The sequence below is a fragment of the Marinomonas sp. HM11-D genome, assembly GCF_057626615.1.
Window position 1 is genome coordinate 57,672 of the sequence record NZ_JBMMKT010000008.1, and the last position, 57,671, is coordinate 115,342.

Sequence of the window (57,671 nt, forward strand, 5' to 3'; positions counted from 1 at the left end):
GGGTGCCGACACCATGGTGCTAACCCGTATCCAAGATGCCGAAGTAAACTGTCGCTCCAACCCTGCCTACCCAGTCAAAGCAGGTGAAACCATTGCCATGATGTTTGATACGTCAAAAGCGGTCGCCTTTGATAAAGACTCTGGAAAACGTATCGACCTCTAACTTTAGCCGTTATTTCGGTGAATGTTTGCCGGCCCTAGGGTCGGCTTTTTTTTGCGTATTTTCTGTACAAAAGGTCAGTTTTAGCCTCGAAGTTGTGACCTGCTTGGGTTACATTGTTTTACAAGTGAGCAGCCGTCTCACCATGGAACCTTGAAGCGCCGCTTCGTTGAATGAACTCGATCTCATAAGAAAGGACAACTGAATGAACGCAAATCGCTTGATCGCCCAATTTGCACTGTCGGGCGTGGTTATCGCTTTGGCGGGCTGTGCCAGTGTCAGCACTCCTGACGCCCCTAGCACACCCATGTGGCAAGCTGGCAAGGAATACCACCTGACTATTTTGCACACCAACGATCATCACGGTCGCTTCTGGCAAAACAGCAACGGCGAGTACGGCATGGCCGCTCGTAAAACGCTGATCGACAATATTCGTGAAGAAGTACTACTGGAAGATGGCAATACCTTGTTACTTTCTGGTGGCGACATCAATACTGGCGTACCCGAGTCGGATCTTCAGGATGCCGAGCCAGATTTCAAAGGCATGAATATGCTGAAGTATGACGCCATGGCTTTGGGTAACCATGAGTTCGACAATCCGATCGAAGTCCTGAAACAACAGCGTGAGTGGGCGGGCTTCCCCTTCTTATCCGCGAACATTATCGACAATAACACCGGCAAGCCCCTGTTTGATGCTTACAAAATCTTCACCGTTGATGACCTACGCATTGCTGTCGTAGGCTTCACCACCGATGACACAGTGAAAATCGGTAATCCAGAATACCTTGGTGGCATCACCATTAAATCCCCGATCGAAGTGGCACAAGATCTGATCCCCGTGCTAGAGCAACAAGCCGACCTGATCGTCGCGGTCACCCATATGGGACATTACGACGATGGTAACTACGGCGGCAATGCACCAGGCGATGTGACCCTTGCGCGCACCGTACCTGGCATTGATGTCATCGTCGGCGGTCACTCCCAAGATCCATTATTTGAGCCCGATGTGCAAAGCGGCACCCTGATCCTACAAGCCCATGAATGGGGCAAGTATGTGGGCCGTTTGGATATGACCATTAAAGATGGCCAAATCGTTGCATCGGATTACGAATTAATCCCAGTCAACCTGAAGAAAAAAGTCACCAAAGCGGATGGTTCCAGCGAGCGTGTCTTTATCGATAAAGAAATCGCCCAAGACCCAAGCATGCTGGCCATGCTGCAGCCTTTCCAAAACATTGGCCAAGATAAGCTCAACGTAGAGATCGGTTTCACCGATGGTCCCTTTATTGGTGAACGTGACACAGTTCGTGCCGAGGAAACCAACCTAGGTAACCTGATTGCCTCTGCCATGATGAAAAAGGTACATGCGGATGTGGCAGTTATGAACTCGGGCGGTATTCGTGATGGCATTCCGGCGGGCAAGATCACCTACAAATCCGTATTGCTGGTTCAGCCATTCGCAAACGGTCTGTCGTACGTGGATCTAAACGCCGAGGAGCTGACCAATTACCTATCTGTCGTGGCAGGAAAAGAAGCCGGCACAGGTGCTTTTGCGCAAACCCGTGGCGTCTCCTTGGTCATGAAAGATGGTAAAGCCACCAACATTAAAGTGGGCGGCAAAGCTCTCGAAGCAGGCAAAACCTACCGCATCGCTATGAACAGCTACACCGCCAGCGGTGGTGATGACTACCCGAAAGTAAGCGACCATAAAAACTACGTTAACTCAGGTTATGTGGACGCCGACGTGTTAGTGGAATACATCAAAGATTACTCACCTATCATGATCAGTGATTACAAAGCCACCGGTGACGTGGTTCGTTAAACCTTCCGATCCCATACCAAAGGGCAGCCTGCCCTTTGGTATTTCTTGATCCATATCCCCTTCTTATATATTTAGCACTTTCTAATATTTAAAAGCTTTCTATACTGATCCTATCAATCAAGCTTGTTGAGGACATGGCGATGAAAATAAATGTGGGTGGTATCGATAAGGTGTTACGTATTGTGCTTGGTGCGCTACTCATCGTGCTGGCATTTTTCGGCGTGATTGGCGCGTGGGGCTACATTGGCGTGATTCCGCTAGCGACTGGCCTGGTTAACTTCTGTCCGCTGTATGCTTTGCTAGGCATTCATACCAACAAGTGACTGTCTATTTAGGACGGGGCACCTTATTTAGGACGGGTCAAAAACAACAAAAAAGGGAGCTGATCTAGCTCCCTTTTTCACATCTATCTAGTGGTAGATTACGCTTCTTGGAACAGAGCTTCGCGCTGCATGTCCATAATCTCGCTAATGCCTTTACGCGCCACCGCTAGCATGCCCATCATGTGCTCATCGCTGAACGCTGCACCTTCTGCTGTGCCTTGAATCTCGATAAAGCCACCTTTATCGTTCATGATCACGTTCATATCGGTTTCCGCGCTGGAGTCTTCTGGGTAATCCAAATCCAGTACAGGTGTGCCTTGGTAAACGCCTACTGAGATCGCGGCGATCTGAGAAACCACAGGGTTCTCTTTGATCTTCTTGTTTTCTACCAGTGTTTTCACCGCATCCGCTAGTGCTACGAAACCACCCGAGATCGACGCGGTACGGGTACCACCGTCTGCTTGAATCACATCACAGTCGATGGTAATCGTGTATTCGCCTAGCTTGCTTAGATCCACAGCGGCACGCAAAGAACGACCGATCAAGCGTTGGATCTCCACCGTGCGACCACCTTGTTTGCCGCGCGCGGCTTCACGGTCCATACGGTTGTGAGTAGAACGTGGCAACATGCCGTATTCTGCAGTGATCCAGCCTTGGCCTTTACCTTTCAAAAAGCGTGGCACGCCTTGTACAACGGTCGCCGTACAAATCACTTTGGTATCACCGCATTCCACTAATACGGAACCTTCCGCGTGCTTTGTAAAGTTACGCGTAAACTTCATTGGACGTAATTGATCTGCTGCTCTACCGCTTGGACGCATAAAAGTCTCACTGTCATTTGTTTCTAAAGTGGAGATTATAACGAACCTTGGCAAAAATGACTGCCCATCCTGACGGGAAAGTCAGACTTAGGTTACACTAACCGCATCTTTTATTTAGCTGCTAGGAATTGATATGACTGCAAGCATGACCGCTTTTTCGCGCCAAGAAGCCGTATACGACTGGGGCACCATCAGCTGGGAAATCCGCTCAGTAAACCAACGTTACCTTGAGCCACACTTCCGCCTACCGGAACAATTCCGTGAACTGGAATTTGGTTTCCGTGACAGCCTACGTAAAAAGCTCAACCGCGGTAAAGTGGAATGCCAGCTACGTTTCTACGCCGAAGACACGGCCGCTAAAGGTCTAAACATCAACGCAGAAAACGCCCAAGCGCTGGCCAACGCGGTCAAAGAATTAGGCACTTGGTTTGATGGCATCAAAACCCCATCGCCACTGCAAATCCTGCAATGGCCAGGCATCCTAAGCGATGACAGCGCCGATGCGGACGAAATGAAAAAAGCCGTTATTGCTTTATTTAACAAAGCGTTAGACGACATGATCAGCGTGCGTCAGCGCGAAGGCGAACAACTTAACGCCATCATAGAAGAGCGCTTAGACAGCATCGACGCCATCGTGGCCGATGTAAAAGAGAAGCTACCGACGATCATCGCGGCACAAAAACAAAACCTTCAAGATAAGCTAGAAGCCGCTAAAGTCGACCTAGACCCAATGCGCGTGGAAGCGGAAATCGTCATGCTGGCACAAAAAGCCGACGTCGCCGAAGAAGTGGATCGCCTAGCGACCCACACCAAAGAAGTCCGCCGTCAGCTAAAAGAAAAAGGCCCTGTCGGCCGCCGCCTAGACTTCCTGATGCAAGAGCTAAACCGCGAGGCGAATACACTGTCGTCTAAATCGATTGTGGTCGAAACGACTAATAGCGCCGTGGAATTGAAGGTGTTGATTGAGCAAATGAGAGAGCAGATTCAAAACATCGAATAATTACGATTAGTAAGTGGATAGCGATGCTATCCACTTACTAGGTTTGATAACGATGAATTGAACAAGTCGTTTCACTTCGTCAAAAAAGCGCTGCATTTTCTTGTTTGCGCTGATCCAGTGTCTTAGCAATTGCAGATACGGTGGTTTTGCTGACCCCTTGCTGCTTTGCAAGATAAGTAAATTGACTGATGGCTTCTGCAACTTCTTCAATGACCTGCCTTGCATCATTCCAATTCCCATAACCAGCACTCGTAGCCAGCTTCTGCATCACCTTAATAGGTGGCGCTTTGCCATAACCTCCGAACGAAGTGGCGTGTTCGTTGAATGGATGTGGGCTGTAGGTAACATCGTAAAAAGGTGCAGGATTCCATTGACCATCATCCGCTTGCAAAAATGCCCAGTTTTTACTGTGGTCGTCTTGATTAGACGACAGCAGGTTAAAAATGGCACGGCGAAATTGCAGTTGTCCAGCCGCAGGAGATTTACACAACTGACGGCTGGCTTTGATCAAATCAATATAGTCTAAACTTGGCGCTCTAAAGTCTGCATCCAACAATCCGCAGGCGCTGTGCATATGCAAGCGGCCTGAGCTTTGATGGCTGACTAAGTCGGTATTAGCGACATAATCAAAACGCTTGAGCGCCAACCACGCAGGCGCACCGCTGGTACGCGGTGCTTCAATGAGTTGCCAGACGGGTGGTTGACACTTAGCTTGCTCAGCCATTTGCAAATAAACTGCCTCACACAAGCCTTCTTCATGCCCGAGCGCGAGATTTTTCGAGGTAAACTTAATCAGCCACGCTTCATCGCAGGTTTGTGCAAAGGTTCGACAATGCTGAGTTTCCCCAGCAGGCATATAAATCTGCGCCTTGGGTCTTGCCCCCCCCGAACTACCACCCGCGACTAATGCAGCCAGCACGTGTTGCGTATGCCCATCTAAATCATCGTGATTATCATCCATATAATCTGATAGTGAGGCATCAAACAGCGTTTGCGCTTCTAAACCCAAGGTTGCTAAATCAATGTCAGAGTGTGTCACGGATGAAAACTCAGATACCGGAGAAAAAGAGAGCGCTCCCATGCCTTTATCACCCACAAAAGCCAGTCTATCCATCGCCGTTACTTGATTTGGCAAAATGCCCTTTTGACGGAAAATACGATCTTGTAACAGCATTCCCCAACCATCAGGCAGAGAATCTCCAAATACGCCATGAACACCTTGATGCGGCTGTTTGGGGGCGGCTTGGACTTGGGTGTTTGCCTGCAAAGTAAAAGGCGATAGATTGCCAAACTGCTGCAAATAGCTGTCCGCATACTGAAAAAAAACGCCTTGCCGATTCTGCGCCAAGACCCCTACCGCTATCTGTTCACCTGAGCTTAACGTGCGGGATACAGTGAGCTTCTGAATCGGTTTAAAACTCATCTTTTAGCACCTCATCAATACTAGTGGGTATAGCCGCACGCTCTTTGCTAGGTTGTGTAAGTTGATAAAGCCTGTCTAGCGAATCAAGTGTCTGCCAAAGTAACAACAGCTGGCGAAATGAAATTTGCCCAGTCAACTCAAACTTCTTAATGGTGGCCGCAGGTACACAGCTGCGCTCTGCCAATGCCGCTCGTGATAGCTTTGCTTGTTGGCGTAACTCACGTAAGTAAGCGGCATAAGCTTGGCTAACATCGGTATCATCAAGTAAGGTAAAGTTCATTATTAACAGCCTATCGGATACAGTTGTATCTATTGTAGTGTTAAAAATGGAAAATTGGCCACTATTGTAGCCATATATAGAAAAGGTATTGAGTAATCTTAACTAGGAAGTGAGTAACGATACTATCCACTTATTTCTGTCTACCCCACCGCCAGCTTCGCGGCTTGTTGCCACATAAAGTTGGGCATGGGTGTTTTCAGTTTCCATGTAATACTCATCGGTTGTGAACCGGTGTGCGATACATATTCCACTTCGCCGTAGTTCACAAAGCCCATGGTGCGGCCGAACTCATCTTTGGTTTGCTCTCGGACAAATAGAAACAAGCGTTTACCGATTCCTCGATGATTTATGTAGTCCTGTCCCCGTCCTCGGTCTGGTCGTGCGCTGTTCTGTGATTGCCAGTGGAAGAGCTGCTCGTTGATGGCGTAATCATGGTACATGGTCGTCGGCGAAAACTGCTTTTCGTTCTTATCTAAGGTGACAAACAGCAGCTCGATGTTTTGTTCCTTGATGACAAACACACCCTCTCGCGCTGGCGGTTGTTGCTCAAACGTCGTTGCACCAAATGCCGCTAATATCTGCTCTCTAGCGAAGCGGGCATGCACTTTAAGCGGTACGTTTGGCAAATCCGCCATATCCAGTAATTCGTGTTTGATACGTGCAAGTTGCCAGCGGATCACATCGGCAAGTTCCTGTGCCACACCTAGATGGCTGAGCTGTTTAATGCTCTGCGCTAAAGACGCAAAATTTAGATCAGGGCCCGGCTTTTGCCAGAAGTCATAATGACACATGACCGCACGACGATCGTCGATGCTGACACCACTAAAGTCGGTCTGACAAAGCTGTCCAAGAAAGTTTAAATAGCCATGATCATCACAGGTCAGAATGCGGTTATGGATCGCTTTACGCACCAGCTTAAAGGCTTCGCCGATTCGCGAATCTTCTTTGATTTCATCTTTGGCGTTCGCCACTAATTCAGCCCAACTGCCGCGCTTATAGAGTTCGTTCAAGTCGATATGTGGGTGCTGTGCGATAAAGTTCGTCAGCGTCAGAGGCTGCGTGGAATGCTGTGGGAATTGTCGAATCATAGCCGTCAGGCGGCTTTTAGTAAGCGTCGCTTGGCGAATATTACTGAGTACCATTTCTTGGGTACGTTTGGTCAGCTCAATACGACAGCCAAGTGGTGCATGAGGAAAGCCTTGCTTGATTTCATCACTGATCGCTTTCGGGCTTCGCCCCACTAACGCCCTGAATTTATTGGCAAAATCATACTCTGGCTTGGAGTTACCGACGAAATCCAACACCGTGCAACACTCTTTACCCTCCGCTAAACGCAGACCTCGACCCAGTTGCTGCAAGAAGATAGTGAGACTCTCTGTAGGGCGTAAAAACAGCAAAGTATCGACTTCCGGAATATCAACGCCTTCATTAAAGATATCCACCACACACAGCACATTGATTTGCCCACTGCGCAAGGCCTGTTGCTTCTGCTGACGCTGATCGCTGTTATCACTGGTTAAGATATCCGCATTAATGCCCTTTAAGAGAAATTGCTTGGTCATGTAGTCCGCATGTTCACGGCTGACACAAAATGCCAGTGCCTTCATTTGGCTACTATCAGTCACGATCTCCTGCAAACTCATTACGATCTTATCAACACGGGCCTGATTATGCGTATAGAGATTGGTCAGTTGCCCGATATCGTAACGTCCACGGCTCCAAGCAATATTGCGAAGGTCGGTATCATCATCGATGCCAAAATATTGAAATGGCGATAAGTGACGGCGATTGATCGCTTCCGGTAAACGAATTTCAGCGGCAATCACACCACCGAAGTCCGCTAAAATATCGCCACCATCATGACGCTCAGGCGTGGCGGTTAAACCTAATAAAAGACTCGGCTGGAAATACGCCAATACCGCACGATAGCTGTTGGCCGCGATGTGGTGGACTTCATCAATAACGATGTAATCGTAATAGTCAGGCGTCAGATTGAGCTGATCTAATTGATTATTCAGCGTTTGGATCGACACAAACAGCTGACGATAATGGGCGGGAGCGTGACTGCCTACCCACAACTCGCCGAATGAGCCATCACGAAGCACGCCGCGATACGCCGCCCGAGCTTGCTTTAAAATCTCTTCCCGATGCGCCACAAACAAAAAGGTCGCGTTCGGCTTTTCTTTCAAAAAGCGTGCGAAATCAAATGCCGAAACCAGTGTTTTCCCTGTACCGGTCGCGGCGACAACCAGATTTCGGAAGCGCTGATGCAGGTGACGCTCAACAGCCAACTGCTCCAATATTTCACTCTGATGTGGAAACGGTGTGATATCAAAGAAATGCGCCGCGCTTTGTTCGTCACTGCCACGCTGTTGTCGCAAGGCACGGTTGAGCTTTTCCATACTGCTGGCAGCACCATCAAAACGCTCAAATTCATTCGATGCCCAATAGGTTTCAAAAGTGCTGAGCGACTTATCAATGATGTGTGGAATTTCTTGGGAGGTGATTTTGAGGTTCCATTCAAGGCCATTGGTGAGCGCCGAATGAGACAAATTAGAAGAGCCAATATAGCCCGTGTGGAAGCCCGTATTGCGTAAGAATAAGTAGCTCTTGGCGTGCAAACGTTCGCGTTCGGTGTTGTAGCTGAGCTTCACTTCAGTATTGGGTAAGCTCGCCAAGTACTCCACCGCCTTGGCATCGGTAGCGCCCATATAAGAGGTGGTAATGACCTTTAGCTCACGACCACTGGCGGTAAACGTTTCCAGCTCTTTGCGAAAGATACGAATACCGGCCCATTTGATAAACGACACCAGCCAGTAAATCTTATCCGCCGATAAGATTTCCCGCTTCAGCTCAGACTCTAACGACAGGCCAGCATTGCTACCGCAAAACAGCTCGCTTTGAGTAAGGCCAGTTAACGGAAAAATGTCTTCGACATACAGCTTAAGATTGGCTGCTACAGGATTTTCTAGCTCATATAAAGCTGTGAGAATTTTGCCTTGGCTATTGAGCAGATTCTCTTCGATTAGGTCATCGTCTTGCAAACGCTCTTTCAGCCATAACAGGAGCTCATTAGACAATGCGATTTGCTGCTGCAATTGGTCATTGCTAGTGGGTACTGAGCCAATAGCGTATTCAAGAATATTAGATAGAAAGCGCGACAGCCAAACCGATGCTTCGCTGCTACTCAGCGTTCTTTCACCCACATAAAAGCGCTCACGATCCAAACGCTTTTCTACCAGCTGAGTAATCAACTGCTCATAGATACCCGACTGCTGCATAAAGTCCCTTTTAGCCTTCTCATATCAAATAATGGGACTATGTTCCCATATATCCGTTTTAAATGGGAATATAGTCCCATCAACTGGCATCTAACGATGCCACACCGATCCAAAATGCGCCCAAATAAAAAAGCCCTGTTTACAGCTTAACGTAAACAGGGCTTTCGGCTCTTAGTGAAAGAAAGACTAGTCTTTCGCTTCTATATACTCCAACGCCGCTTGCAGGGCTTGTTCGCGGGTGGCGCAGTCGTTACCTGCTTTGATTAGGTTCATCATTTGGAACTTATCCAGCTGTTCGCGAGTTTCTTCATTAGGACACAGTAAGAACACTTCACAGTTGGCGTCGTTCGCGTCTTTGATGGCGTTTTCGAGGGCTAGGCCAACGGTGACGTCGATCATGGGCACGTCACTTAAGTCCAAGATCATGACATCGTATTCATCAATACTGGCGTGCTGACGGGAGATGGCTTTGGAGACGCTAAAGATCATCGGCCCAGACAGATAGAAGAACAGCACCTTGCCTTGGGCTTTATCGAGCATGGCTCGCTCGCCGTCGGTCAGTGGTACGCTGTTATTGTCCGAGTCACTGATGGCTTTAACTTGACGTGTTTGCTCGCGGCTCAACTTCTCGATAATCAGGATGTTAGAGATAAACACACCCAGCCCGACCGCAGCGATAAGGTCGACAAACACGGTCAGCAACATCACGCCGTACATGATCGCCATGCCTGGTAAGCTGACTTTGTGAGCCCGTTGGATAAAGCTCCAATCAAGGATATTAAAGCCCACATACACAGCAATACCGGCTAGTACTGCCATTGGAATCGGTTCAGTTAAACCGCCGGCAATAAGGACAACAAGTGCCAAGACCAAGGCACGCACAATACCGGATAGCGGCGAGCGCGCGCCCACTTGAATATTGGTTACCGTGCCCATGGTGGCACCGGCGCCAGGCAGTGCACCAAACAAACCCGAGATCATGTTTGCTAAACCTTGGCCACGTAGCTCCTTGTCCGAGTCATGTTCGGTTCGAGTCAAGGAATCGCCGATTACGGCGGTCAGCAAGGTATCAATACAACCCAATGTCCCTAGTACCAAGGCATCGATAATCATGGTGGTGAACATTTCAGGGGTAAAGTGCGGTAGCACCAGTGACGGCAAACCGGATGGAATTTCACCTATACGGCGGATGCTGTCGCTATCAAATAAGATCACAGAAATCAGCGTGATCACCACCAACGCCACTAATTGCGCCGGCACGTATTTGCGGTACTGTTTGGGGAAGAAAAACAACACGGCTAAGGTCAGCACGCCCAACATCAGCTCGCGCCATTTTAGATTAGCCAAGGTGTCCGGTAAGGCTAACAGGGTGCCCATCACGCCACCCGGCGGTGCCGCCGAGCCAAGCAAAGGGGAAAGTTGCAGGATGATCAGAATAACCCCGATCCCGGACATAAAGCCTGACACCACACTGTAAGGCATTAAGGTGACGTATTTACCCAGCTTAAGCCAGCCCAACAGCATCTGGAAGGCACCGGCCATCATCACCACGGTAAAGCTCATGGCGAGGCCAGTTTCGGGGTATTTGGCCATCATGCTGGTTAAGATCGCCGTCATGATCACCGTCATTGGTCCGGTGGGCTCAGAGATCAGCGTGGTGGAACCGCCAAACAGGGCAGCAAAAAAGCCGACCATAATCGCGCCCCACAGACCCGCTTCGGCCCCCGCACCAGAGGCCACACCAAACGCCAGCGCTAGTGGTAGAGAGATAATCGCCGTGGTCACACCACCGAACGCATCCCCTTTCCAATCAAGTGCCGCAAATCGCTGATAATCCAACAACAAACACCCCCAATAATCGTCAGAATAAATCTAATAATGGCTCAGAATTGCGAAAATATACCACAATCTAAGCACGCCATAAGTTGATCACTGTTTTAAAACAACTTCCGCCAAACTTTCTGCTAGGGTTATAAAACGAATCACAAAATGAGGTTTGCGTATGAAATTTCCATTGTTAGCGATCGCCTTTACCCTGCTACTAAGTGGCTGCTCCAGTACTTGGGAAGGCGTCAAACAAGACTCGTCTGATATTTGGAACAGCACCAAAGAAACCATTCATGACGCCACCGAATAACCTAACGAGCTATTTTATTAGCAGGTGCAGAGCCTTTATTTGCCATGGGTCTGTTTAGCGCTTGCTAGGTTAGGCTACTATCAGAGTTTTCTTACCTTGCTTTCAACTTCAGCACGGACCACTACAAACTATGATCGAATTCGCTCCGATTAAAACCATCTACCCAGACACTCAGGTGTTGAATGCTTCACCGTTTGTGGGCTTTCGTGATGACGTGCTCACCCCTGAGGAATGCGCCTATATCATCTCGTTGGCGAGCGGCAAAACACAAAGAGCGAAAGTCTCGTTAGATGAAGACAGTGATATCGTGGATGGCCGCAGCGGCAGCAATTGTTGGATTCGTTATAGCGAAGATGCGACGGTCAAAAGCATTGGCGAGCGCATTGCGCAGATCGTTGGCATTCCATTGGAAAATGCCGAAGCCATGCAGGTTATCCATTACGGTGTCGACCAAGAATATCGCGGTCATTATGACGCTTACGACCTAACCAGCACGCGTGGACAGCGTTGCTGTAACCTAGGTGGACAACGCTTGGTAACCGCTCTGGTATATCTAAATGACGTAGAAAGCGGTGGCGGCACACGCTTTGATAAACTCAATACCGAAGTCCAAGCCAAGCAAGGACGGATGGCCCTCTTCAATAACGTCAGCGACGATTATAACTACCCGCATCCAGACAGCTTACACGCGGGGACACCGGTGATTTCTGGCGAGAAATGGGCCTTTAATATCTGGTTCCATGCCCGCCCGATGACGGAGAAGCAAGATTTTACGCAATACCCAGGTATGGAGAAAACACCTGCCCCAGCAGTGTCGAAAGTGCCCCCAGCAGTACAAGAACCTACCTTGATGGCAAATAAGATCAACCGCGCTGCCAAGCTGTTACAACAAGCGTTGGCACTGCTCGACCCTGTCTTGATGCGCAAAGCCGAGCCGATTTGCTTCACCTATTGGGACACCTACGGCAACTCCTTACTGGATCTGAGCGATGTATCAGAAGGTACCCGCGTTCTACGAGTAGTGGATCGCACCGTTGTGAACGCCCTGTCGAACAAGGCGACCTTGGCACAATCCATCATTGACCATCAGCTAGAATCCATCGCCCCCAAGACCTATTTCTCGATCGAAGCGGCGCTGCAGCATCAAGGGGAAGCCGTACCCTTATGGTTTGTGAAAAACCGCTTTGGCACTGGCGGTAAAGGTATGTCTTGTGTCAGCACTGCTGACTTGGCGAACACTGAGCTGCCCGCCCATCACATCGTCCAAGCGGGCGTCACTGATCTGGCATTATTCGAGGGCAGAAAGTTTACCGCCCGTGCTTATTGTTTGATTTGGAATCAAACGATTTATCTATACCAGAACGGTTTCTTGGTGGTACATGGGGTGGATTACGATCCGAATAGCACCGATTATGCGGTGCAAATCGACCATGCGGGCTATCACAACGACGACGGCCCAGTGAAGATGCTGCAACTGATCAACTACCCAGAGTACGAGCGCTACTTCCCTGCTATTAAACAGCTGCTTCAGACCTTAAGCCCTGTATTAGAGCCCACCCGTTTGGCAGCCGATTCGTCCCGTTATATCTTTCTGGGCATTGATTTGCTGTTGCGCGAAGATGGTTCTGCACGACTACTCGAAATTAATAGTTTCCCCAATTTCATTCACTCTACCGAAATCATCCAGCAAGTGAATATCCCATTTTTCACGGCGGCGCTGCGCACCATGTTAGGGGATAAAACCGTGGTGCTCGAGCCGATCGTTAACCATTAAATAAGGGGCTATCTCAGCCCCCTCTTATCACTCTACGATCTTATCTCGCCCAGTATTTTTGGCTTGATACATCTTAGCATCAACGTCATTAATCAGTTCGTCCAAACTAATATCCATCGGCGCTATAAAGTGCGTCATACCAAAGCTTAGAGTAATCGGCATATTTTCCAGCACAGGCTGCTCAAGCAGAATTTGACGCACGCTGTTTAAACGATCTAGCACATCGTTTTTGTTCATGTTGACCGTGATTAACATAAACTCTTCACCGCCGTAGCGAGCGACAATATCGTGGGCACGGAAGTGATGTTGCAACACTTTGGCGACGCCAATCAGAGCCTGATCACCGACACTGTGACCGAAAGTATCATTTACGCGCTTAAAGTGGTCAATATCACACAACACCATACAAAACGATTGGCCAGTTTGATTGGCTTGGCGCAAGGCTTGTTCCGACAGTAAGTTAAAGCCACGGCGGTTGTACAACCCCGTTAACTCGTCAGTGGTACTCTGCTCCAGCAAGAGTTCATTTTCATTTTTTAAGTAAGAGGTACGCTGCGCTACCTTTTGCTCAAGGTTTTGCATCACATCGGTTAGCTTGTGCGCCATGCCCTGCAGGCCTTTGCCGAGTGAGTTGATCTCACGCACATAACTTAATGCTGGCGAAATGTTGCGAATCTGCTCCAGCGAGTTGGAATTAACCGCGTTATTAAGCTGTAGAATCGGATGCCCGATAAAGCGGGCGATCAAGGAGCCAGCCAAGGCAATGCTGATAAAAATAACCAAGACAATCAGCACGAGCGCCTGCGAGTATTCCGTCAAAATGTCTTTATAGTAGGCCTCAGGAATCAGCACCCCCACATACCACGTTTGTCCATAGGGTAGCTCCACGGGACGCACATGGTAGAGAAACTCTTTCCCCTCAATATCAAGATGCTGAGTGCCTGGCTGTAGATGCTGCCCCGCTTGCACAAACACATGATCACTGTGGGCCGATAATGAAACACGTTTGCTGCTACCGCCGTTAGTGTCGTACAAGGCTTCATTGCGCGAGGTGGCAATCAAATCGCCATTTTGTTCCGCGAGAAACACATACGACCCTTTTGCCAATTCGATCGATTGCAGGTACTTATCCAAGGCAACCAGCGCCACACTGGTAGCCGTTACCCCCAGCAATTTGCCATTAGCATCGTAAATAGGGGCTGATAGCCCCACCCCAAGCGAGTCATAGCCAAAATACGGCGTGATAGAGCTCCACACCATACCATGCGCTTGCACGGCATCTTGGTAAAACGGGCGTGTGGTGGGGTCATAGTTCTTATAGGCAGGCTCAGTCTTAATCGACGCGCCAACGTAGGCTACCGGATCATAGTAAAAGGCTTCTAAGCTATTCGGCTCGGTGGTGTAGTTGGTCGCAATATGATGCGAATTACCAAACGGATCGCGGGTGGAATTGACATAACGACCATCTGCCGTAGCAAATGAAATAAAGGTCATATACGGGTATGGCAAGGCCTGCTCATAAAAGCGCCCTGCGACAAAGTCGAGATTGTCGAGTAGCTCAGGATGATGGGCGATGGCGTCTCGGTTGGTTTCTGCGACGATGTTGAGGGGCGCCATAAACTCGGTCACCCGATCATACACGCGAGTCTCAATCTCACGCATATAGTGCAAACCGACATTGTCCGAGACATTAGAAACAGTGATTGCTGAAAACAGATAAACCGTCACACCACCTAGCGTGGCTAAAAGCGTAAAGGGCACGACAATTAAGCCCCATATAGAAATCTGTTTCATTCTGCACCACCTTCTACACACCATCCTTCATTCCTAATTCAAGATGGCTGACAAACGACGCATCACTCCCTAACATCGTATCGGCACGGTATTAATAAAAATTTATAGCAATTACAAATTATCACATTAGAGAATGATGATATGTAAGCAAATGTAAGCGCAGTGTTATACTCGTTCCCTGTTAAAAAAATAATGAAAAAGGGGCGATATCCTAGAATATCGCCCCTTTTCGTCGCTTTTGGCTGTGTTTCTAACTATCGCTGACGCTCGTAAACACTTAGATTCACGGCGGTGGCGAGATTGAGGGATTCGATCAAGCCGACACCAGGAATGGTGAAGGCTTTGGCCTTAAGGCTGTCCAGCTGTTCACGGGGTACACCGCGCGCTTCGTTGCCAAAGATATAGCAGTCACACTGTTTAAATGCTGGCGAGCTGAGTGGTTCACCTTGCATGTCTAAACAGCCAATGGCGTTAAAACGCTCTGGCAAAGTGCTGATGTCTACCTCCAATTCCATCGGCACATGGAACAAAGCACCCATGCTCGAACGAATCACTTTGGGGTTAAACGGATCAACACTGCCAGGGCTTAGCAATAAGCGAAAACCACCAAACCACGCTAACGTGCGCAAAATGGTGCCTAAATTGCCGGGATCTTGGATTTCATGCAGGTAAATCCCAGTCAGCTCGTCACCCTTTCCTGATGGGATGGCAGGAGAAATGGCATCCATCGGAACGACCGCCAAGATTCCCTGTGGGCTCTTGGTATCGGACATGCCCGCCATCTGCTTGGTGCTGACTTCAATTTTTTCAAACTGGGTTGACCAATCGGCATAATCCGCCGTCACATAAAGCTTGGCCGCCGCCAATTTTGGATTGTGCTTGGCCGCATTTTCCAACTCCAACACCAAGTGCTCGCCTTCCACTAGGCAATGGCCTAGCTCTTGGCGATATTTCTTCTGGTGCAGCTTTTTGATTTGGTCAATTTTCATCTTAAGCACCTTGCTGCTTCAGAATGTCCAATGCCACCGCTTCAGCGACCTTGATACCATCAATGCCCGCCGACAAGATACCGCCCGCGTAACCAGCGCCCTCACCGGCTGGGTATAGACCTTGGGTGTTCAAGCTCTGGTAGCTTTGGTTATCACGGGTAATACGGATCGGCGATGAGGTACGGGTTTCGATACCGGTTAAGATGGCATCGTCACGATCAAAGCCACGGATTTTCTTACCAAACGCAGGCAACGCTTCACGTACCGCTTCGATAATAAAGTCTGGCAGCGCATCCGCTAAATCACATAACTGGATACCTGGCTTGTAGGATGGCTCCACTTCGCCCAATTTGGTCGATGCTTGGCCTTTGATAAAGTCGCCCACTAGCTGCGCTGGCGCTTTGTAGTCCGAGCCACCCAGTTTGTAGGCCGCTTCTTCTAAACGCTCTTGCAGTTCAACACCCGCTAAGATGCCATTCGGGTAATCTTGCTCAGGGTTAATGCCCACTACGATACCGGAGTTAGCGTTACGTTCGTTACGGGAGTACTGACTCATACCGTTGGTTACGACGCGGCCTTCTTCAGACGTCGCAGCCACCACGGTACCACCTGGACACATACAGAAGCTGTACACCGCACGGCCGTTCTTTGCGTGGTGAATCAATTTGTAGTCCGCTGCGCCCAGCTCAGGGTGACCTGCGTATTTGCCTAGGCGCGCATGGTCGATCAAGGACTGTGGGTGCTCGATACGAAAACCGATGGCAAATGGCTTCGGCTCGATAAAGACTTCTTGCTTATGCAGCATACGGAAGGTATCGCGAGCACTGTGACCTAGCGCCATGACGACGTGTTTACTGTGCAGCTCAGAACCGTCGGCTAACACTACGCCCGTCACTTTTTGGTCTTCTAGCAACAAGTCCGTGACTTTTGATTCAAAACGAATCTCGCCGCCTAGCTCGATGATCTCTTCGCGCATTTTCGCAACCACGCCGGTTAGACGGAAAGTCCCGATATGCGGCTTGCTGACGTACATGATTTCTTCTGGCGCGCCGGCACGAACGAATTCGCTCATCACTTTGCGGCCGTAGAATTTTGGATCTTTGACTTGGCTGTACAGCTTACCGTCGGAGAACAGGCCCGCACCGCCTTCACCAAACTGTACGTTGGATTCGGTATCGAGTTTCTTTTGACGCCACAACGCCCAGGTATCTTTGGTACGTTGACGCACGTTACGCCCACGTTCCAAGACGATCGGCTTAAAGCCCATTTGCGCAAGGGTCAACGCAGCAAACAAGCCACACGGACCAAAGCCCACTACGATAGGACGCTCAGTTAAGTTGGCCGGCGCGGTTGCCACTGGGTGGTATTCAATATCCGGTGCCGCTTTCACATGCACATCGTCCTCAAAACGTGCCAAGACCGCTGCGTCATTGCTGGTAGTTAAGTGAATGATGTACACGAAGGTGATTTCGGTGCTCTTCTTACGCGCATCGTAGCTGCGTTTAAACACAAAGAAGTTCAACAGCTCTTCGTCTACAAGGTTTAAGCGTTTAATAATCGCCTCACGCAATGCAGCTTCTGGATGGTCTAGGGGTAAAGAGAGTTCTGATAAACGAATCATGGAAAGGTCCTGGCCGATTGACTCGGCAAAAGATTGTCCGGCGACAAATGTCGAAAAGTAATATGTGGTCGCATTATACGCTGTGGCAAATAGCAAACATAATTTTATTTTGGCATGGCCACTTGCTAAGGTAAGCGCACTTTCAAGGAGAACCTCATGACACTGACGATCTGGCTTTCATTGTTAACCATCTGTTTACTTGGCGCCATGTCCCCAGGCCCAAGCTTGGTGACGGTGACCAAACACAGTTTAGCAGGCGGCAAAATCAATGGCCTTGCTGCGGCGTGGGCCCATGCCTTTGGCATTGGCGTGTATGCGTTTATTTCCATGGTCGGCTTGGCCGTGGTTTTCCATCAGTTACCCTGGCTGTATCAGATCATCAGCTACGCCGGTGCCGCTTACTTAATCTATTTGGGCGTCAATGCCATTCGTTCCAAAGGCGGCATCGCCGCGAAGCTGGAAGCCGGACAAACCATGTCAGTATGGCAGTCCGCCAAAGAAGGCCTACTGATTTCACTGTTAAGCCCTAAGATTGCACTGTTTTTCGCAGCGTTATTTAGCCCATTTGTCGCTTCCGTCGATTCGATAGATGGCAAGCTGCTGATGGTCATGACGCCTTTAATCGTCGATGGTTTGTGGTACACCTTGATTACCTTAATGCTTTCAAATCAACGCCTTCTAGATACATTACGTCGCAAAGCTGTGATCATTGACCGTTTATCCGGTGCCATTCTAGTAGCGCTCGCGGGCAAGATTTTATTATCCGCCTAGCTCATTTCAGAGCACAGCAAAGGCTTGCTTCCTTTGCTGATTCGCTGGCAACGGTTACAATAGCGTTTTTACTCAATCCGGTAGCGAAATCACCATGGCTCGATCAAAAAGCAGTAACCGTTGGCTCGAAGAGCACATCAACGACCCATACGTTAAAAAGGCACAAGTGGACGGTTACCGTTCCCGCGCCAGTTACAAATTGCTGACGCTGAACGAGAAAGACAAGCTGATCAAACCAGGCAACTTAGTATTGGATTTGGGCTCGGCACCAGGTGGTTGGTCGCAAGTGGCGTCTAAGCTGGTGGGCGAGAAAGGCAAGGTGATCGCATCGGACATCCTACCGATGGACTCGATCGCGGGTGTGGAATTTATTCAAGGTGACTTCACCGAGCAGGCAGTGTTCGACCAAATCATGGCGGCGGTCAACGGCGCACCGGTGGATGTGGTGATTTCCGATATGGCCCCCAACTTGAGCGGCGTCTCCGCGGTCGATCAAGCCTCGTCCATGTACCTTGTCGAACTGGCTTTGGATATGGCCATTCAAACCTTGAAGCCCAAAGGTTTGTTCGCGGTAAAAGTGTTCCACGGGGAAGGTTACGAAGAGTTTGTGAAGATGGTGCGCGAGCACTTTGACACGGTCGTGGTGCGTAAGCCGGACTCTTCTCGTGCGCGCTCACGCGAAGTGTACCTTGTTGGCCGTGGTTTCAAAGGCTAATCCGATGCAACTAAAAACTTCGATTCGTCTCAACAAATACATCAGTGAAAGCGGCCTTTGCTCCCGTCGTGAAGCGGACCGTTTTATTGAACAAGGCTGCGTGTTTATCAATGGCAAACGCGCTGGCGTTGGTGATCAAGTATCACCAGGTGATTTGGTCAAAGTAAACGGCCAAACCATCGATCCGATGGAAGAAGAAGATCTGATCTTTATCGCCGTGAACAAACCAGTGGGCATTGTCAGTACCACCGAAGCCAGCGAACCGAACAACATTGTTAGCTTTGTGAAACACGGCGCGCGTATTTTCCCGATTGGTCGCTTGGACAAAGACTCCCAAGGTCTGATCTTTATGACCAATAATGGCGACTTGGTAAACAAGATCCTACGTGCCTCGAACAACCACGAAAAAGAATATCTAGTGACGGTCAACAAACCGATCACCGATGCCTTTATCGAAGGTATGAGCAACGGTGTGCCGATCTTGGGTCAAATGACCAAGAAATGTAAGGTGCATAAAGAGTCGACCTTTGTCTTCAACATCACCTTGGTACAGGGCTTAAACCGCCAAATTCGCCGCATGGCAGAGCACTTTGGCTACGAAGTGGTCCAGCTTGAGCGCATTCGTATTATGAACGTTGCTCTAAAAGGCCTTGCCTTGGGTGACTGGCGCGATCTGACGCCAAAAGAGATCGCCACCATTGCTGACATGACCAAAGATTCAGACGGCAATGCGGCGCCCAAAGCCTCCAACCCACGTAAACCCAAGCCGCGCCCTCAAGGACAAGGCAAAGGCAACCGTGACGGCAAGCCTCGTGTCGGTGGCCCCGGTACAGGTAGTCAGAGCCGTCCTGCTGGCGGAAAACCCGCTGCAGGCGGTCGCGGTAAACCCGCCAATGGTCGTGGTGCGCCTGCGCAAGGCAAACCCAATGGCAAAGGTGGTAAACCGCAAGGAAACGCTGGCAAGCCAGCACCAGCAGGAAAAGGCGGTGCGGGTCGCAGCAAGCCGATGCCAAACGGCAAAGCGGGCGCCGGCGCAGGTCGCGGTAAGCCAGCCAAACCTGCAGGCAAAGGTGGGCGTAGCCGCTAAGCATTCGCGGCTACCTTGTGTCAGGTACTACTGAACCTTATAAAACGCTTTGTACCAATCAACAAAGCGTTGAATGCCCTCTTTCACCGCCACGCTTGGGGTGAAATCAATCGCTTTAAACAAGTCTTCCGTGTCGGCAAAGGTGGTGTATACGTCCCCCGCTTGCATGGGTAGGAAGTTCTTCTTCGCTTCGACACCTAACGACTCTTCCAACGCTTGCACCATATCCATCAGTTTCACAGGACTGCCGTGACCGATGTTAAACACGCGGTACGGCGCCGTCGCACTGACATTCGGGGTGTTGTTGTCGTTGTCTTGTGCGGTCGGAATCACATCCTGAATACGCACCACGGCTTCAACGATGTCGTCGATAAAGGTGAAATCACGCTGCATATCACCGTGATTGTAAATGTCGATGCTCTCGCCCGATAGGATCGCTTTAGCGAACTTAAATAACGCCATATCTGGGCGTCCCCAAGGACCGTACACGGTAAAGAAACGCAGCCCCGTGGTCGGCAATTGGTACAAATGCGAGTAGGAATGGGCCATCAGCTCATTGGACTTCTTCGTCGCTGCGTACAAGGAAATCGGATGATCGACATTGTCTTCAGTAGAGAACGGAATACGCTTATTCAAGCCATACACAGAGCTGGAAGACGCGTATACCAGATGCTCAATCTTATGATGACGACAGCACTCTAGGATCGACAAAAAGCCTGTTAAGTTGCTGGCACCGTAGGCCATCGGATTATCAATCGAGTAACGCACGCCCGCTTGCGCCGCCAAGTGAATCACACGATCAAATTGCTCTTCTTGGAACAGGTCATTCAGCGCGTCGTAGTCTTCGATACTGCGCGTATGAAAGCTAAAGTTGTCATGGGCAAAATGCTCTAAACGCGCCTGCTTTAAGCTGACATCGTAATAGTCGTTAAGGTTATCCACGCCAACGACTGTATGACCTGCTTCGCACAAACGCTGCGCGACATAGCTACCAATAAAACCGGCTGCGCCAGTCACTAAAAATTTCATAACACACGATCCTCAGAAAACGGCATCTGATAACGCTTCAGAGCCTTAGGCGGTGCACACTCAGCCAGCATGTCATCGCGATCTAACAATAGCCATTCACCACCATGACCAATGCCCATCAATTCGCCACCACTCATATCAAAACATGGGGTTGGCTCTTCTCTTGGCACAAACAAATAACGATTCGGCTGCTCTTGCATCCACAACCAAGCATTGCGGTACTGCTCTTCCATCGGCGCTAGGTAACTGAAATGCGTCAAGGGTATCGGTGAGAATAATAGGAACTGCTCTTTGAACTTGATTAAGCCTAGCTCAGCCTCAGGGCCAATGCGCTCGGCGGTATCCGCCATAATCTTTTGCGCCCCAGCACGCACCGGCTCCATCACCACATAGCCCCAAGTACTAAACAGTAACCAAGTGGCCGCCATCACCGCGCCAAACACTTGCAACGCAGGTGCGCGGCGCTGCCACAGCAAAATCACCAACCAAGCCACGCCGGATCCAGCAAAGAACAGCGCCACTGTCATCGGGCTAACGACGCCATCAAGATGCGCCACGAGAGATTTTTTGCCAGCTAATAGCATACCCGCCGCCACCAATAGCAGCACGGGCACCAACCAAAGCAACGCCTTGATCACGCGTTGAATCCAACGCTCTGAGGATTGCTGTGCCAACCAAGGCGACATCAATAACGCCAACATGGGGACGGCAGGCAGAATATAAACACCGCGTTTACCAGGACTCCAACTAAAGAAGAACAACACCAACGCCACCCAAGCAAACAACACCAACGCAATACGGTGACGCACTAGGAAACGCCAGAAGCTGCGGCTTAACAACATGAACGACAGCGGGAACCACAACGATGGAATCGCTTCGACAAGGTAATACCACCAAGGCAAAATATGGTGCCAAGCATTGGCGTAACGCTCGCCGGTTTGCTTGAACATGATGTTGTCACGGTAGGCGATAAAATCTGGATTACCGCTGCTGTCTGCTAAATACAACATCGGAACCAACCAGCACAGCACCGCTAGGAGCATAAAGCCAAGGGTTAACAGAGGTTCCCCTAGCATGCGCCAGGAACCACGACGGTGTTGCCACGCTTGCTGGATGTAAACAGGAATAAAGAACAAAATCGGCAGGAAGCCCACGCCTTTGGTAATGATGCCCACGCCCATAAAGAAGCCCGACACGCACAACCAGCGTAGGTCAGCCTTGACGTAAAAATGGCGAATCAAACCGTACATGGCCACCGTGATCCAACAGGCCACCATGGCATCAATTTGTGCGGTTTTCGCCTGTAACATAAATTGCGGCACCAACAGCAAGAGCAGTCCCGCCACTCGTGCAGTGCGCACATTCCAAAGCTTGGCGGCGATGTCATAAACACACACTAGCGTCAGTAAAGACGCCAAGGCATTGGGTAGCAAAAACGCCACCTTCATATTGCCGGTTAGCCAGTAGAACAAGGCAATTGCCCACATAAATACTGGCGGCTTATCCGGGTACAGCTCACCTCCGCGAATCGGGAAGAACCAATTGCCCGAGGTCACCATCTCACGAGCCACTTCCGCGAAACGCGGTTCATCCGCTGGCCATGGTGAACGCAAGCCAATCCCTGCAAAGATGATGACAAAGGCGATCAATAGCAATACGGCCAACACCTTGCCGTAATCATCACTCATTAAGCGTTCGTACAAACGTGAGAACATGGGATTACTCTCCTATGGCGACCACACCAGCATGTTGTTTTTTATATTGGCGGTACAAATGACTGGTGAGCATCAGACTGAAAATACCCAGAATAATACTAACGATCAGCTGCCACTCGTTGGCGGAACCGACACCCGATCCGGCCAAGGCAAAAATCAGCGTCTGCGGCAAATAGCCCAAGGCGGACGCCATGATAAAGGCCAGCATCGGCACGCCTGCCACGCCGGACAGAAGGTTGGTAATGACATTGCTGCCGACTGGAAAAATGCGCGCTAGTAGCACTTTGGAAAACGGCTGTACCGAGACGAAGTTACAAAAGCGCTGGTAACGTCGGCCAAAGTAACGGATCAAGGTCTGCTTGAGAATAAAGTGCGCCAACACATAGACCAGCACCGCGCTGACCACGGTACACAGCAAAGCATATAGGGTGCCGTTCAAGGCACCGAAGGTAAAACCGAAGGTAAAGGAAATCAGCTGTCTTGGTGCGCCAATGGCGGTGAATAACACCGCACAGCCAAGCAACAGCAATTGCCCTTGGACACCATTGGTCGAGACGTAGCTGGCAATCCAATCCTTATCGGCGATGTGCTGCCAGATCTCGTTATTGGATTGACCATAGGCCAATACCGCGAGCGCCAGTAGCAAAACGATTTTTAAGATTTTCATGCACTTATTGATCTTTGTGGGTCAATTCAACCACTGGCCAGCGAGTACGACGACGTAGCCACATCACACCGAACAAATCGACAATCCCGACCCAGAGACGGTTCCAAACATTGTATTTCGACACGCCTGCACCACGATCACGGTGATTAACTGGGTGAATCACAATTTCGCCATTCATACGACGGATTAACGCTGGTAGGAAGCGATGCATGTGATCAAAGTAAGGCAACAATAGGAAGGTTTCACGACGGAACACTTTTAGACCACAGCCAGAATCCGGCACGCCATCGTCAAGGAAGAACTGACGCACACGGTTGGCGATTTTCGATTGGGTACGTACCCAAGGAGTGTCTTTACGTTTGTTGCGGTAACCGGCCACGCAGACATGCGGATTACGCACCTGTTTTGCCTTTTCTAACATGGCCACCACATCGGCCGGGTCGTTCTGACCGTCCGCATCCAAGGTCGCGATAAATTCACCGTCCGCATGACGAATCGCTGTATGTACCGCGGTACTCTGACCACAGCTGTAGGGATGGCGTAATACTTTAAGCTGACAGCCCAAGCGTTTAGCGGTGTCGATGGCTTCTTGACCGGTTTGATCATCACTGCCGTCATCGGTCAGGACAATTTCAAAAGTGGTGTGTTGATTAAGGGCTGCAAAGATTTCCTCAATCAGTGGTCGAATATTACCTTGCTCATTTTTGGCAGGTAATACTACGGACAAACTTGGTTTCATAGGCCGGATCCTAATGCTTTGGGCAGAGTTTTCGTTATTCTAGTTTTTAACCTTAAGAAAACCTTAAGGAATAATAATTTAATCATAAGACTGTGCTAAAGTGTCGCCGATTTTCCCCCTATTTTAGGCGCACTTTCTTACATTACGCTTATTGCAGCAGGGCACTTTTCTGATATCGACTCGACTAGCGTCCCCAGCGCTGTTGTTGATATTGCTTAGGGGTGCAGCCGAGTTGTTTTTTAAAGAAGGTAATAAAGGCGCTCACCGACTCATAGCCTAAGTCGTCCGCAATACGCTGTATGGTATGCTGTTGCGCCAAGCCCTCCAGCGCTAACACAATATGCAGCTGCGCGCGCCATTGGCCAAAGGTCAGCTGAATTTGGTCTTTGATCAAACGCGCTAAGGTACGCTCACTCATATTGTAATCCTTGGCCCAGTCTCCCAACTTACGTCGATCATTGGGTGCCGCCAATAAGCGTTGCGCTAAGTCTTTTAAGCGCGGCTCTACTGGCAAGGGAAAATCAAATGCTTCCTGCGGTGCTTGCTCTAACAAATCAATCAACACCTGCTGCAAACGTTCGCGTCCTACTGCCGCTACGTCACGCGGCAATTGCGCAATATGCACAATCAGCTCTCTTACCAACGGAGAAATCGACAGGGTACAAACAGTTTGAGGCAGGTTGGCATGACTGGCATCGATAAACACCATGCACACATCGGAGTAGGCAGCAAAGGTATTGCGGTGCGCAACCTGGCCAGGAATCCACACTGCACAAAGGGGCGGTACCAGCCACATGCTTTGCTCCACATAGCTAGTCACTGAGCCACTTAAGGTCAAAATCAGCTGACCTTTTTGATGCACATGCCATGGGGTTTCCGAGACCTGAGTTCGATGAATCGCGCGCTCGGTAACCAAGGTCGCATCGGAGCGATCCGCCGGACCAAAATCGGTGATGACGTCGATTTGAGCTTGTCTGGATTTAGGCATTTATTGTCATTATCTCGAAATACTACAGAGACGTTACGCCATATACTGCCAAGATACCAATAATAAACCGCGCGGAAGATGCCTATGTTTGCCACATTGCAACGTCGAGACTGGCTACTACTCAGCTTTATCTTTGTTATGGCGCTGAGCTTGCGCGGCCCCGTAGTGGGTATAGCACCGCTGATCGATGTGGTGGAATCTTCTCTGCATTTGTCCAGCTCGGCCTCTGGCCTCTTGACCACCTTACCGATTTTGGCCTTCGCCTTATGTGCGCCACTGGCCACCTTTCTCGGCCGCCGTTATGGCTTAGAGTTTGCGCTATTGCTGGGCTCTATTGCGATAGCCACGGGCATCTTGTTACGCAGTGTGGACGCGCTGCCAAGCCTGTATTTGGGCGTTACCTTGGTTGGCGTCGGCATCGCCATTGGTAATGTGTTATTGCCGATTCTATTAAAGCGCGATTTCCCGCAGCATATCTTGCAGCTGACCGCTGTGTATGTGTTGATGATGAATCTTGGCGGTGCCTTTATGACCGGCTTTGCGGTACCCATCGCCCAGTGGTCCCCCACTTGGTTGCCGACGTTGGCGGGCTGGTCGGCAGCGCTGCTGAGCCATCTGATCTTCATATTGCCTGCGCTGTTACTGTGGTTTTGGATTCCCAAACACCAGGCGGTGCCTACGTCGAATCAAGCCGCGCCAAAACCCATGTGGCGCTCACCGTTAGCGTGGATTATCACGCTGTTTCTAGCACTCGACTCGGTGCTGAATTACATCGTCAACGCTTGGATTCCAACCATTCTCGCCGCAAAAGGGTTCGATGCTGCCACCGCGGGGTTGTACCATAGCTACGTGCAAACAGCGGGCATGATTCCAGCGTTAGCCCTACCGCTATTAAAACGCTATTTTGGCAGTCCACGACAGCTAGCTGGCATCGCTATTTGCGCCACCTTAATCAGTTTGCTCGGTTATGCATTTGCCCCTGCGATCTCAGCGCTGTGGTCATTTCTATTCGGATTTGGTTGTACGTTGGGCTTTGTTATGGGGCTGTCATTGATTAGCTTACGCACTGCATCCGTGCGCGAAGCGGCTGCTTTATCAGGGATGGCGCAGCTGGTGGGGTACTTGATGGCCGCTGCGGGGCCTGTGACCATAGGGGCTTTATTTGACTGGACCCAAGATTGGCAATATCCCTTGTATGTGTTGATCGGCATTGTCCTGCTGTGGGCAGTCATTGGTTGGTTTGCCAGTGCTCAGGAGTCTGAGCACTGATTATTTGGACGCTGTTCAAGTAGGGATGTAAATCGTAAAACGCGTGCCCTGTTCATCACTGTGCACTTCGATACGTCCACGCAGCAAGCGCGTTACCCATTGATGCACCATATACAAGCCCAACCCCGAGTGTTTTTTACCACGGCCAGTGGTGACAAACGGCTCCCAGATAGATTCGATGAGTTCCGCTGAAATCCCTTTACCATCGTCCGCTATTTCCAGAATGAACTCTTCCTCCTGTTTCGCGGTAATCCTAATAGCGCCTGGCTGACCATTTGAAAAAGCGTGATCCAAGGCATTTAAGACAAGATTCTGCAGCACTTGTGACAAAACGCCTTGTGAAGAATTCAGCTCCTGATCCGCTTCGACCACCATTTCCACATGAATTTCAGGACGCTTATTCAACACTGACTTAAGGGGCGACAGGGTGTCTTCCATCATGCTTTTTACGTTGAAGGATTCGCTATCAGAATACTGCTGCTTTTGCTGGGTAATACGTTTGAATTGTTCAATCACATCGGCCGCACGATTTAAGTTTTGCAAGGCCAGATTGGTCGAACTTTCGTAGGCATCCGCAATTTTCGCATCCACATGGGGCGCAATATTTGACTTGATATGTTGCAAAGAAGAAAGGCACAAACGAATGCCGCCAAGTGGCGTATTCAACTCATGACCGACACCCGCCACCATCAAGCCAAGCGACGATAAGCGTCCTTTTTCCACTAACTCATCTTGCAGAGAGATCAGCATTTTATTGGCTTCGGTTAGCTTCACTTGCGTGGCTTCCAACGCCTCTTTTTCCGATTCGATGCGCTCAAGATGATTTTTACGCTGTTCAATATTGCGCCATAGCAATAAGCCGAAAGTCGTCAGCAAGGTGTAGGTCACCACGACCAAGGCAAGCACCACAATCCAAACAAAGTTCCGTTCTTGCCGCCATACATCAGGACGCGTTTGAGACACCATGTAGTAATAGGAGGCTTGGGACACTTCCTCATCTACGTATACGGGCACAGAAGACAGGGGCCGGCCATCCGCCAAAGTCACCGGCAGTAATGAGCGACTTTGATCCACTTGTTGCCAGCCTTCAGGGAACATATTGGCAAACGAAGACAAGATATCACCATACAAATGCAGCCATTCCAGTTCAGGCTGTGACGCCAAGAGCCACTGCCCTTTGGTATTAATCATTTCTAAGGTGTTATTCGCGCTCTGTAGGGAACGCAGGCGGGCAAACAAATAGTTCAGGTTGTAGTTCACCACCAACAAACCCAGCGTTTGCTGCTTCTCTTGTAGCTTGATGCTGGCACGAATGGTCACTTCGTAGGGCCGAACGATATTGCCGTTCTCTACGTTTAAATCAATGGGGGTCAGCGCTACGGTACGATTGGGAGAAGCCATCCCCTCGGTGAAATAATAGCGATTGGCTTTGTTTTGCAGCTCAGCAGAAGGCACGAGTTCGACGTTACGATCATAGACATTGACGCGCACCCGTTCTTGTCCATTGGTGTCGAGCCAACGAATTTGGGAAATATAATCCGATAACCCTCGGGCACGCATAAAGTACTGCGCCACCGCCAAACGCCACTCTGTTGGGTCAGCAAAGTTCGACGGCAGTAGGCTCGCCTCTAACTCTTCGCCCATGTATTCCATGATTTGCTTGATATGCCCCAATTCACGGGACATCAGCGCGCTACCGCGATTGGCTAACTCGGCTTGCTCATAATATGCATTGTCACGCAGTTTGGCTTGCCAAAGCTGTGCCGTGACACAGCCAAGTAGCGCCGTCAGTAGCAAGGGTACGAAATAAATAACTATCCAAGGGTGCTTCATGCTCTAGACTTTGATTTCCTTATCAGAGGCACACCAAGCTAGGGCATCTTCAAGGGTCATGGGTTTGGCAATCCAATAACCTTGCCCCGCATCGCACCCCATTTGCAACAGCATTTGGTATTGAGATTCGGTTTCTATGCCCTCGGCAATCACACTCATACCGAGCAAGTGCCCAAGATTAATGATCATCTGTACGATCTGTTTATCTTGTTCTGTATCTTGCATGCGCCACACAAACTGTCGATCAATTTTTAGTTCCGCTGCTTTCAAATGAGACAGGTATGACAGTGAAGAGTACCCCGCCCCGAAGTCATCAATACTGACGCGAATGCCTAAGGCTTTAAGCTTATCGAGGTAATCTGCCGCGGAGCGCAGCACTTCTATCAATTGCGTTTCCGTTACTTCAATTTCAATGCTATGGGCATCTACTTGTTGCTGACACAGACAATCGTAAAAGCGCGTAACAAAATCCGCACGGGAGATTTCAGAACCCGCAACATTGACCGAAATAGGTACGTCGATACCCGACTGACGCAATACTTTTACCGCTTCACAGGCACGAATCGCCACGTACTCATCCAGCTTATCAACCAGCCCCGCAGTCTCCGCGAGCGGTACAAAATGATCCGGCGGAATCATTTTATTGTCAGCATCACGCCAACGCACTAAGGCTTCAAAGCCGATCAATTGATGATCTTGCAAACTTACTTTAGGTTGCAGGTGGATAAAGATCTCTTCGTCGTTAAGGGCTAGGCGTAACTTCTTCATTAACTCGTAACGATCTTGTATCTCTGCCAGTTCCGACGCCTCGAATAAGCCAAACTCCATATTACGATGTTTGGTCTGCTCTAGAATCGACTTGGCGATGCCGAGAATCTGCTGCGGTTCCTGATACTCCATATCCGACAGTTTCACCAAGGCGCCGGTCAGATCGATATGATGCTTGGCGCCATCCATTTCAATTTGTGGGTGCAGGATATGCTCTAGGGACTCACGGTCATAATCTTGTTGATCATAGATCAATAACAATAAGGTATCGCGCTCATACATCACCACATCAATGGCTTTGGTAAAGCTGGCTCTTAAATAGCTCGACAGATGTTTCATTAAGGAGCGGCCAAACTTCACCCCGAGCAAGACTTCGCTGTAAGACAGGTCTTCGACAAATAGCATCAGTAGTTTGGCATTTTGACGCTCTTCTAAGGTCAAACGCTCCAGTTGATGCAGCATCCAGTTTTTATTTTGCAGCCCCGTCACAGAGTCGAAGTAAGCCAATTCGGACAAGCGATTATGCAAGGCAACATTATTAAAGCCCGCATTGATGTTTTCGCCAAAAATCTGCAATAGATCGATCTCATAATCGGTCAGTGGCCGATCGCAGTTAATAACCACCAGATAATCCCGTTGATCGACTTCTTCACTGGTGAAATATAAGCACGACAAGGGTGTTTCGATGACATGGCACTGGGCGCTGAGGCTTTGTGCTACCACACGAAAGAATTCAGGATCAGAGGTCATATTGCCAAGATATTGATTGGCCCACGGCTTATACATCCCAGCGACCGCGAACACTCGCGCTTTCCCTGCGGATTCTTCTCGTTGATGAGTAACGCACACCAAGCCGCCTTGATCGAAGCAAAATACCGTCGCCAATTCATCTAATATCGACTGGGTGTAGCTCTTTAGGTCCAGTTTACTGCTCAAGCGCTGACTGGATTCAATCAGCATTTGCAGCCCCTGACGGGCCTGCTGCATAGCTTGCATATGCTCCCAGGTACGCAGGTTACCTAAGACAATGGTCTGCAGATGATCCAGACTTAAGTCGCTCTTATTCCAATAATCATCCACATCATAATTGGCCATCAGATCGTCTAATGGCATCATGCCTGGCTGCCCTGTGAGCAACACAATCCGTACCAATTGATTGCCCAGACCGTTGCGAATACTGCGCACCAACCTAAGGCCTGAATCATCCTGCTCCATCACCACATCCAATAACACTAGGCTGATATCCGGATGTTGGGCTAACACGGTTGCAGCTTGCTGAGCGCTGTTTGCGCTTAAAAACTCTACTTCTCGCCCACCGTAATTTAAGGTTTTAAGCGATAGCAACAAGGTCTCTTGATAGACGATGTCGTCTTCAACCGTGAGAACTTTGCATCGCTGTGACGGTGTGCGGTACATCTCCATATTGCGGATAGCGTCCATAACGATTCGTCCTGCTGAAAATCGGTTCCAAATGTATTAGGTATAGATGCTTTTAAGTCTAGCGTATGTTGTGATTTGTAACGTTCAATATTAGTTGTCACGCATTACAAAAAATCATTTTTGAATCACCACACAAGTGCCGCTGCTTCCTTGTACAAATATGCTATAGTGCCCGTTTCATTATTTCATTGACATCTTGCTCAGCAAGGTAGGGTTATGACAAAGCAAAAAGGCAATCTATTCATTCTGTCGGCGCCATCGGGCGCGGGTAAATCGTCCCTGTACAAAGCACTGCTACAGGCGGATCAAAAAGTTCGTATTTCTGTGTCCCACACTACACGTGCACCGCGCACAGGTGAAGAGCATGGTCGTGAATACTTCTTTGTGGACGTTGATTCTTTCCTAGACATGATCGCTGAAGATGCCTTTTTTGAGCACGCACAGGTGTTTGATAACTACTACGGAACCTCGAAGCAAGCTATTTTTGATATGCTTGAGCAAGGCTTGGATGTGATTCTTGAAATCGATTGGCAGGGCGCGCGCCAAGTGCGTGAGTTGTACCCTGATGCGATCGGCATTTTCATCCTGCCACCCTCTATGCAAGCGCTTGAAGAGCGCCTGACCGGCCGTGGCACCGATGCGGCCGACGTGATCGCCCGTCGTATGTCGAAAGCAGTCAACGAAATGTCGCACTATGACGAGTACGACTACGTCATTATCAACGATGATTTCAATGAAGCGTTGGAACAATTAAAGGCCGTTTTTGTGGCAAATCGCGCAAGAACGCCATTAATCCAAGAGATTCACACAGATCTCATCAATGATCTCTTGTCATAGTGATCGCCCGTTAAGTAAAATTGACGGCACTAATTAGTGATTAATTCTTACCCTATATAGAGGTCAAACATGGCTCGAGTTACAGTTGAAGATTGTCTAGAAAACGTAGATAACCGTTTTGAGTTAGTAATGGTAGCCGCTAAGCGTGCCCGCCAACTAGCAACCGGTGGTGCGGACGCTAAAGTACCACTAGAAGAAGACAAAATGACCGTAGTAGCACTACGTGAAATCGCAGAAAACCTAATCAACGCGAAAAACGTCGACTTCCAAAACAAGCCTACGACTGAGTTCTAAGCATTGATGGTTCGCATCGCTCAACGCACGATTTTCTGGTTTAGCTTTTCCTGATGTGAGGTGAGCGGTGTCTACTATTGAAGTGTTAGCTCAAACCCTTAGCCAATACCTGCCCTATGAGCAGGTGGCGACGGTGAAACGCGCGTATTATTACGCCGAACAAGCCCATGATGGCCAAAAACGCAAAAGTGGCGAGCACTATGTGACGCATCCTCTTGCTGTGGCCTTCATCTTGGCTGACCTGCGCATGGATTGTGAAGGCCTCACGGCTGCCTTGCTGCACGACGTTATTGAAGACACTGGTATTTCCCGCGAATCCCTTGCTGAGCAGTTCGGTGAAGGTGTGGCAGGCCTAGTAGATGGTGTGAGTAAACTGACTCACCTTGAATTCAATAGCCAGCTTGAGAAGCAAGCGCACAACTTCCAAAAAATGGCCATGGCCATGGCCGATGACATCCGCGTCATCATGGTCAAACTGGCCGACCGCCTGCATAACATGCGCACTCTTGATGCCATGCCGGGCCATAAAAAGCGCCGCATTGCCCGCGAAACCCTCGATATTTACGCCCCTATTGCCAACCGCTTAGGTATGTACGAGGTCAAAGTCGACCTAGAATCCTTGGCCTTTGAAGCCTACTACCCGATGCGTTCACGCATGCTAAAGCGCGCGATTAATAAGCGTTATGGCCAGCGTGAAAAAGCCATGCAAAAGCTTGAGGATTTTATCCGTTCGGAATTGGCCGCTGACTACATCGATTCAACTATCAGCGTGCGCGAAAAGCACACCTACAGCATCTACCAGAAAATGCATAAGAAACGCCGTTCTCTGGAAGAAATCATGGATGTCATGGGCGTGCGCATCGTGACCGATCGTCAAGACAGCTGTTATCGCATTTTAGGTGTGATTCATGCTTTGTTTAAGCCGATCGAAGGGCGCTTTAAAGATTACATTGCCGTACCCAAATCGAACGGTTACCAGTCATTGCACACCACGGTGGTGGGTAATAACGGTTTGCCATTGGAAGTACAAATCCGTACTCAAGAAATGGATATGGTGGCGATCAATGGTATCGCCGCACACTGGACGTACAAGTCTCAAGGTCAGTCAACCATGACCGCGACCAACCATGAGCGTGCGACCAAGTGGGTGAAAAGCTTGCTTGAGATTCAAGAAAAAGCCCACAACCCGATGGAATTCATCGACAACGTTAAAAGCGATCTTTTCCCTGATGAAGTGTATGTGTTTACACCAAAAGGCGAGATTATCGAGCTGCCATCTGGTGCGACGCCGGTGGACTTTGCCTACGGCGTGCACACAGAAATCGGTAACACCTGTATTTCTTGTCGTATCAACCGTCGTCTAGCACCGCTGAGTACGCAGCTAGAAAGTGGCCAGACCGTTGAAGTGATCACCGCGAAAAGTGCCCAGCCAAACGTGGCTTGGTTGAGTTTTGCCATCACTGGTAAAGCGCGCACCAACATTCGCCATTACCTGAAGTCGAAACAGCGTGAAAACGCCATTTCCTTTGGTTACCGTCTGCTAACACGTTCATTGAATGCGTTCCGCACCACGGTCGAAGAACTGACCGAAGAACAAATCAAAGTGGTACTCGAGGCACATCAACTTGAGACCATGGACGATCTACTCGAGTCCATTGGTAAAGGCCGTCACGTAGGCTACGTGATTGCGCGTCAGCTGTTCCCGAACTTCAATGAAGACGAACTGATCACACCGAAGTCGTTCAAAGTGAATGGCTCCGAAGGCATGCTGATCTCCTACGCCAAATGTTGTTCGCCGATCCCAGGTGACCCGATTGTCGGCTACGTGCAAGTGGACAAAGGCATTATCATTCATCATCAGAGCTGTCCGAACATTCAAGACCACCTTGCTAACCCAGAGCGCTACATTCGCATGACCTGGAGTAAAGAAATCGAGGAAGAGTTGAATGTTAGCCTTATCGTGACCTACGTGAATGAACGTGGCGCGGTGGCAAAAATCGCCAGCTCGATTACCGATACCGATTTCCAAGTGTCGAACTTGGACATCATTGAGCGTGGCAAGATTTCCCGTTTACGTCTCAACATCGCCATTTCCAGCCGTGTTGGCTTGGCCGATGTGATGCGTCGTATTAAAGCTGTGCGCTGTGTTGAAAAAGTGTCTCGCGAAACCATTGTTGGACGCTGATCAGGCAGTGTTAATTGATTAAATCTTTAAGGATCCCAAATCATGGCAAAACAAGTGATCTTCTCTGAAAACGCACCGGCAGCGATCGGCCCATACTCTCAAGCAGTTCGTGCTGGTAACACTGTTTACCTATCTGGCCAAATCCCATTGGTTCCAGCAACAATGGAAGTGATCAGCGACGACGTTGCCGAGCAAACAACTCAAGTATTCCAAAACCTACAAGCAGTCTGTGAAGCAGCTGGCGGCTCTCTAAAAGACATCGTTAAGCTAAACATCTACATGACTGACCTAGGTAACTTCGCCCTAGTAAACGAAGTCATGACGAAATTCTTCGTTGAGCCATACCCAGCTCGCGCAGCACTAGGCGTACGCGCGCTGCCAAAAGGCGTTGCGGTTGAAATCGAAGGCGTAATGGTACTAGAAGACTAATCTTCTTTTATCAAGCCTAAAAGAAAGGCGCTTGGAGCAATCCAAGCGCCTTTTTTGTTGTTTGGGAGGTGGTTACAAGCCTGCGCTCATGTGCGCTAACCATTCATGGTAGTCCGCCATCATACTCTCATACCCTGCCACATAGGACGGATACTCTGGCTGCCAGCCCATTTCATGCAGCGCAGTCGGCACGATACGCTTACCACGTGCTGGTAGGTAATCGGTCAGTTTAATACTGTCCGGTAGTGGCGGTAACACTTGTAAGCGTGCCGCGAGCCAGAGCTTCACTTCCCACATGGACGTTGGTTGACCATCGCTAGCAATCAGATGCTTGGGGAGCTTTTGTCCCGTTAAGGCAACCGCTCCGAGCACACATAAGGCCGACACTACATCGTCACGGTGAATACGGTTGGTCCATTGATTCACCGACCAAGCATCGCCACGATGCACACCTTCTAATAAACGAAAGCGCCCTGGTCCATAAATCCCCGAACAGCGCAGTGCCGTGCTCGATAAATTATCACTCAGCACGCGTTCCGCCGCTAAAATCTGCTCTGCCGTGTCCGAGTCGGCCACCGCTGGCGTATGATCATCAATCCATTCACCACGATTTTGCCCATAGACACTGGTGCTAGAGACAAAAATCACTTTGGGTTGCGTGCGATTTTGATAGGCCGCCACCAACGCCTTGGCCGTCTCCACATAAGCAGCGGCATATGCCTCGGTCGTTCGACCAGATGGTGTCATAATCAGATAGACCAACTCTGCATCCGGCCATTGTTCCGACGGCAACGTGGTGATGTCATGGGTAATGCCCGTCACGCCCTTGGGAAAGTGTGTTCCCGAACGTCGAATACCCGTTACCTGAGCGCCTTGATCCACAAAGTGTTGCGCGACGCCCTGCCCTAAATCTCCACAACCTGCTATTAGAATCTTTGTCATGATTCCCTCGATCATTGCAAAAAATGCTTAACTGTCCAGAAACAGTACACTTTATCAGAATATGTATTATCATAGTTAATACCAATCAAAAGGGTATCAGACTATGACGCTAACAGAACTCAAGTACATCGTTATGCTAGCCGAAGAGAAGCACTTTGGACGCGCTGCAGAGCGTTGCCATGTCTCTCAGCCAACTCTCAGTGTGGCCGTCAAAAAGCTAGAAGACGAACTCGGTGCGGCTATTTTTGAACGCAGCAAGAGCTCAGTCTACATCACCCCGATTGGTGAACAAATCATTGCCCAAGCACGCCGCGTGTTGGAGCAAGCGAACATGATCAAAGAGCTGGCTTCTTCTGGTAAAAACCAACTGCGTGGCCCTTTGAAAGTCGGTGCGATTTTCACCATCGCCCCTTACCTGTTCCCATCGATGATCCCAGAGCTGAAAAGCATTGCCGAAGGCATGCCTTTGCAGATCGAAGAGGATCTGACGGAGAACTTACGCCCTAAACTGCGTAATGGCGAACTGGATGCCATCATTGTTGCGTTACCGTTTCGTGAGCCGGACGTGGTGACACAACCGATTTACGAAGAAGAGTTCGTGGTGCTGATGCCGAAAGATCACCCTTGGACCAAGCTCGAACACATCAGTACCGATCAGCTCACCACTGACAATTTGCTTCTATTAGGCAAGGGCCATTGCTTCAGCGATCAGGTCATGGAAGCTTGCCCCTTGGTGGGCGAAGATGAACTCAACGACGGCCATACTATCGTTAATGGTAGCTCGTTGGAGACAATTCGCTACATGGTGTCATCCGGTTTAGGGGTCACCGTGTTACCTAAGTCCGCTGTGACCCATTTAGACGAAAGCATTCTAGCGGTGCGCCCCTTTAAAGCACCGGTACCCAAACGCACCGTGGCACTGGCATGGCGCGCCAGCTTCCCACGTCCGCAGGCGATTGAGTCCCTAAGTCAGTCCATTAAAGAAGCCTGTAAGAAGTTGAACCTAGGCTAACTATGGTTGACGCATTAGAAACCCAAGACATCAAAGAGCTGAAAGGTGTTGGCGCGGCGATGGCAGACAAGCTCGCCAAGCTCAACATTCACACGGTGCAAGATGCGCTGTTTCATTTGCCGATCCGCTATCAAGATCGCACCCGCGTGGTGCCGATTGGGCAGTTGCGTTTTGGTGACGAAGCGGTGATTGAAGGGGAAGTCAGCGGCTGTGAAATCAAAATGGGCAAACGCCGCAGTTTGATTTGTCGCTTACGCGATCATTCTGGCTCTCTGTGCCTGCGCTTTTTTCATTTTAATGCGGCACAAAAGAAGCAATTAGAGCAAGCCGGTCGCGTTCGATGCTTTGGTGAGATTCGCCGTGGCAGCACTGGCTTTGAAATTTATCACCCAGAATACAGCGTGATAAAAGATGATGATGCTCATGAAGGCACGGAACAGCTGACGCCCATTTACCCGCTCACAGAAGGCATCACGCAAACTAAGATTCGTCAGATCTGTGAGCAAGCTTTAGAACGTTTAACGCCATACAACCTACGAGAATGGCTGCCAGACAGCATTCGCCAGCAGTTTAGCCTACCCGCTTTAGCCGATGCGATTCATTTTCTGCACCACCCAACTCGCGGTACTGACCTTGAACAGTTAAAACGCGGCGCGCACCCTGCCCAATATCGCCTATCGTTTGAAGAGTTAATGGCCCATCAGCTGTCCTTGATTGGCAAACGGCAAATGGCCAAGCACGATCGTGCCATTGTCGTGCCTGAGCGCGGTGCCTTGGTCGATCAACTCTTAGCTCAATTACCGTTCGCGCCCACCGGTGCACAACAGCGCGTTAGCCTAGAGATTCTTACTGACTTAGGCACCGGCCATCCGATGCTGCGCCTAGTACAAGGGGATGTGGGTTCCGGTAAAACCCTAGTCGCGGCCATGGCCGCGGCCGCGGTGGTGCAACAAGGTTACCAAGTAGCAGTGATGGCCCCGACGGAAATCCTCGCGGAACAGCACTATATCAACTTCAAACAATGGTTTGAGCCACTCGGTATCGAGGTGGCGTGGATGATCGGTAAGCTCAAAGGCAAACAACGTGAAGCCGAATTAGAACGGATCGCCTCGGGGAGCGCGAGTATTGTCGTGGGGACTCATGCCCTATTCCAAGAAACCGTTACCTTCAAAGGCTTAGCCTTGGCGATCATTGATGAACAACACCGCTTTGGGGTACATCAACGTATGGCGCTGCGTGAAAAAGGCTTACAGGCCGGTTTTCAGCCCCATCAGCTAATTATGACCGCCACGCCAATTCCTCGGACCTTGGCCATGTCTGCTTACGCAGATTTGGATTGTTCGATTATTGATGAGCTACCGCCAGGACGCACGCCAGTAAATACCATTGTCGTGTCCAACCAACGTCGCGACGAAGTGATTCAGCGCGTACGCCATGCCTGCGAAGAAGGCAAGCAAGCCTATTGGGTCTGTACCCTGATCGAAGAGTCCGAGGCACTACAATGCCAAGCGGCGGAAGACACCGCTATCCTTCTGCAAGAGCATTTAACCGGACTTTCGATTGGCTTGGTCCATGGACGCCTTAAGGCGCAGGAAAAAGCCGATATCATGGCGCGTTTTAAAGCCGGTGAAATTCAACTTTTAGTCGCCACCACCGTCATCGAAGTGGGGGTCGATGTGCCCAATGCCAGTTTAATGGTCATTGAAAACCCAGAACGCCTTGGTTTGGCGCAATTGCACCAATTACGTGGTCGTGTCGGTCGTGGCCAAGCCGCCAGTCATTGTGTGCTGTTATACCATGCGCCACTCGGTCAACAGGGCAAAGCCCGTCTGGCGACCATGCGCGAAACCACCGATGGCTTTAAGATTGCCGAAAAAGACCTTGAGCTACGTGGTCCAGGTGAATTACTCGGTGCCCGTCAAACCGGTCTGCTGGAGTTTAAAGTAGCGGACTTGCAGCGTGATAAAGCCCTCTTACAGAACGTGCAACAAGCCGCTGCGCAGCTTTATCAGCACTATCCTGAACACGTGTCTCCCCTGCTGTCGCGCTGGTTGCCCAAGCATCAACAGTATTTGAATGTCTAGTCATAAGAATATTGTTGCATTTGTCTAAATTTTAATCAGACTGTCACATCTTGGTTTGAAGATAGCCTTCATTAACCCCACCTTTGCCAAGGAATAACAGAGGAACCTGCCCGTGACTGCCATCGCTGAATCATTCGCGTTAGTAAAAGATCTGACTTTAACGGGTAGCTACGGCTACCAAATCCAACAAGATCGCGTGATCATTACGATTGATCAGATTGCTAGCCAGCGCAGCCTAGACAATCTCAGTGGCACTCTGGCGATTGAGTTACGTGGCTACCAGCAAGACGGTCAGCAAGCCCTGCTTGCCAGCACTACCATTGGGCAACTATCAGGACAGCATTTCCTCGCTAATTGTCAGTATGATCTCGTATTCCAAGCCCCGCCTGCAGGTGACTGGCAAATCGCCTTAGAGCTGCGCGAATGGGATGGGGAAGACTACGTCTTGGCCGATCGTCAGCTGTTTGATCAAGCGTATGTGCTTGAAACCGATACGAAAACCGCCGAAGAAGCGATTATCGCTAAAGAAGATAATGTGATCATCGCCGATTTCACACCTGTCACAGAATTAGACCTGCCAGCTCAGTCAGAAACGGCAGCCCCAGAGAAGCCTGAAAAGACGACCAAAGCAAAGAAAAGCAGCAAGGTCGAAAAGGTGCTATTAAGCGTTAACCATAGCAGTCTAGAAGAGCTTTCTAACGTTAAAGGCTTGCCTAAGAAAGTGGCTAAGGAAATCGTCGATCAGCGTCCCCACTCCACTTGGGAAGGGCTACTAAAGCTCAAAGGGATTGGGCCTAAACTGCTAAAAAAGTTAAGCAAGGTTTTAAAGCTTAATTAAGCTCGCCCACTATCATTGCCCTATAAAAAAACCACGCTGATTGTGCGTGGTTTTTTTTCTGCCGAGGATGACAAGTCCGTTACGGGATTTTCACCACAGTGGTATTTTTCACTTCTTCCATGGCCACATAAGTACGTGATTCGCGTACGTGCGGTAAGGTCAGCAAGGTTTCACCCAGTAGGTGACGGTAGGCGTCCATATTCGATACCCGAGCTTTGAGTAGATACTCAAAGTCACCGGCAATCAGGTGACATTCCAGCACTTCCGGAATCTCGGCGACGGCTTCTTTAAACTCGTTAAAACCTTCTGGGGATGTGGCTTTCAGTCGAATCTCCACAAACACCAACAAGCCCGCGTCCACTTTACGCGGATCGACCAAGGCACAATAACCGGTAATGTAGCCATTACGTTCCAGTCGGCGCACACGCTCTAAACACGGTGTGGCACTCAAACCAACACGACTCGCAAGCTCCACATTCGATAAGCGACCATTAATTTGCAGCTCACGCAGGATCTTCTTATCCAATCTGTCCAAAGGCTTTGCAGACGTTTCCATCAATATGACTCTCCGAAGGTAACTGTCATTTAATTTAGCGCGATTCTACCACGGGGCAAATCACTTAGGAAAAATAACCACTATCAGTGGACCTCAGGAGTTGAGGCGCTTTCATCCACAAGGTCGCACTAAATCAAGACACAAAGCACCCACTAGCACCAAGTAAAGTCCAAACGCATCTTTTTGTGCATTTATCCACCAGAAACTAGTCATATTTCGCATCAATAAAGTGCGCCAAAACATTTTTATGCACCAAGCTTACACAAAATAAACAAAAACTATTAATTACAGCTTTAGTCTTGATCTATATTTATTAAAAACCAATAAAAAAGGAAAAATTTTGCACAATGCAGTGTTTTCGCCTTGACTCAGGGGCAACAACAGTCATTCCATAAGGTAGTGCCGAGCTTATTCAGCAGATTGCACTGGACTAGAAGACAACAAAAATAACTAAGAATGTTGGCAAGCTACTTGCTTCATACTTTGTACGAAAGCGAACCAAAAGCGATCTGCACAAGTATTTGAATGGATCTTCAAAGCAGATTCGACTTTGCAAACATAACAACTAGTAAAACGCCTGGAGGCAATATCATGAAATCGAACGTTGGTAAAATTCTCACCACCGCTGCGGTGGCAGCTACGATCAGTACCGGTGCAGCAGCAGCAACATTGGACGATGTTAAGGCAAAAGGCTTTATCCAGTGTGGCGTTAGCCAAGGTGTGCCAGGATTTTCAAACGCAGATGATGCGGGTAACTGGACAGGGATCGACGTTGATGTTTGTCGTGCCACGGCTGCTGCCATCTTCGGCGATGCGCAAAAAGTGAAATTCACACCGCTATCAGCGAAAGAGCGCTTCACCGCACTGCAGTCCGGTGAGATCGATATCCTATCTCGTAACACCACTTGGACTTACACTCGTGATACTTCTCTGGGCTTAGATTTCACCACGCCTAACTTCTACGATGGTCAAGGCTTTATGGTACGTAAGGACCTTGGTGTGGAATCCGCTCTCGATTTAGATGGCGCTACAGTCTGTACTGAACAAGGTACCACTACCGAGCTAAACATGGCGGACTTCTTCCGTAAACACCAGTTGTCGTACGTTCCAGTTATCGTACAAAAAGCCGACGAAGCCCTAGCCGCTTACGCCTCCGGTCGTTGTGACGTGTTCACCACCGACAAATCTGGTCTAGCAGCACACCGTACTAAGCTGGCCGACCCTGCGGCGCATATGATTCTGCCGGAAACCATTTCTAAAGAACCGCTTGGTCCTGTAGTACGTCATGGCGATAACCAATGGAAAGACATCGTGACTTGGGCGCAATTCGTACAGATCAACGCGGAAGAAATGGGCATCAGCTCTGCAAACGTTGCTAAGGTCAAAGCCGAAACAACTGACCCAGGCATCCGTCGTCTGCTAGGTGCAGAGGGCAACATGGGTGAGTCACTGGGCCTTGGCGCAGATTGGGCTTACAACATCATTGCTAAAGTCGGTAACTACGGCGAAATGTTTGAACGTAACGTGGGTCCAAATACGCCAGTAGGTCTACCACGCGGCGTCAATAATCTATGGAGCGAAGGCGGCGTTTTGTACGCGCCACCAGTACGTTAATCACGTCGTCATTCCTTCTGCAATTGGGAATACACCCAGTGGCAAGCGCCACTGGGTTACCCCTTCCGTCTTCCATCTGACGAGCATTTAATGCCTGAACCAAGATGAGCGAAAAAACTACAACTAATACGAGCTTTTTGAACGACGCTGGCAACCGTGCCCTGTTGTTCCAAGCAGTGCTCTTGATCGTAGTGGTGGCGGTGGGCTATTACCTGTTCCACAACCTCCAATCGAACTTACAAACTCAAGGGATTTCGACCGGTTTTTCATTTTTAAATGAACCGGCGGGCTTTCCGATCCTTATCCATTTAATCGAATACACCGAGGCGAACAGTTACGGCCGAGCGTTTGTGGTTGCCCTAATCAACACCACGTTAATTTCTCTTATTGGCATCCTACTGGCGACCATTATTGGTGTGGTAATGGGCTTAGCCCGTTTATCCAATAACTGGCTGGTGGCCCGTTTAGCGACGGTCTACATCGAGACCTTGCGTAACATTCCACTGTTACTACAGATGTTCTTCTGGTATTTCGCCGTATTGGCAGCGTTACCGCACCCGCGTGATAGCTTGATATTTGGCGACTTTTTGCTGAACAAACGTGGCATCTACTCCCCTAACCCCATTTTCCAAGAGGGTATTGGCATCGCAGTGGCGGCCTTCTTTATCGCCGTAGCCGCTTCTATTGCCTTGATTGTCTGGGCTAAGAAACGCCAAAAGAGAACCGGCGTCTGGTTTCCCGCTTATTGGACATCGATCGCCATCATTCTCGTGGGTACCGTGCTGGGATTTGCCATCGCCGGCTTCCCAGTAGAGTTTGAACTCCCTCAAAAAAGTCGCTTTAACGTTTCTGGCGGCATGGTGTTAGTGCCTGAATTTGTCGCCGTATTGGTGGCTCTGTCTACCTATACCGGTGCCTTCATCGCCGAAATCGTCCGCGCAGGTATCTTGTCGGTAAACTGGGGACAAACGGAAGCGGCACGATCCTTAGGCCTTCGTGATGGTCTAACACAACGTTTAATCGTGCTACCACAAGCACTACGCGTGATCATCCCACCACTGACTAGCCAATATTTGAACTTGGCGAAAAACTCATCTTTGGGGGCGGCGATTGCTTACCCTGAGTTGGTCGCAGTGGTCATGGGAACCACCCTTAACCAAACTGGTCAGGCGATTGAGACTATCGGTTTGTGTATGTTGGTATACGGCTCTTTAAGCTTGTCCATTTCGTTCTTTATGAACTGGTACAACAAGAAGATGTCGCTGGTAGAGCGCTAGGAGACCAATATGACAATTGAATTCAAACCCTCTCCAAGCCTCCCACCACCACAGAATGCTGTGGGTGCCGTGGCTTGGATCCGTAAGAACTTTTTCTCTTCGCCGCTGAATATCTTTTTAACCGTATTCAGCTTCTACATCCTCTATCTGCTACTGCCTCCGATGGTGCAGTGGGCGATTATCGATGCCACATGGGAAGGCACCTCTAAAGCCGCCTGTACCGCGGGTGGCGCCTGCTGGGCTTTTGTTCGGGTGCGTTTTGACCAGTTTATGTATGGTCTTTACCCTGCCACAGAGTATTGGCGCGTTAATGTCGCAGCCCTCTTGCTGGTCGTGCTAGTGGGCATGTTTGCCATTAAAGCCATCAACAAGCTGATGCTGTCGATTGCCATTATTGTGGTGTACCCAGTGGTCGCTTACTTCCTGTTCGCTGGCGGTGTTTTGGGCTTGGAAGTGGTGGAAACCTCACTTTGGGGTGGCCTATTCCTAACCATGCTGCTCGGTATCATTGGTATCGTGGCGTCATTTCCATTGGGCGTCATCCTAGCACTAGGGCGTCAGTCAGACATGCCCGTTGCCAAATCGGTGTGTGTCATCTTTATTGAGACCATTCGTGCAGTTCCCCTGATCACCATCCTGTTTATGGCCTCGGTGATGATTCCGCTGTTCTTGCCCGATGGCTTGAACTTCAACAAGTTATTGCGCGTTCTGATCGGTATTACCTTGTTCTCTGCGGCCTATATGGCGGAGGTGATTCGTGGTGGTTTGCAGGCGATTCCAAAAGGCCAATACGAAGCCGCTGATGCCATGGGTCTGACTTACTGGCAATCGATGATCCTAGTGATCCTGCCACAAGCACTAAAACTGGTCATTCCAGGCATTGTGAACACCTTTATCGGCTTGTTCAAAGACACCACGCTAGTCTACATCGTCGGTATGTTCGACTTCTTGGGCATTATTCAAATGGCCAACCATGATGCCAACTGGCTGGGTACCACCACAGAAGGTTACGCCTTTGCAGGCTTTGTTTATTGGGCTATCTGCTTCGGTATGTCCCGCTACTCCATGGCGGTTGAGCGTAAGTTAGATACCGGACACAAGCGGAATTAATTAACCATTTGAGGCCTTAACAGATGACAGATAGAAACATGGCACTTGCCCAACTTGAGCCGGGCGAAGAAGCAATCATTCAATTTAGCGATGTCAACAAGTGGTACGGTGAATTCCACGTGTTGAAGAACATCAACTTCAGCGTCAAAAAAGGCGAACGTATCGTTGTGTGTGGTCCATCAGGTTCCGGTAAATCCACCATGACCCGCTGTATCAACCGTCTTGAGGAACACCAAAAAGGTCAGATTTTGGTGGACGGCATCGAGATGAACGACAACCTGAAAAACATCGAAGCGATCCGCAAAGACGTGGGCATGGTGTTTCAGCACTTTAACCTGTTCCCGCATTTAACCATCTTGGAAAACCTGACGCTGGCGCCAATTTGGGTGCGTAAAACCCCTAAAAAAGAAGCCGAAGCCATGGCCATGCACTACTTGGAGCGCGTAAAGATCGCCAACCAAGCACTGAAATACCCAGGTCAGCTTTCCGGTGGTCAGCAGCAGCGTGTGGCGATTGCCCGCGGTTTGTGTATGAAACCTCGTATCATGTTGTTCGATGAACCCACCTCTGCCCTTGACCCAGAAATGATCAAGGAGGTACTGGACGTGATGATCCAGCTGGCTGACGAAGGCATGACCATGGTCTGTGTCACCCACGAAATGGGCTTTGCTAAAACCGTGGCGGACCGTGTGGTCTTTATGGATGCAGGGGAAATCGTCGAGGCGAATACGCCCCATGAATTCTTTGAAAGTCCACAGCATGATCGTACGCAATTGTTCTTAAGTCAGATTTTGAACCACTAATCTTGCTATTTGCGCCAATCCTGTCTAAAAAAGCCCCTTATGGGGCTTTTTTAGTTTGCTCAATAATGTCCTAATAAAGAAAACCGTTTTACTTGGGGATTCAGAGTGTCAGACCAACCTGTCGAACAACCTATTAGCACGCGAGTACGCATTGTTCACCTCGCCGATCACACTGGCAAACTGCAGGTTATTTTCCCCTATGACAGCATGCTCGACATGGCCGCTTTATCGCGCTTAACTAAGCGCCGCTTTGATCCCGTCGCCAACTACAACATCGAAGGCGACCCGCTGATTAAACCAAACACTTGCTCCACGCTCATTGATAAGTCCCTATTGAACAGCGATATCATTGAGCTACGCAGCAGCGCGCAACAAAGCTATAAAAGCTACTCTAAAGAAGAGTTTACCGACCGTTTTCAAGGTCCCTTATCCCGTTATGAACAGATCGCTATTCCGGTTGCCAACATTCCTAAACCGGTGGCCGATCTGAGCCAAGATCCCGAGCAGATGCAGGCAGCCTTAGGGAAATTTCAGTCCATGCGTTTACAAGCCCGCTTGGAAGAAACTCTCGAGATTCCGCCACTACCCGCATCATCGCACCGCATTATTCAGCTGTGCTCGAATGAACATGCCGGCACCGATGATCTGTGTGATGTGATCAGTTTAGACCCGTCTTTGTCAGCACAGGTGATCAGCTGGGCCTCGTCGCCCTATTACGGCGTACGTGGTGAAATTGACTCGGTGGAAGACGCCATTATTCGTGTTTTAGGCTTTGATATGGTGATGAATCTAGCGCTTGGCTTATCCATGGGTAGCGCATTTCAACTGCCGCAAAACGGCCCCCGTCACTACGAAGATTTCTGGTTCAGTGCCGTATCCCATGCGGTTCTGATGGAAGAGTTAGTGCGCAAAATGCCATCCGGTGAGCGCCCACGCTTGGGCCATGCTTATTTATCTGGCTTACTGCATAACTTCGGTTATCTAGCGATCGCCGTGGTATTACCGCCGCACTTCGGTATTTTGTCGCGCTATATCGAGGCCAATGCCCACCTGCCAACCGATGTGATTGAAATGCAAACCCTACATTTCACCAAAGAACAGCTAGGCGCTTGGCTACTGAAACATTGGGGCTTGCCAGAAAGCATCTACACGGCGGTGCGTTACAGCCAGACACCAAATTATCAAGGCGACCACTTCAAACTGGCACTTGGTTTACAACTTTGCCATCAACTGTTTAACGATGAGCCACTTAATCCTGAACTACTGCAAGCGTTAAACTTAAAAGCGGAAGACGCACAGAAGTGTCATCGCAAAGTACTCAGCTCTTCTAGCGAACTGTGCAAAATGGTTGATCTGATAAGCGGGGCCAAATGAACCTGCTAAACCACAAGCTGGCGCAGCAGTTTGACTACCGCTGGCATAGCATTGAGCAGGTTGCGCGCGTTGCCATTCCGAAAAATATCTTGCCGTGGCTAATCACCAGTCATTCGATTACCGCGAAGCTGCGTCAAGCGGGTCAATTGCGGGTCGAGGTATTAAGCGATGCTTGGCAACTCCCATCACCGCGTGAACGTCTACGATTGAAGTTAAAAAATCGCGAAACGGCTCGAGTACGTAGCGTCATTTTGTACGTCGATGAGATCCCTGTGGTGTATGCTCGGTCAATTATTCCAGCCCGCTCATTGCGCGGCTCTTGGCGCTACCTGCCGCATTTAGGCAACCGTCCTCTGGGTGGTTACGTGTATAAATCTAAAGGCTTACGCCGTAGCCCAACGGAAGTCGTGAAACTGCCTGCTGGTTTGATTCTGAATTGCCAAGACTCGCTCTGGGCGCGGCGTTCCGTATTTATCGAATATGGCCCAGGTATCTTGGTCAACGAAGCCTTCTACCCTGCCATCAGTGCTATTACGCCGGCCGCCGGACAACTTTAACAAAGCGATAAAATCCATGAGTAAACTAAAAGATTACGCCGACTTAACCCGTTTTAACCGCCCAATCGGTTCCCTATTGCTGATGTGGCCAACCCTTTGGGCACTTTGGTTGGCGGCCGATGGCTGGCCAGAATGGCATCTGATTTTCATCTTTGTACTGGGTGTGTTCAGCATGCGCTCAGCAGGCTGCGTCATTAACGACTTTGCCGATCGTAAAGTCGATGGCTTTGTCGAACGTACTAAGAACCGTCCGTTGCCGTCCGGTCGTGTATCAGAAGTAGAAGCCTTGGCACTGTTTGCCGGACTATCGATTTTAAGCTTTATTTTGGTGCTGTTTACCGACCTGCAAACCATTTTGCTGTCTTTTGTCGGTTTGTTCCTAGCAGCGCTGTATCCTTTTATGAAACGCTACACCCATTTACCGCAGCTGTTCCTAGGCTTGGCGTTCTCATGGGCCATCCCGATGGCCTACAGCGCTCAAGGGGGTAGCTTACTGGATCCGCAACTGTGGATGTTGTTTGTGGCGAACTGTTTCTGGACCATCGCCTATGACACCTACTACGCCATGACTGACCGTCCCGACGATTTGAAAGTCGGCATTAAGTCCACCGCTATCCTATTTGGCCGTTACGACTTACTGGTGATTATTATTCTGCAGGGCCTAACCCTATCGCTGATGATGTGGATTGGCGTGATTGCTCAGCTGGGGATTTTGTACTTTGTCAGCTTGTTGGGCGCTGTGTACCTGTTTTACCAGCAATACCAACAAGCCAAAGAGCGTGAGCGCCAAGCCTGCTTCCGTTCTTTCTTAGATAATAACCGTGTCGGTTACTGCATCTTTGCAGGAATCTTACTCGGGTATTACATTTAATTGTGGCAATCATGTGGCACTGATATGACAATTTAACACAGCTGTCATATTTAGCGGCTTTAATAACTACCGTTCCTGAGATGAGGATAAATCCTGTGACCGGTAAAAAAGTACTAATTATTGATGATGAAGCACCAATCCGCGAGATGATCGCCGTCGCGCTGGAAATGGCTGGCTATGAATACATGGAAGCGGAAAATAGCCAACAGGCGCATGAGATGATCGTCGATCACCGCCCTGATTTGGTGTTAGTGGATTGGATGATGCCTGGTGGCAGTGGCGTTGAGTTGACTCGTCGCCTGAAAAAAGACCCAACCACGGCGGAAATTCCCGTCATCATGTTGACCGCGAAAAGCGAAGAAGACAACAAGATTCAAGGTCTAGAAGTGGGTGCGGATGATTACATCACCAAGCCATTCTCGCCACGTGAATTGGTGGCGCGTTTAAAAGCGGTATTGCGTCGTGCCACACCACAAGGTGTCGACGACCCAATCGAAGTGGAAGGCCTACTGCTAGACCCTATCAGCCAACGCGTTTCCATTGGCACCATGCCAATCGAGATGGGACCGACTGAGTACCGCTTGTTGAAATTCTTAATGACTCACCAAGAGCGTGCCTACTCTCGCGCACAGCTATTGGATCAAGTCTGGGGTGGAAACGTTTACGTTGAAGAGCGTACGGTGGATGTGCATATTCGTCGTCTACGTAAAGCGATTGGCGATTCCCACGACTTTTTAATTCAAACGGTTCGCGGCACGGGTTACCGATTCTCTGCGAAACGTACGGCATAGACTTTATATGAAAAGAACTTGGCAACGAGCTTTCATTACATGGATGAGTGGACTAATGGCGGTGATCGCCATTGGTTTCGTATTGGGCCATATTCTTGCGCTAGCCTTATTGTATACGCTCGGTACGCTGTATTGGCAGCTGTATCAACTGTATCAATTTCACAATTGGCTACGCCGCTCCGGTAAAGCTGCGCCCCCAGACGCGACGGGTATCTGGGGTGAAATCTTTGATGCAGTCTATCGTCTGCAAAAGAAACAGCGTAAATCGAAACGTCGTATGCGCCAAGCCTTGAACCGTATCGAGAACTCCACCGCCGCGCTCAAAGAAGGCGTGATCATGGCCGATAATAACGGCAACTTGGAATGGTGGAACAACTCGGCGGGCTTGTTATTGGGCCTGCAACGTCCTGTCGATCGTGGTCAACCGATTACCAATATTCTGCGTAATCCGGAATTCTTTAAATACTTCACGCAAAAGCGCTTTGGTGAGCCTCTCGTGATTAAATCGCCTTCAAAAGAAGGGGTATATTTAGAGCTGCAAACCACGCTTTACGACCAAAACGATCACCTGATTTTTGTCCGTGATGTGACCCGTTTACATTTGCTAGAGCAGATGCGTAAAGACTTTGTCGCAAACGCTTCCCACGAGCTGAAAACGCCACTGACAGTGATCAAAGGCTATCTTGAAACCTTATCCATGTTTAAAGATAACCTGCCGCCGTCCATGCAACGCGGTATCGTCAATATGACCGATCAGTCGTTGCGTATGGAGCATTTGATCGAGGACTTGTTGTTGCTGTCTCGCCTAGAGACCAATGATCAGAAAGAGCCCCATCAATGGCTTAAGCTGGAAGACATTTGTGAGACGGTGCGTAAAACCGCCCTGCCGATGATGTCAGAGCAGCATGAGATTAGCTTTGAGATTCCAGAAGATAGCTACATTTATGGCGCTACCAGTGAGCTTTATAGCGCGTTTTCAAACCTTATCTTCAACGCGATCAAGTACTCACCAGAAGGTGGTCACGTTCAGGTAAAATGGATTCAAAATGAATTCAGTGGAGTGTTCTCAGTAGAAGACCAAGGTTTGGGCATCGACCCACGCCACATTCCACGTCTAACGGAACGCTTCTTCCGTGTCGATAAGGGCCGCGGCTCTAACACTGGTGGTACTGGTTTGGGCTTAGCGATCGTCAAGCACGTCTTGATTCACCATAACGCCAAGCTGCAAATTCGCAGTCAACCGGGGTTTGGCAGCACCTTCTCCTGCCACTTCCCAACCGACCGTGTACGCCAAGAGGCATTGCTAGCGACCGTGGCAAGCGATGTGGAAGACAACGTGGATGACGTGAAGAAAGTGTCCGATACGGCTGAGAACGGCTCAGAAACATCCGCGCATACGCCTTCTGCGTAGTGCAGCACTCAGATACAAAAAAGCCCAATGCAATGCATTGGGCTTTTTTATGCGTCGTCTGAATCGTTCTTACAACGAATCAAATAAACGCTGAATAAAGGCTTCCTTGTCCGCGTCCTGATCGATCAAACACAGGGTCACGGTTAAAAACGCCGAGTCATGTTTTTTCTCAGTGGTCGCCACCGCTTGCACGTAGTAGTTCAGACGATTCACCTTCTGCTCAAAGGTTAGGTCTAAGACCGCTTGATCCAACACGGTTGGGATCACGTCATCACTTTTGATCAACAGGGTGGCTTCTTCTTTGCCGAAATGCACCACCATACAACGGAACTCTTTACCCGCAAAACGCACCTTGGTTGGGATTTTCACATCCTTAATCGATACGGTTGGGTTGGTGATCTTAGGTGTGGGTGCAGCTTTCGGATTGGCCGTCCCCGCCATCAACACATCCAATGAACCCGACGCCACACCGCCGGTCGAAGGCGCCACATGGCTACGCGGTGCCGAATCCAGCTTTTTTTCCAAGCCGTTGCGCTTCGCCGCCGCCAACACCTTCTGTACCAATTGATCTGCTGAGAAGGGTTTGCCCAGATAATCGGTCACCCCCGATTGCACTGCTTCCACCACATGGGATTTATCGCCACGGCTGGTAATCATGACAAACGGTAATACGTCTTTCTTGTAATTGGGTTGCTCGCGACACCACTGTAGCAACTCAACCCCCGTCATTTCTGGCATTTCCCAGTCACATAGCACCATATCGAAGGGCACTTTTTCCAGCATTTGCTGGGCTTTGCGACCATTCACCGCTTCTTCCACCGTGACCGATGGAAAGCGCTTACGCAAGGTTCGTTTAATCAAATCACGAGTAAACGACGCATCATCAACAACCAGTATTTTCAAAATCGAGTCCTATCGGGTCTGAGACAATAAGTCGGCGTAATTCACAAAGCGTTCACTGAACAACTTAATCCAAAGCAAGGTCGCCGCTACCACCGCAATTGGCATCACAAATAAATTCAAAAACGGAATGGTCACGGCAAACATCACAATAAAGCCAAACGTCCAGCACAATAGCGGCTTTTCGCGTAACGACGCACGCATCTCAGGGAACGGAATCTTATTGTTATCAAAAGCGTAATCCATATATTGCAGCGCTAACATCCAAGCCGAGAACAACACCAACAAGAACGGCGCCACCACGTTTACCACCGGAATAAAAGACAGCAACAGCAGGCCGAGGAAACGCGGTAGGAAGTAAAACAACTTCTGTAACTCACGTTTTAAACTGCGTCCCGCAATCGCCATCAAGCCGGCAACGCTCATATCTTCATCAAACTGCTTACCGGTTTGATGCTCTTCCACTTTCTCCGCCAGAAACGCCATAAAGGGCGCCGCTAAGATATTCACACCGACCGAGAAGCTATAGAACATCAACAAGCCAACTACAATGTTGAGTAACAGATAAAATAGCCAGTTTAGGAATGACAACCACTCTGGCATAAAGCCCATCATTTCATCGACCGCGACGCCCATGTAACTTAACGCAACCGTATACAGCAATACCATCAGCGCAATGTTTGCTAAAATAGGAGCTAATAGAAACAAGCGTAAGCGGCGCGACAGCAGCAGTGGGAAGGCTTCGATAATGGCGCCAACGGCGCTAAAAGGATGAGTGATCACAGGTTGAGTCCTTGTTGCAAAACTTCTCTGAATAACATTTAGGGTGCCTATTTAAGCATATTTTTGTGTCCGCTGTGTGCCAACCGCCGCACCAAATCGTGCGCTTTTTCAACACAGCGAGCCACATATATAATGGCTGCTTGTTTTTTGAGCGGATTGCTTCTATCGCTTAAAATCAAATTTGATACACTGTAAGGCTCACACTTATGGTGAGCCTACTTCTGATATGGATATAGCTATGAAACGTCTTTTTTGGACCGCCTTGGTGGTAGCTTCCACCACCCTTTGTCAAAGTGCCTTCGCCGTATCAGAAGCGCAGCAAGGACCGGTTGTGTTAAGCGTTAGCGGCTACAGCGGCACCACCAATCCTCCAGTACCAGCAGAGTTTGATTTGCACATGCTTAAGCAACTACCGGTGCATCAAATCTTAACGCAGACCCCATGGGAAGAAGGCTCACACCACTACGTGGGATTCGACCCGAATGATCTACTCGAGCAATTAGAGATCCAGGGCAACCTCATTCGTTTGACCGCGTCTAATCAATACATTACCGAAGTGCCGTTAGCGGATTTTGACCATCATCGCGCCATCATTGCCTATGAAATGGATGGTAAAGCCATTTCCGTACGCAATAAGGGTCCGCTGATGGTGGTATATGATTTTGACCAATACCCAGAACTGCGCAATGAAGCCTATTACGGCCGTTCGATTTGGCAAATTCAATCTCTGCAAGTATTGATGCTAGACAAATGAGCGCAACAACCGAGCAAACCCCAGAGCGCAATAAGCAACGCAAACGCACCCTAATTAACTTATTAATTATCTGCGTTTGTAGCGCATCACTGCTGACTTTTTTGCTGATTCCCTTGGCCGATAACAGCACACGTCTGAATGCCCGCCAAGTATTCGACAGCTCCCGTTGGCACTCTTTGCAACTGCAGCTACAAACCTACCGTTTGATGAACTATTTATCAGACCTCAAAGCGCAGGACCTACCGGTCAATGGCAATGCTTACTTCCAATACGACTTGGTATTAAGCCGTGTCGATTTACTGCGTAAAGGCGATCTAGGTCGTCATATTCGTAACTTTGCCAATGGTCGAGCGACCCGTTTACTGAACATTATTTCTGGTGAATTAGAGCTGATTAGCCTCAATATCGAACACTTAGAAAACGGCCGTTTAGACCAAGTACCGATTATTATGGCGCGGCTACGTTCGCTGGATTCACAAATTACCGACTTCGTGGTGATCGTTAATCAGGGTGCTAACGATTATGTCACCAACAAACGGGCCGAGTTGGATGTGCAGTTGGAATATATCCAGCTGATCTCCCTTATTCTGTTAGTAATTTCCGGTGCACTCTTGTTAATGACCTTTAAACTGTCGCAAACATTCCGCCAGTCGCTGAACCGCACCGCCCGCTTGGAACAACGTATCCAAGACACATTGAGTGGCAAAGTTGAGCTGATCAGTCGTATCACTAATGAACTTAAACCCACCATCACCAGTATGATCAGCCGTCTGTCTTCGCTAAAACAAGACAGTGCCGATCCAATAACACAAACGGACTTAGAGCGTATCACGAACCAGAATAGCCAAATCCTCACCTTGCTAGATGGCTACCATGACTTGATTCTGATCGAAGCCAACCAACTCAAGCCGCACCTTAGTGAAGGCGTGATCCGCGACCATCTGGATTACACCATTAACGCATTGGAGCCGACCTTTCATGCACACAATGTCAGAGTGGTGTGTCAGGTGGACCCGCGTATCCCAATTAAAGTAGATACGGATTACAAACGTCTGCACGAAATTCTCACAGCGCTTATTCTACAAATGACGCCGCACTGCATGAACGCTGAGCTGCTGGTGAACATTCGTCCCTCGACCTTGCCGATTTTACATCTGCCCGAGAAACGCAGTAATAAGGCCATTAAGATGGTGCAAATAAGCGTGCGTGATTCCGGAGAAGGCTTACCGGAAGCGATTCAAATGGGCTTGCGCGCCAACCCTTTTAATCCGACCAATACGGTGGCCAATCAGATCCATCAGATGGGCCTTGGCTTTACCCTATGCCATTTATTAATTGGTTCACTCGATGGCGAATTACACTTTTCGACATCACAAGAAAAAGGCTCTGAGATTTGGATAGACCTACCGATGGGGGTTAACACTTTCGCTAATGAGCCGAACCCCGAGCATGCCGCCACATCTGTCGCTGTTCTTAGCAGCGATAGCCTGCTCGACCAAGCGATCGAAGCGGTGCTGGCAGAACACTATGCGGTACAAAGAATCTCCGAAGAACAGCTCACCATGTTAGTTCTCAATGACTCGCCAGTGCCGTTTTTATGGTTATTGGTCAGTGACAAATCGACCATTTCCAGCATACAGTTAGAATACTTAAAACAGCTGCAACGACAGTCGGTCAAGATTATTTGGTGCTCCGCTCTCGCTCAGAAGTACCCTGAGTTTCACGCCGAGGCGGTCTACCATTACCCCATTACCGCCAGTCAATTAGCGGCTTTATTACGCTCACAGGATTAGGAGCACTCCCCATGGTAGTGGATCATACGCAATTAAAGACTCTGAAAGATATTCTGGGACGTGACACCTTACTTAAGGTGAAACGCAGCTATGAGGAAGACAGCCAAGCCAAGCTAGTCACCTTGGAAGTGGCGGTCAGCACGGGCAATCTTGAGCATGTTGAGCAGCTTAGCCACTCGCTGAAGTCAGCCAGCTCAAACCTGGCTTTGGTCTCATTAGCGAGCTTATTTGCGCAGATGGAAGCCAGTGCCAGTCAAGGTCAAACGGAGCCACTTAGCGCCCTGTTTCACAGCGCCAAAGCGGAATACCCCAGTGCCCTTAATGAACTGGCAGCACTGCTGTAATAGACCATTAAAAACAAAAAAAGGGGGCGAGATCTTAGGATCTCGCCCCCTTTTTATATGCGCGCAATGAATTACGCTTTTTTCTCGTCTTTCGCCAGTTGCGCCAACTCTTCCGTTGGCACGTGACGCACGTTCACACCGTTGATCAAGTACACTAGGTGCTGACATAGGTGGCGGGAGTGGTCACCGATACGCTCTAGGGCACGTAGTACCCAGATCACGTTAAACACACGGCTGATTGAGCGTGGGTCTTCCATCATGTAAGTGATCAAAGAACGAATCGCTGTTTTGTACTCAAGGTCCACCGAGCGGTCCGCTTGCGCAACGCTAACGGCTAGCTCAAGGTCTAGGCGAGCGTAAGCATCCAAGCTCTCGCGTACCATGCGTGACACCATTTGACCAATACGGCTGATTTCCACGTAACCACGTGGCGATTCGCCTTCTTGAATCAGTTTAAGAGCATGATCGGCGATTTTCTTCGCTTCATCCCCCATGCGCTCCAGCTCACTGACCGCTTTGCTGATCGATAGGATCATACGCAAGTCGGTGGCCGCAGGCTGACGTTTTGCAAGGATACGCGTACATTCCTCGTCAATGATGCCGTCTAGCTGGTTCACCGTGGTATCTTTTTCTTTCACTTCTTCTGCTAGCGTGCCATCGCTTTCTAGCAGTGCTTGGATCGCGTCCGATACTTGGTTTTCAACTACACCACCCATTGTTAAGAAGTGCTGACGTAGTGTCTCCAGTTCGCTGTTGAACTGTTGAGAAATATGGTCCGTTGTTAACTCTCTCATGATCGCAGTTCCTTATCCTAGCCGTAACGGCCTGTGATGTAGTCTTCAGTTTGTTGTTTAGTTGGGTTAGTGAACAAGCTGTTTGTATCACCAAACTCCACCATGTTGCCCATGTACATAAACGCAGTATAGTCAGAAACACGTGCTGCCTGCTGCATGTTGTGGGTAACGATGGCAATGGTAAATTCTTCTTTTAGCTGGTGAATCAGCTCTTCGATCTTCAAGGTAGAGATCGGGTCAAGTGCTGACGCTGGCTCGTCTAGTAGCAATACTTCTGGTTTCACCGCTACCGTACGGGCGATTACTAGACGCTGCTGCTGACCACCGGACATGCCTAGGGCACTTTCGTGTAGACGGTCTTTTACTTCGTCCCACAGCGCCGCTGAGCGCAGTGCCCATTCAACCGTTTCGTCGATCACACGCTTCTTGTTAATCCCTTGAATACGTAGGCCGTAAGCCACGTTTTCGTAGATACTTTTCGGGAATGGGTTTGGCTTCTGGAATACCATGCCCACGCGACGACGTAGTTCCGCTACGTCGGTGCCTTTTTCGTAGATGTTGGTGTCGTGCAGGTTGATTTCACCTGTGATGCGACAGCTGTCTACTAGGTCGTTCATGCGGTTGAAGCAACGTAGCAGCGTTGATTTACCACAGCCAGATGGGCCGATAAACGCGGTTACTTTCTTCTCAGGGATGATCATATCGATCCCTTTCAGAGCTTCTTTGTCGCCGTAGTAAAGGTGTAAGTCTTTAACGGAAAGACAAACTTTTTCGTCTTCAATGCGCAGCGCCTGCTGGCTACGTTGCATTGCTGAAATATCAATTGAGTGTGTATTTGTTGCGCTCATAATCGTCTCTCTCCGCCGTCTTACATTTCCAGCGATTTGTATTTTTCACGTAGGTGGTTACGGATGGTAACGGCTGCTAAGTTAAGCAATGCAATCACGATTACCAATAAAAGTGCAGTCGCGTAAACCAATGGGCGCGCTGCCTCTACGTTTGGACTCTGGAAGCCCACATCATAAATGTGGAAGCCCAAGTGCATGAATTTCTGATCCAAGTGGATGAACGGGTAGTTGCCATCCAATGGTAGCGATGGTGCCAGTTTTACCACACCCACCAACATCAGCGGCGCTACCTCACCGGCAGCACGGGCTACCGCAAGAATCACACCGGTCATGATCGCTGGGCTGGCCATTGGCAATACCACACGCCATAGGGTTTCGGCTTTGGTTGCCCCCAGTGCCAAAGAGCCTTCACGTACGTTACGAGGAATACGTGATAGACCTTCTTCGGTGGCTACGATAACCACTGGCACGGTTAGCAGTGCTAGGGTGATCGACGCCCACATTAGACCGCCGGTACCGAAAGTCGGTGATGGCAGTGCTTCAGGGAACAAGGCTTGGTCAATACCAGAACCTAGGAAGTAAACGAAGAAACCTAAACCGAATACACCGTATACGATCGAAGGTACACCCGCTAGGTTGTTTACCGCGATACGGATAATACGTGTCACAAAACCTTGTGATGCGTATTCACGTAGGTAAACCGCCGCCACCACACCAAATGGTGTCACTAGGATGGTCATCAACAATACCATCATGACAGTACCAAAGATCGCTGGGAACACACCACCTTCGGTGTTCGCTTCACGTGGCTCAGCGGTTAGGAATTCCACCACTTTCGAACCGTAGAAGCCCATCTTCTCAGCAATGCCCATAGCATTTGGACGGTAAGCACGCACGATTTTCGCAACTTGTAGCTCATGTTCGCTGCCATCCATCACTTGCACGATGAAGGTATCACGGTTGATTTCAGCGTACAGATCGATCAAACGTTGTTGTAGCGCTTGGTACAAGGCATCTTGCTCAGCACGCTGGGCATCGATGTCGGCCAATTTCTCTGGCGTTAGCGCATTGTTTAGCTCTAAACGGCGCTGTTCCAGACGTAGACGCTCTAGCTTGTAGTTGATCGTACCGATTTCGCCTTTTTCCACTTCGTGGATGTCGTCGTAAATCGTGCTCGCACGCGCAATACTTTTCTCAAACGCTGCCCAAGTCGCCAACGCAGAATCCGTTGCCGTCAGGTCAGACGTTTGCGCAACGACTTGGCCATTCTCTTTCACTGCTTTTAGGTAGCCGTACAAGTTACCCCATTCGTGACGTTCCGCTGCGAACAGCATTTCTGGTTTGGTCACATCGGTGTAGTACTCGTCGATTACCCAACGGAAATCCGAACCGTAGACATCACGGTTACCGGTTTTCATCAAGGAACGCATCATCAGATCATGATGATCTTCCACATCGATACCCGCTTCACGAAGCTGAGCCGCCGGTACTTCGGTTGACTCAACACGTTCTGCTACCAATGTGTAAGGCGTTGAGCCTGGTAGGCTGTAAGTACCTTGGTTAATGTCGGCTGGCCAGAAGTGACCTAGACCACGTACCGCGATCAAGGCCAATAGACCGATTACCATGATCACACAGATCGCTACCGCGCCTGCGTTCAACCATACCCATGGATCACCAGACTTCACCCACTGTGATACGGTTTGATTTTTTAATTTCAGTTCATTACTCATTACAGCGATCCGTATTTCTTACGTAGGTGCTGGCGCACGGATTCAGCGATGGTGTTCACAACAAAGGTGAAGGTAAACAACACAAACGCTGCCAAGAACAAGATACGGTAGTGCGAGCTACCCACTTCTGACTCAGGTACTTCCACGGCCAAGTTAGCCGCCAAGGTACGCATACCTTCGAAGATGTTGAAGTCCATAATTGGTGTGTTACCAGTGGCCATCAATACGATCATGGTTTCACCAACCGCACGACCCATACCGATCATGATGGCAGAGAAGATACCTGGACTT

The 57,671-nt window shown here is 49.5% G+C and carries 52 protein-coding genes (2 of these 52 cut by a window edge); 29 read left to right on the forward strand and 23 right to left on the reverse strand.

Annotated elements, in window-relative coordinates; all coding sequences use genetic code 11:
- From ACOSVP_RS12135 to ACOSVP_RS12145, 3 genes are all read left to right on the forward strand, one after another.
- Nucleotides 1-163, forward strand: the 3' portion of a protein-coding gene (locus ACOSVP_RS12135; protein WP_487347773.1) for an ABC transporter ATP-binding protein. The gene continues 947 nt to the left of window position 1, outside the view; the window shows 163 of its 1,110 coding nt (coding positions 948-1,110); the start codon falls outside the window, past its left edge; the stop codon is at nucleotides 161-163.
- 202 nt (nucleotides 164-365) lie between these two features.
- Nucleotides 366-1,982, forward strand: coding sequence for a bifunctional UDP-sugar hydrolase/5'-nucleotidase UshA (gene ushA, locus ACOSVP_RS12140; RefSeq protein ID WP_487347774.1), 1,617 nt, complete (start codon nucleotides 366-368; stop codon nucleotides 1,980-1,982).
- 140 nt (nucleotides 1,983-2,122) lie between these two features.
- Nucleotides 2,123-2,305 carry a YgaP family membrane protein gene (locus ACOSVP_RS12145; protein WP_487347775.1) on the forward strand — a complete coding sequence of 61 codons (183 nt, stop codon included), beginning with the start codon at nucleotides 2,123-2,125 and terminating at the stop codon, nucleotides 2,303-2,305.
- Nucleotides 2,306-2,403: 98 nt separating this feature from the next.
- On the opposite strand, the gene rph is transcribed toward ACOSVP_RS12145, so the two are convergent.
- The gene (rph, locus tag ACOSVP_RS12150; RefSeq protein WP_487347776.1) at nucleotides 2,404-3,126 is read right to left on the reverse strand and encodes a ribonuclease PH; all 723 of its coding nucleotides are present in this window, start codon (nucleotides 3,124-3,126) and stop codon (nucleotides 2,404-2,406) included.
- 133 nt (nucleotides 3,127-3,259) lie between these two features.
- On the opposite strand from rph, the gene ACOSVP_RS12155 reads away from it, so the two are divergent.
- Nucleotides 3,260-4,126 (forward strand): YicC/YloC family endoribonuclease, encoded by an 867-nt coding sequence (locus ACOSVP_RS12155; protein WP_487347777.1) that lies wholly within the window; start codon nucleotides 3,260-3,262, stop codon nucleotides 4,124-4,126.
- Between the two features lie 79 nt (nucleotides 4,127-4,205).
- Here the strand turns inward: ACOSVP_RS12155 and ACOSVP_RS12160 are convergent, their stop codons facing one another.
- The 4 genes from ACOSVP_RS12160 to ACOSVP_RS12175 all read right to left on the reverse strand — a co-directional run bounded on the left by ACOSVP_RS12160 (nucleotide 4,206) and on the right by ACOSVP_RS12175 (nucleotide 10,949).
- Nucleotides 4,206-5,549, reverse strand: a complete 1,344-nt coding sequence (locus ACOSVP_RS12160) for a type II toxin-antitoxin system HipA family toxin (protein ID WP_487347778.1) — start codon at nucleotides 5,547-5,549, stop codon at nucleotides 4,206-4,208.
- Nucleotides 5,539-5,829, reverse strand: coding sequence for a helix-turn-helix domain-containing protein (locus tag ACOSVP_RS12165; protein WP_115466880.1), 291 nt, complete (start codon nucleotides 5,827-5,829; stop codon nucleotides 5,539-5,541). Before ACOSVP_RS12165 ends, ACOSVP_RS12160 begins: the two co-directional genes overlap by 11 nt.
- A 140-nt stretch (nucleotides 5,830-5,969) precedes the next feature.
- A complete protein-coding gene (locus tag ACOSVP_RS12170) occupies nucleotides 5,970-9,110 on the reverse strand; it encodes a DEAD/DEAH box helicase (RefSeq protein ID WP_487347779.1) in 3,141 nt (1,046 codons plus the stop codon).
- A 186-nt stretch (nucleotides 9,111-9,296) separates the two neighbouring features.
- On the reverse strand, nucleotides 9,297-10,949 hold the full coding sequence (locus ACOSVP_RS12175; RefSeq protein WP_487347780.1) for a SulP family inorganic anion transporter: 1,653 nt from the start codon (nucleotides 10,947-10,949) through the stop codon (nucleotides 9,297-9,299).
- Between the two features lie 163 nt (nucleotides 10,950-11,112).
- On the opposite strand from ACOSVP_RS12175, the gene ACOSVP_RS12180 reads away from it, so the two are divergent.
- Both ACOSVP_RS12180 and ACOSVP_RS12185 read left to right on the forward strand, forming a co-directional pair.
- Nucleotides 11,113-11,247, forward strand: a complete 135-nt coding sequence (locus ACOSVP_RS12180; RefSeq protein WP_487347781.1) for a hypothetical protein — start codon at nucleotides 11,113-11,115, stop codon at nucleotides 11,245-11,247.
- A gap of 130 nt (nucleotides 11,248-11,377) precedes the next feature.
- Nucleotides 11,378-13,021, forward strand: coding sequence for a 2OG-Fe(II) oxygenase (locus ACOSVP_RS12185; RefSeq protein ID WP_487347782.1), 1,644 nt, complete (start codon nucleotides 11,378-11,380; stop codon nucleotides 13,019-13,021).
- Between the two features lie 27 nt (nucleotides 13,022-13,048).
- Here the strand turns inward: ACOSVP_RS12185 and ACOSVP_RS12190 are convergent, their stop codons facing one another.
- The 3 genes from ACOSVP_RS12190 to ACOSVP_RS12200 all read right to left on the reverse strand — a co-directional run bounded on the left by ACOSVP_RS12190 (nucleotide 13,049) and on the right by ACOSVP_RS12200 (nucleotide 17,425).
- Nucleotides 13,049-14,815, reverse strand: a complete 1,767-nt coding sequence (locus ACOSVP_RS12190) for a sensor domain-containing diguanylate cyclase (RefSeq protein WP_487347783.1) — start codon at nucleotides 14,813-14,815, stop codon at nucleotides 13,049-13,051.
- Between the two features lie 254 nt (nucleotides 14,816-15,069).
- Entirely contained in the window at nucleotides 15,070-15,804 is a 735-nt protein-coding gene (locus ACOSVP_RS12195) for a TrmH family RNA methyltransferase (protein ID WP_487347784.1), read from the reverse strand.
- Nucleotide 15,805: 1 nt separating this feature from the next.
- Nucleotides 15,806-17,425: an NAD(P)/FAD-dependent oxidoreductase gene (locus ACOSVP_RS12200; protein WP_487347785.1), complete on the reverse strand. Its 1,620-nt coding sequence runs from the start codon at nucleotides 17,423-17,425 to the stop codon at nucleotides 15,806-15,808.
- Between the two features lie 156 nt (nucleotides 17,426-17,581).
- Between ACOSVP_RS12200 and ACOSVP_RS12205 the strand changes: the two genes are divergently transcribed.
- The 3 genes from ACOSVP_RS12205 (at nucleotide 17,582) to rluF (ending at nucleotide 19,998) form a co-directional block, all read left to right on the forward strand.
- Nucleotides 17,582-18,196: a LysE family translocator gene (locus ACOSVP_RS12205; protein ID WP_487347786.1), complete on the forward strand. Its 615-nt coding sequence runs from the start codon at nucleotides 17,582-17,584 to the stop codon at nucleotides 18,194-18,196.
- 94 nt (nucleotides 18,197-18,290) lie between these two features.
- A complete protein-coding gene (gene rlmE / locus ACOSVP_RS12210; RefSeq protein WP_487347787.1) occupies nucleotides 18,291-18,911 on the forward strand; it encodes a 23S rRNA (uridine(2552)-2'-O)-methyltransferase RlmE in 621 nt (206 codons plus the stop codon).
- A gap of 4 nt (nucleotides 18,912-18,915) precedes the next feature.
- Nucleotides 18,916-19,998, forward strand: a complete 1,083-nt coding sequence (gene rluF / locus ACOSVP_RS12215; protein WP_487347788.1) for a 23S rRNA pseudouridine(2604) synthase RluF — start codon at nucleotides 18,916-18,918, stop codon at nucleotides 19,996-19,998.
- A gap of 27 nt (nucleotides 19,999-20,025) precedes the next feature.
- Here rluF and ACOSVP_RS12220 read toward each other — a convergent pair whose 3' ends face one another.
- The 5 genes from ACOSVP_RS12220 to ACOSVP_RS12240 form a co-directional block, all read right to left on the reverse strand.
- Complete coding sequence (locus ACOSVP_RS12220; protein ID WP_487347789.1) at nucleotides 20,026-21,027, reverse strand: NAD-dependent epimerase; 1,002 nt, start codon at nucleotides 21,025-21,027, stop codon at nucleotides 20,026-20,028.
- On the reverse strand, nucleotides 21,024-22,742 hold the full coding sequence (locus ACOSVP_RS12225) for an ArnT family glycosyltransferase (RefSeq protein ID WP_487347790.1): 1,719 nt from the start codon (nucleotides 22,740-22,742) through the stop codon (nucleotides 21,024-21,026). The genes ACOSVP_RS12220 and ACOSVP_RS12225 overlap by 4 nt, the downstream gene beginning before the upstream one ends.
- 4 nt (nucleotides 22,743-22,746) lie before the next feature.
- Nucleotides 22,747-23,409: a TVP38/TMEM64 family protein gene (locus tag ACOSVP_RS12230; RefSeq protein WP_487347791.1), complete on the reverse strand. Its 663-nt coding sequence runs from the start codon at nucleotides 23,407-23,409 to the stop codon at nucleotides 22,747-22,749.
- Between the two features lie 4 nt (nucleotides 23,410-23,413).
- Entirely contained in the window at nucleotides 23,414-24,148 is a 735-nt protein-coding gene (locus ACOSVP_RS12235) for a glycosyltransferase family 2 protein (RefSeq protein WP_487347792.1), read from the reverse strand.
- Nucleotides 24,149-24,332: 184 nt separating this feature from the next.
- Nucleotides 24,333-25,136, reverse strand: coding sequence for an AraC family transcriptional regulator (locus ACOSVP_RS12240; protein WP_487347793.1), 804 nt, complete (start codon nucleotides 25,134-25,136; stop codon nucleotides 24,333-24,335).
- Nucleotides 25,137-25,220: 84 nt separating this feature from the next.
- Here ACOSVP_RS12240 and ACOSVP_RS12245 point away from each other — a divergent pair, with 84 nt between their 5' ends.
- Nucleotides 25,221-26,405: an MFS transporter gene (locus ACOSVP_RS12245; protein ID WP_487347794.1), complete on the forward strand. Its 1,185-nt coding sequence runs from the start codon at nucleotides 25,221-25,223 to the stop codon at nucleotides 26,403-26,405.
- A 15-nt stretch (nucleotides 26,406-26,420) separates the two neighbouring features.
- Here the strand turns inward: ACOSVP_RS12245 and ACOSVP_RS12250 are convergent, their stop codons facing one another.
- Together ACOSVP_RS12250 and ACOSVP_RS12255 are read right to left on the reverse strand one after the other, a co-directional pair.
- Complete coding sequence (locus ACOSVP_RS12250) at nucleotides 26,421-28,238, reverse strand: sensor histidine kinase (protein ID WP_487347795.1); 1,818 nt, start codon at nucleotides 28,236-28,238, stop codon at nucleotides 26,421-26,423.
- Between the two features lie 3 nt (nucleotides 28,239-28,241).
- Nucleotides 28,242-30,446 (reverse strand): putative bifunctional diguanylate cyclase/phosphodiesterase, encoded by a 2,205-nt coding sequence (locus ACOSVP_RS12255; protein WP_487347796.1) that lies wholly within the window; start codon nucleotides 30,444-30,446, stop codon nucleotides 28,242-28,244.
- Between the two features lie 216 nt (nucleotides 30,447-30,662).
- Between ACOSVP_RS12255 and gmk the strand changes: the two genes are divergently transcribed.
- From gmk to ACOSVP_RS12275, 4 genes are all read left to right on the forward strand, one after another.
- Entirely contained in the window at nucleotides 30,663-31,283 is a 621-nt protein-coding gene (gene gmk / locus ACOSVP_RS12260) for a guanylate kinase (RefSeq protein WP_487347797.1), read from the forward strand.
- A gap of 69 nt (nucleotides 31,284-31,352) precedes the next feature.
- Complete coding sequence (gene rpoZ, locus ACOSVP_RS12265) at nucleotides 31,353-31,577, forward strand: DNA-directed RNA polymerase subunit omega (protein ID WP_487347798.1); 225 nt, start codon at nucleotides 31,353-31,355, stop codon at nucleotides 31,575-31,577.
- A 67-nt stretch (nucleotides 31,578-31,644) separates the two neighbouring features.
- On the forward strand, nucleotides 31,645-33,762 hold the full coding sequence (locus ACOSVP_RS12270; protein WP_487347799.1) for a RelA/SpoT family protein: 2,118 nt from the start codon (nucleotides 31,645-31,647) through the stop codon (nucleotides 33,760-33,762).
- 42 nt (nucleotides 33,763-33,804) lie between these two features.
- The gene (locus ACOSVP_RS12275; protein ID WP_067205912.1) at nucleotides 33,805-34,191 is read left to right on the forward strand and encodes a RidA family protein; all 387 of its coding nucleotides are present in this window, start codon (nucleotides 33,805-33,807) and stop codon (nucleotides 34,189-34,191) included.
- Between the two features lie 72 nt (nucleotides 34,192-34,263).
- On the opposite strand, the gene ACOSVP_RS12280 is transcribed toward ACOSVP_RS12275, so the two are convergent.
- A complete protein-coding gene (locus ACOSVP_RS12280; RefSeq protein WP_487347800.1) occupies nucleotides 34,264-35,133 on the reverse strand; it encodes an NAD-dependent epimerase/dehydratase family protein in 870 nt (289 codons plus the stop codon).
- Nucleotides 35,134-35,236: 103 nt separating this feature from the next.
- On the opposite strand from ACOSVP_RS12280, the gene ACOSVP_RS12285 reads away from it, so the two are divergent.
- From ACOSVP_RS12285 to ACOSVP_RS12295, 3 genes are all read left to right on the forward strand, one after another.
- Entirely contained in the window at nucleotides 35,237-36,145 is a 909-nt protein-coding gene (locus tag ACOSVP_RS12285; RefSeq protein WP_487347801.1) for a hydrogen peroxide-inducible genes activator, read from the forward strand.
- A 2-nt stretch (nucleotides 36,146-36,147) separates the two neighbouring features.
- Complete coding sequence (gene recG, locus ACOSVP_RS12290) at nucleotides 36,148-38,229, forward strand: ATP-dependent DNA helicase RecG (RefSeq protein ID WP_487347802.1); 2,082 nt, start codon at nucleotides 36,148-36,150, stop codon at nucleotides 38,227-38,229.
- A gap of 112 nt (nucleotides 38,230-38,341) precedes the next feature.
- Complete coding sequence (locus tag ACOSVP_RS12295; protein WP_487347803.1) at nucleotides 38,342-39,067, forward strand: helix-hairpin-helix domain-containing protein; 726 nt, start codon at nucleotides 38,342-38,344, stop codon at nucleotides 39,065-39,067.
- A 79-nt stretch (nucleotides 39,068-39,146) separates the two neighbouring features.
- Here the strand turns inward: ACOSVP_RS12295 and lrp are convergent, their stop codons facing one another.
- Complete coding sequence (lrp, locus tag ACOSVP_RS12300) at nucleotides 39,147-39,623, reverse strand: leucine-responsive transcriptional regulator Lrp (protein WP_133561677.1); 477 nt, start codon at nucleotides 39,621-39,623, stop codon at nucleotides 39,147-39,149.
- Between the two features lie 591 nt (nucleotides 39,624-40,214).
- On the opposite strand from lrp, the gene ACOSVP_RS12305 reads away from it, so the two are divergent.
- The 9 genes from ACOSVP_RS12305 to phoR all read left to right on the forward strand — a co-directional run bounded on the left by ACOSVP_RS12305 (nucleotide 40,215) and on the right by phoR (nucleotide 49,431).
- Nucleotides 40,215-41,237 (forward strand): amino acid ABC transporter substrate-binding protein, encoded by a 1,023-nt coding sequence (locus ACOSVP_RS12305; protein WP_487347804.1) that lies wholly within the window; start codon nucleotides 40,215-40,217, stop codon nucleotides 41,235-41,237.
- 104 nt (nucleotides 41,238-41,341) lie between these two features.
- A complete protein-coding gene (locus ACOSVP_RS12310; RefSeq protein WP_487347805.1) occupies nucleotides 41,342-42,514 on the forward strand; it encodes an amino acid ABC transporter permease in 1,173 nt (390 codons plus the stop codon).
- 9 nt (nucleotides 42,515-42,523) lie between these two features.
- Nucleotides 42,524-43,624 carry an amino acid ABC transporter permease gene (locus ACOSVP_RS12315; RefSeq protein WP_487347806.1) on the forward strand — a complete coding sequence of 367 codons (1,101 nt, stop codon included), beginning with the start codon at nucleotides 42,524-42,526 and terminating at the stop codon, nucleotides 43,622-43,624.
- 23 nt (nucleotides 43,625-43,647) lie between these two features.
- Entirely contained in the window at nucleotides 43,648-44,427 is a 780-nt protein-coding gene (locus tag ACOSVP_RS12320; RefSeq protein WP_487347807.1) for an amino acid ABC transporter ATP-binding protein, read from the forward strand.
- A 105-nt stretch (nucleotides 44,428-44,532) separates the two neighbouring features.
- A complete protein-coding gene (locus ACOSVP_RS12325) occupies nucleotides 44,533-45,801 on the forward strand; it encodes an HDOD domain-containing protein (protein WP_487347808.1) in 1,269 nt (422 codons plus the stop codon).
- Entirely contained in the window at nucleotides 45,798-46,358 is a 561-nt protein-coding gene (locus ACOSVP_RS12330; protein ID WP_487347809.1) for a chorismate--pyruvate lyase family protein, read from the forward strand. The genes ACOSVP_RS12325 and ACOSVP_RS12330 overlap by 4 nt, the downstream gene beginning before the upstream one ends.
- A gap of 16 nt (nucleotides 46,359-46,374) precedes the next feature.
- Complete coding sequence (gene ubiA, locus ACOSVP_RS12335; protein WP_487347810.1) at nucleotides 46,375-47,229, forward strand: 4-hydroxybenzoate octaprenyltransferase; 855 nt, start codon at nucleotides 46,375-46,377, stop codon at nucleotides 47,227-47,229.
- Between the two features lie 95 nt (nucleotides 47,230-47,324).
- Entirely contained in the window at nucleotides 47,325-48,020 is a 696-nt protein-coding gene (gene phoB / locus ACOSVP_RS12340) for a phosphate regulon transcriptional regulator PhoB (RefSeq protein WP_487347811.1), read from the forward strand.
- Between the two features lie 7 nt (nucleotides 48,021-48,027).
- Nucleotides 48,028-49,431: a phosphate regulon sensor histidine kinase PhoR gene (gene phoR, locus ACOSVP_RS12345; RefSeq protein ID WP_487347812.1), complete on the forward strand. Its 1,404-nt coding sequence runs from the start codon at nucleotides 48,028-48,030 to the stop codon at nucleotides 49,429-49,431.
- A 69-nt stretch (nucleotides 49,432-49,500) separates the two neighbouring features.
- Here phoR and ACOSVP_RS12350 read toward each other — a convergent pair whose 3' ends face one another.
- Both ACOSVP_RS12350 and cysZ read right to left on the reverse strand, forming a co-directional pair.
- Nucleotides 49,501-50,334 (reverse strand): response regulator, encoded by an 834-nt coding sequence (locus ACOSVP_RS12350; protein WP_487347813.1) that lies wholly within the window; start codon nucleotides 50,332-50,334, stop codon nucleotides 49,501-49,503.
- Nucleotides 50,335-50,343: 9 nt separating this feature from the next.
- The gene (gene cysZ, locus ACOSVP_RS12355) at nucleotides 50,344-51,114 is read right to left on the reverse strand and encodes a sulfate transporter CysZ (protein ID WP_487347814.1); all 771 of its coding nucleotides are present in this window, start codon (nucleotides 51,112-51,114) and stop codon (nucleotides 50,344-50,346) included.
- Between the two features lie 238 nt (nucleotides 51,115-51,352).
- On the opposite strand from cysZ, the gene ACOSVP_RS12360 reads away from it, so the two are divergent.
- The 3 genes from ACOSVP_RS12360 to ACOSVP_RS12370 are packed head-to-tail and all read left to right on the forward strand — an operon-like array spanning nucleotide 51,353 to nucleotide 54,005.
- The gene (locus tag ACOSVP_RS12360; RefSeq protein WP_487347815.1) at nucleotides 51,353-51,868 is read left to right on the forward strand and encodes a putative pterin-binding protein; all 516 of its coding nucleotides are present in this window, start codon (nucleotides 51,353-51,355) and stop codon (nucleotides 51,866-51,868) included.
- Complete coding sequence (locus ACOSVP_RS12365; RefSeq protein WP_487347816.1) at nucleotides 51,865-53,661, forward strand: sensor histidine kinase; 1,797 nt, start codon at nucleotides 51,865-51,867, stop codon at nucleotides 53,659-53,661. The genes ACOSVP_RS12360 and ACOSVP_RS12365 overlap by 4 nt, the downstream gene beginning before the upstream one ends.
- 11 nt (nucleotides 53,662-53,672) lie before the next feature.
- On the forward strand, nucleotides 53,673-54,005 hold the full coding sequence (locus ACOSVP_RS12370; RefSeq protein ID WP_487347817.1) for an Hpt domain-containing protein: 333 nt from the start codon (nucleotides 53,673-53,675) through the stop codon (nucleotides 54,003-54,005).
- A 71-nt stretch (nucleotides 54,006-54,076) separates the two neighbouring features.
- Here ACOSVP_RS12370 and phoU read toward each other — a convergent pair whose 3' ends face one another.
- The 4 genes in view from phoU to ACOSVP_RS12390 are tightly spaced (at most 20 nt apart) and all read right to left on the reverse strand, a layout consistent with a single transcriptional unit that may run on beyond the window.
- The gene (gene phoU, locus ACOSVP_RS12375; RefSeq protein ID WP_487347818.1) at nucleotides 54,077-54,799 is read right to left on the reverse strand and encodes a phosphate signaling complex protein PhoU; all 723 of its coding nucleotides are present in this window, start codon (nucleotides 54,797-54,799) and stop codon (nucleotides 54,077-54,079) included.
- Between the two features lie 17 nt (nucleotides 54,800-54,816).
- Nucleotides 54,817-55,647, reverse strand: coding sequence for a phosphate ABC transporter ATP-binding protein PstB (pstB, locus tag ACOSVP_RS12380; RefSeq protein WP_487347819.1), 831 nt, complete (start codon nucleotides 55,645-55,647; stop codon nucleotides 54,817-54,819).
- A gap of 20 nt (nucleotides 55,648-55,667) precedes the next feature.
- Nucleotides 55,668-57,380, reverse strand: a complete 1,713-nt coding sequence (pstA, locus tag ACOSVP_RS12385; protein ID WP_487347820.1) for a phosphate ABC transporter permease PstA — start codon at nucleotides 57,378-57,380, stop codon at nucleotides 55,668-55,670.
- Nucleotides 57,380-57,671, reverse strand: partial view of an ABC transporter permease subunit gene (locus tag ACOSVP_RS12390; protein WP_487347821.1) — the final stretch only. Its footprint extends 1,961 nt past the window's final position; only the last 292 of its 2,253 coding nucleotides appear in the window; its start codon lies off the right edge, out of view; the stop codon is at nucleotides 57,380-57,382. The genes pstA and ACOSVP_RS12390 overlap by 1 nt, the downstream gene beginning before the upstream one ends.

What these genes read in the sequence shown, in the direction of transcription:
- ushA (WP_487347774.1), top strand. Translation starts at nt 366, where the DNA reads ATGAACGCAAATCGCTTGATCGCCCAATTTGCACTGTCGGGCGTGGTT.
- ACOSVP_RS12145 (WP_487347775.1), top strand. Translation starts at nt 2,123, where the DNA reads ATGAAAATAAATGTGGGTGGTATCGATAAGGTGTTACGTATTGTGCTT.
- rph (WP_487347776.1), bottom strand. Translation starts at nt 3,126, where the DNA reads ATGCGTCCAAGCGGTAGAGCAGCAGATCAATTACGTCCAATGAAGTTT.
- ACOSVP_RS12155 (WP_487347777.1), top strand. Translation starts at nt 3,260, where the DNA reads ATGACTGCAAGCATGACCGCTTTTTCGCGCCAAGAAGCCGTATACGAC.
- ACOSVP_RS12160 (WP_487347778.1), bottom strand. Translation starts at nt 5,549, where the DNA reads ATGAGTTTTAAACCGATTCAGAAGCTCACTGTATCCCGCACGTTAAGC.
- ACOSVP_RS12165 (WP_115466880.1), bottom strand. Translation starts at nt 5,829, where the DNA reads ATGAACTTTACCTTACTTGATGATACCGATGTTAGCCAAGCTTATGCC.
- ACOSVP_RS12170 (WP_487347779.1), bottom strand. Translation starts at nt 9,110, where the DNA reads ATGCAGCAGTCGGGTATCTATGAGCAGTTGATTACTCAGCTGGTAGAA.
- ACOSVP_RS12180 (WP_487347781.1), top strand. Translation starts at nt 11,113, where the DNA reads ATGAAATTTCCATTGTTAGCGATCGCCTTTACCCTGCTACTAAGTGGC.
- ACOSVP_RS12185 (WP_487347782.1), top strand. Translation starts at nt 11,378, where the DNA reads ATGATCGAATTCGCTCCGATTAAAACCATCTACCCAGACACTCAGGTG.
- ACOSVP_RS12190 (WP_487347783.1), bottom strand. Translation starts at nt 14,815, where the DNA reads ATGAAACAGATTTCTATATGGGGCTTAATTGTCGTGCCCTTTACGCTT.
- ACOSVP_RS12195 (WP_487347784.1), bottom strand. Translation starts at nt 15,804, where the DNA reads ATGAAAATTGACCAAATCAAAAAGCTGCACCAGAAGAAATATCGCCAA.
- ACOSVP_RS12200 (WP_487347785.1), bottom strand. Translation starts at nt 17,425, where the DNA reads ATGATTCGTTTATCAGAACTCTCTTTACCCCTAGACCATCCAGAAGCT.
- ACOSVP_RS12205 (WP_487347786.1), top strand. Translation starts at nt 17,582, where the DNA reads ATGACACTGACGATCTGGCTTTCATTGTTAACCATCTGTTTACTTGGC.
- rlmE (WP_487347787.1), top strand. Translation starts at nt 18,291, where the DNA reads ATGGCTCGATCAAAAAGCAGTAACCGTTGGCTCGAAGAGCACATCAAC.
- rluF (WP_487347788.1), top strand. Translation starts at nt 18,916, where the DNA reads ATGCAACTAAAAACTTCGATTCGTCTCAACAAATACATCAGTGAAAGC.
- ACOSVP_RS12220 (WP_487347789.1), bottom strand. Translation starts at nt 21,027, where the DNA reads ATGAAATTTTTAGTGACTGGCGCAGCCGGTTTTATTGGTAGCTATGTC.
- ACOSVP_RS12225 (WP_487347790.1), bottom strand. Translation starts at nt 22,742, where the DNA reads ATGTTCTCACGTTTGTACGAACGCTTAATGAGTGATGATTACGGCAAG.
- ACOSVP_RS12230 (WP_487347791.1), bottom strand. Translation starts at nt 23,409, where the DNA reads ATGAAAATCTTAAAAATCGTTTTGCTACTGGCGCTCGCGGTATTGGCC.
- ACOSVP_RS12235 (WP_487347792.1), bottom strand. Translation starts at nt 24,148, where the DNA reads ATGAAACCAAGTTTGTCCGTAGTATTACCTGCCAAAAATGAGCAAGGT.
- ACOSVP_RS12240 (WP_487347793.1), bottom strand. Translation starts at nt 25,136, where the DNA reads ATGCCTAAATCCAGACAAGCTCAAATCGACGTCATCACCGATTTTGGT.
- ACOSVP_RS12245 (WP_487347794.1), top strand. Translation starts at nt 25,221, where the DNA reads ATGTTTGCCACATTGCAACGTCGAGACTGGCTACTACTCAGCTTTATC.
- ACOSVP_RS12250 (WP_487347795.1), bottom strand. Translation starts at nt 28,238, where the DNA reads ATGAAGCACCCTTGGATAGTTATTTATTTCGTACCCTTGCTACTGACG.
- ACOSVP_RS12255 (WP_487347796.1), bottom strand. Translation starts at nt 30,446, where the DNA reads ATGGACGCTATCCGCAATATGGAGATGTACCGCACACCGTCACAGCGA.
- gmk (WP_487347797.1), top strand. Translation starts at nt 30,663, where the DNA reads ATGACAAAGCAAAAAGGCAATCTATTCATTCTGTCGGCGCCATCGGGC.
- rpoZ (WP_487347798.1), top strand. Translation starts at nt 31,353, where the DNA reads ATGGCTCGAGTTACAGTTGAAGATTGTCTAGAAAACGTAGATAACCGT.
- ACOSVP_RS12275 (WP_067205912.1), top strand. Translation starts at nt 33,805, where the DNA reads ATGGCAAAACAAGTGATCTTCTCTGAAAACGCACCGGCAGCGATCGGC.
- ACOSVP_RS12280 (WP_487347800.1), bottom strand. Translation starts at nt 35,133, where the DNA reads ATGACAAAGATTCTAATAGCAGGTTGTGGAGATTTAGGGCAGGGCGTC.
- ACOSVP_RS12285 (WP_487347801.1), top strand. Translation starts at nt 35,237, where the DNA reads ATGACGCTAACAGAACTCAAGTACATCGTTATGCTAGCCGAAGAGAAG.
- recG (WP_487347802.1), top strand. Translation starts at nt 36,148, where the DNA reads ATGGTTGACGCATTAGAAACCCAAGACATCAAAGAGCTGAAAGGTGTT.
- lrp (WP_133561677.1), bottom strand. Translation starts at nt 39,623, where the DNA reads ATGGAAACGTCTGCAAAGCCTTTGGACAGATTGGATAAGAAGATCCTG.
- ACOSVP_RS12305 (WP_487347804.1), top strand. Translation starts at nt 40,215, where the DNA reads ATGAAATCGAACGTTGGTAAAATTCTCACCACCGCTGCGGTGGCAGCT.
- ACOSVP_RS12310 (WP_487347805.1), top strand. Translation starts at nt 41,342, where the DNA reads ATGAGCGAAAAAACTACAACTAATACGAGCTTTTTGAACGACGCTGGC.
- ACOSVP_RS12315 (WP_487347806.1), top strand. Translation starts at nt 42,524, where the DNA reads ATGACAATTGAATTCAAACCCTCTCCAAGCCTCCCACCACCACAGAAT.
- ACOSVP_RS12320 (WP_487347807.1), top strand. Translation starts at nt 43,648, where the DNA reads ATGACAGATAGAAACATGGCACTTGCCCAACTTGAGCCGGGCGAAGAA.
- ACOSVP_RS12330 (WP_487347809.1), top strand. Translation starts at nt 45,798, where the DNA reads ATGAACCTGCTAAACCACAAGCTGGCGCAGCAGTTTGACTACCGCTGG.
- ubiA (WP_487347810.1), top strand. Translation starts at nt 46,375, where the DNA reads ATGAGTAAACTAAAAGATTACGCCGACTTAACCCGTTTTAACCGCCCA.
- phoR (WP_487347812.1), top strand. Translation starts at nt 48,028, where the DNA reads ATGAAAAGAACTTGGCAACGAGCTTTCATTACATGGATGAGTGGACTA.
- ACOSVP_RS12360 (WP_487347815.1), top strand. Translation starts at nt 51,353, where the DNA reads ATGAAACGTCTTTTTTGGACCGCCTTGGTGGTAGCTTCCACCACCCTT.
- ACOSVP_RS12365 (WP_487347816.1), top strand. Translation starts at nt 51,865, where the DNA reads ATGAGCGCAACAACCGAGCAAACCCCAGAGCGCAATAAGCAACGCAAA.
- ACOSVP_RS12370 (WP_487347817.1), top strand. Translation starts at nt 53,673, where the DNA reads ATGGTAGTGGATCATACGCAATTAAAGACTCTGAAAGATATTCTGGGA.
- phoU (WP_487347818.1), bottom strand. Translation starts at nt 54,799, where the DNA reads ATGAGAGAGTTAACAACGGACCATATTTCTCAACAGTTCAACAGCGAA.
- pstB (WP_487347819.1), bottom strand. Translation starts at nt 55,647, where the DNA reads ATGAGCGCAACAAATACACACTCAATTGATATTTCAGCAATGCAACGT.
- pstA (WP_487347820.1), bottom strand. Translation starts at nt 57,380, where the DNA reads ATGAGTAATGAACTGAAATTAAAAAATCAAACCGTATCACAGTGGGTG.